This window comes from Vibrio cidicii, assembly GCF_009665415.1.
GTDB classification, from domain to species: Bacteria; Pseudomonadota; Gammaproteobacteria; order Enterobacterales; family Vibrionaceae; genus Vibrio; species Vibrio cidicii.
On the sequence record NZ_CP035921.1, the window covers coordinates 1900318 to 1957514 of the forward strand.

Genomic DNA, 57197 nt, shown 5'->3' on the forward strand with positions numbered 1-57197 from the left:
GGTCATGTCACCTTTCGCGTAGACAATCGCGTTTGACTTCACATACTTGGCGACTTTCCAGCAGAACAGTGCATCTTTCAGCTCTTCTTCTGTAGGTTGGCGTTTTGACACCACTTTAAGGTCATCAAAGCCGACCATGCCTTGGTCACGGTCTTGTACCAACAGGCCGCCGTTAACGCGTTTCACATCAAAGCCCGTGGTCTTGGTTGACCATTCGCCGCACTCAAGCAGACGAACGTTTTTCTTCGCAGCCACCACTTCGATTGCTTCAGCCGATACAGAAGGAGCAATGATCACTTCAACGAACTGGCGCTCAACGATAGCACTCGCAGTTTCTGCATCGAGCTCTTGGTTGAATGCAATGATGCCGCCAAATGCGGAGGTTGGGTCGGTTTGGTAAGCGCGGTTGTACGCTTCAAGAATGTCTTTACCGAGTGCGACGCCGCATGGGTTGGCGTGTTTAACGATGACACAAGCAGGCTCGCTAAACTCTTTCACACACTCAAGGGCCGCGTCGGTGTCGGCGATGTTGTTGTAAGACAGTGCTTTGCCCTGGATTTGGCGAGCAGTTGCCACAGACGCTTCTTCGGGGTTGGCTTCCACGTAAAACGCTGCTGCTTGGTGGCTGTTTTCGCCGTAGCGCATGTCTTGTTTCTTGATGAACTGTTGGTTGAAGGTGCGAGGGAATTTGCTCTCTTCATCGCCTTCCTTGTTTTCTCCGTAAGAAGCAACCATAGTGCCGAAGTAGTTGGCGATCATGCCATCGTAAGCCGCTGTGTGCTCAAAGGCTGCAATGGCGAGGTCGAAGCGGGTTTCGAGCGTCAGAGAGTTGTCGTTGGCGTCCATCTCGGCAATCACGCGGTCGTAATCGTGCGCGTTAACTACTATGCTCACATCTTTGTGGTTTTTCGCCGCTGAACGCACCATGGTTGGTCCGCCAATGTCGATATTCTCTACCGCGTCAGCCAGTGTACAGCCTTGTTTCGCGACCGTTTGTGCAAAGGGGTAGAGATTAACTACGACGATGTCGATTGGCTTGATGCCGTGTTTCGCCATGACGTCATCGTCTTGACCGCGGCGACCAAGTACACCACCGTGAACTTTTGGGTGAAGGGTTTTAACACGACCATCCATCATCTCTGGAAAACCGGTGTAGTCAGAGACTTCGGTGACAGCGATGCCTTTTTCTGCCAGTAAGCGAGCGGTGCCACCGGTCGAGAGAATATCAACACCACGTTGTGCCAGTGCTTGTGCAAACTCAACAATACCGGTTTTGTCTGATACGCTAATCAGAGCGCGGCGAATAGGACGAGCGTTGTTCATGCTTCCATTTCCTCAAATTCACGGAGTTAAACTAAAGATATTTGCCAAAAATGAACTTGTTCTTATCGCCAGAGCGGAAAACTCGGCTGATAAAAGATTGGCCAGTTTTGGTAAAGACCTTTGCTGCTGTTTTCATCGAGAAAACAGTCTCCCTCATTTGGTGGCGCGTATTCTAACCAATTTATTACAAAAAAGCTCGCGCAATCGTTTGGCATCTCAAAAATAATTGCAAAAAGCGCCCGCTTAGACGACAAAAGTAACGAGTGAGTTAATAAGGAGAGTTATGTTTCAAATCGGTGAATTGGCAAAACGGTGTGGTGTGAGTGCGGATACGCTGCGTTTTTATGAAAAAAACCAACTGATTTTGCCTGCTGGGCGCAGTGAGTCTGGCTATCGTCTCTATAGTGAAGAGAACCAAAAACAGGTCGGTTTTATTCTCAAAGCGAAAGCGCTGGGCTTGAGTTTGGAAGAGATCAAAGAGTTGCTGGAGATCAAGCTGGAAGCGACAGAACACAGCTGCGCTGAGGTGAAAGCGATCACTTCTGCCAAGTTAGCGCTGATCGATGAGAAAATCGCTCAGTTAAGCCAAATTCGTCAGGCGTTGAAGAAAATCAACGATGCCTGTTGTGGTCATACGGATGACGATGCCAGCCACTGTTCCATTTTGGCAGCGCTAGAGTAAGCCGCTCATCAAGGAGCGGCTTACTCTGCTATTTAGGCACGAAAAGCGGCAACACTTTGTTGCAGTCGCTGGCCACTCACCATTAACTGCTCGCTGGCAGCGGCAACTTGGTTGGCTTGTGCGGCCGCTTGGTCACTATGCTCGGCGATTTGGCTCAAACTGTCGCTGATTTGGTTGGTGGTGTGAGATTGTTCTACGCTCGATTGAGCGATGTGTTGGTTAAGCTCTAGGATGGTGGCGATCTGCTGATCAATCTCATGCAGTGCGGTTTGCGCTAGACCAGCTTGCAACTGAGTTTCTTGGGATTGGCGCTGCGTCTGCTCCATCGACTTACACACCTCACTGGCCCTTTGCTGCAAGTTGGCAATGATCTGCTGGATTTCATCCGTACTGTGGCTGGTGCGCGTAGCCAAGGTGCGCACTTCGTCGGCAACCACGGCAAAACCGCGCCCTTGTTCGCCTGCTCGCGCCGCTTCAATGGCCGCGTTGAGCGCAAGCAGATTGGTTTGCTCTGCCACGCCGCGAATCACTTCCAGTACCGCGCCAACTTTTTGCGTTTCATTGGCTAAATCTTGCACGTTTTGCTCAGTTTGCGTCACCGTTGACGATAGGGCGTTCATATAGTCAGATGCTTTGCTGATCACTTCACTGCCTTCTTTACCCTTTTGGCTGGCATTTTTCGCCGCCAGCGCCGCTTCTTGCGCTGACTCGGCAACGCCAGTGTTACTGGCCTGCAACTGCTTCATCGCATCAGCGACCGAATCGACCGAGCGTTGCTGCATAGTAGCTTTGTGCAGCGCGTGCTGCGCCACCTGAGTCAATTCGCTGGCAGAACCCGTCACATCTTGAGTCACTGGCGTAATGTTGTGTACGATTTGGCGGATCTTGCCAGTAAATTCATTGAACTCTTGGGCTATGTGCGTGAGTTCATCACGTCCTTCAACGGGTAACTGCTTGGTGAGGTCGCCGTCGCCTTTGGCTATCTCGGCCAGTGCCTCTTTGGTCGCGCGGCAAGGCGCGGTAATGCTATTGCCAATCAACGCCGAGAGTAGCAGCATCACGGCAAAGGCGATCGCCAGTTTAAACAGCGATGATTGTGCCCGCTGCCAGATGAGCGCTTGCACATCGTCAATGTATACCCCTGTGCCGATGATCCAGCCCCACGGTTTGAATTCACTCACATAAGAGAGCTTTTCCACATCCACTTCAGAGCCCGGTTTAGGCCACATGTAGTAGACAAAGCCTGCACCCGATTGTTTGACCACTGAGACCATCTCAACAAATAGCGCCTTGCCCGTTGGGTCCTTGAAGTTACTGAGATCTTGGCCATCTAATTGAGGCTTGATTGGATGCATCACCATGGCTGGTTTTTCGTCATTAATCCAAAAATAATCAGATTTCTCATAGCGCAACGCACTGATGGCTTGTTTGGCTTGGGTCTGCGCTTCGCTGCGAGAAAGGACACCTGCGCTTTCCAACTGCTGAAAATGGGCCAACACGCTGGTGGCGGATTCGACCAGATGACGGGTTTTGACCTGTTTCGCTTCGAGCAAATCGCCTTGATATTCGTAAAGCAACGATCCAAACGGGATTAAAAGTAGCGTTGAAATAACAAAAGTCAGCAAGTAAAGCCGCTGCTTGATATTTAATATACGCAAGCCGAAACTGACCATAGCGATCACTCCTTGATGGTGGATATTTTTATAATTTGATTTTTATTCACTTTAGAATGTAACAAAGTGATAACGGCTTCGTATATGCGACTAAAGGAGAGATTTGACTTAAGCGTAAAATTACTGCGCAACGGTATGAAACGTTGCAGAGAAATGTGCTTTGACACGAGGGAAAGCGAGGGAGAACTTTCACTGAATTAATAAGAGAGCTGGTTGCTCTGCCAGTGCTGATAATCCAACTCAAAGTTTGGCTCGGCATCAAGCAGCAACTGCAGCATCTCATTGCCTTCGAGAATATCGCAAGGGTCTTGCATTTCTTGCTGCATAATTGTTGAAAGTAATCGCTGTCCGCGCTCATCGCTGAAGAAAAAGTAAATCAGTAGCCAACTGCTACCGTATAAGCGTAATTTTTCCCGCTGCGCGTCGCGATACCAGTAGGACTCCTGATTGAATAGCTCAGGCAAGCCAAGCGGCGTAAAGCGCAGTCTGCTTTTACCGTCAATCCATTTTTTTGACTCGGCGTTGATTTGGCCGGATTCTGATTGCCAAAGGCCAGCGAAGAATTCCGCTAAACCTTCATCCAGCCAACCGGGTAAATAGCCCAGCAGGCCGTGATTGACCGCATGGACGATTTCGTGGATTGCGGTGTTGATGGCCTGTTGCGCATTGCGGTAATAGAGCACTATCTCACCACTACGTAAGCTATAACTGCCTGCGGCCTCATGGCTTCGATCTTGGCTTTGTGCAAACTGTTGATAGGATTGAAGGTTGCTAAATAAGTAGAGATCGACCTCAACGGCTTTTAGAGACGCTTTACCTAACAGTGATTGGTAGTAATGCTGTATTGATCTCAGGCGCGGTTTGAGCTGATTAACGAAATCCTCTGGCAACTCGTCAGCATGAAGGTTGAGATAAAACATGCCGTAATGCAGCGTTTGCTCGCTCTTTTGGAAACTTGCCTGAGTCGGCTTGGTGCAATCTATCCTGTTTTTACGACGTGGAGTGACTTTGGTCTCTACTTGAGATGCCAGCTCGGAAGATTGCCAGGAAGTGGAGACGCGCTCGGAAGACGTTGGGTTAGTCTCTTTAAGGTAAGAGTCACCATGAGTTGGGGCAAAGAAAACGTACAGTAAAATCGCGAGCACAACCGATAACATTGCATTTCTCACCCACATCTCTCGACTCCCTGCTTGATTCACTCCAGAACTTCGCTATCGAGTGATAAATTGGCTTGGCAATAAATGTACAAAGTGTTCAATCATTAAGCAATGCTTACTGCAAAGTGATACGTAGCCAGTTGGTGTTTGACTCGTGTGGAACGATTTGGCGTAGGGCTGATTACAACCAATTTTTATGAGCGCTAAATAATAAAAAAGTCGCTCTCTATAAAAGAAAAGCGACTTTAAATTCAAATGGTTAACTAATGGGTATTAGTTCATGCCGTATTTTTTCAATTTCTTGCGAAGAGTACCGCGGTTGATGCCCATCATGGTTGCTGCGCGCGTTTGGTTGCCGCGAGTGTACTGCATAATGGTATCTAGTAATGGCTGTTCAACTTCAGCGAGAACTAGTTCGTATAGTTCAGTCACTTCCTGACCGTTTAATTGAGCCAAGTAGTTTTTAAGAGACGCTTTAACAGAATCACGTAGTGGCTTTTGCGTGATTTGATCTTGTGATGTTACGGTAGTTACGGTTAAAGCTTCTGAAGTCAGATTTTGTTCGAACATATTCGGTCTAGCTCTTCTCTTAATTATGATGCAACGTCATAGCCTTCATATTTGTAGCTGCAGCGTCGTTGACGGCGCTAACTCACCCTAATCAAATAGCAGATCTATGCTCATAGGGCTGAGTTATCTTGTCGCCTAGCTGCCACTCCAACTATTTAGGCTAAATCAAAGTAACCCTCTAACGCCTCAAGCTGCAGATCGGCTGCGTCGATGGCGTTGAAGGTACGGCGAAACTCACTCGCTTGTTCATGCTCTTTTAGGTACCAGCCTACGTGCTTACGCGCGATACGCGGACCTAAATACTCGCCATAAAAATCATGCAGAGCGTTCACATGACCAAGCAGGATGCTTTTTACTTCCGCAATAGGAAGCTCGGGCATCGTGGTGCCGTTTTCCAAATAGTGTTGGATTTCCTGAAAAATCCATGGACGACCCTGGGCAGGGCGCCCGATCATGAGAGCGTCAGCGCCGGTGTACTCCAGCACATGCTTTGCCTTCTCCGGACTATCGATATCACCGTTAGCGATAACCGGAATTGAGATGGCTTGCTTGACGGCTCTAATGCTGTCGTATTCGGCCTCACCTTTGTACATACAGGCTTTGGTTCTGCCATGCAGAGCAAGTGCCTGTATGCCGCAGTCTTCGGCTAATTTAGCGATTTGAATACAGTTTTTATTTTCTGTATCCCAGCCAGTGCGGGTTTTTAAAGTGACTGGCACTTTTACTGCGTTCACCACCGTTTTCAAAATCTGTTCGATAATGTCTGGGTATTTCAGCAGGGCAGAACCCGCGAGCTTTTTATTCACTTTTTTTGCTGGGCATCCCATGTTGATGTCGATGATTTGTGCACCGTTTTCAACGCTGAATTGCGCAGCATCTGCCATGAGCTGTGGATCACTTCCAGCAATCTGTACTGAGCGAATGCCCGATTCGCCTTCATGCACCATGCGATTTTGTGATTTAGCGGTTTTCCACAAAGCGGGATTGGAGGACATCATTTCACTGACGGCCATTCCCGCTCCGTATCGCAAACACAACTCGCGAAAGGGTCTGTCGGTGACACCCGCCATGGGGGCGACGATCAGATTGTTCTTAAGTTGGTGGTTTCCGATTTTCAAAACGTCTTCACAGCTTCATACCAGCAAGGGCGCGCATTTTACGCATTTTTTTTCTGCGTGAAAAGACTAATATTTGAGCATTGAGTAATTGTTTTTGTAATTTGTATAAAATTCAAACAATTATCCCTGAAAGTCTTATCTAGCCTTGCTTGCGACCCGAGATGCGACACCATTCACTCTGCTCAATAATCGGATCAATGTGAAACGCGTCACGATAGTGATTCGCCACATCTTCCGCTTGTGTGTCTAAAACACCGGACATCGCCAACAGGCCATTTGGTTTAACTAGCCCTGTGATGATCGACGAAAGTTCACGCAGCGGTGCGGCTAAAATGTTGGCCACTACCACATCGGCCAGCAGACCTTCTGGTTGATCTTGTGGCAGGTAAACCTCAAGCTGTTCGGCCACGCCATTGCGCTGCGCGTTATCTTTTGAGGCGAGCAGCGCTTGAGGATCGATGTCGATGCCGATGACTTTCTCGGCACCGAGTTTGATCGCAGCGATCGCGAGGATACCTGAACCACAGCCAAAGTCGATTACGGTCTTGCCGCTCAGATCGAGGCTTTCTAGCCACTGCAGGCACAACGCGGTGGTTGGGTGCGTCCCCGTACCAAAGGCGAGGCCCGGATCGAGCATTACGTTGACTGCGCTTGGATCAGGAATGTCGCGCCAGCTTGGGCAGATCCACAGACGCTCACCAAACTTCATGGGGTGGAAGTTGTCCATCCACTCGCGTTCCCAATCTTTGTCTTCAAGCTGCTCTACTTTGTAGGCAAAGCCGTCGACCAGCATCTTGCTGGCTTTAATCTGCGACATGATGAGCTGAGTATCGGCTTCGGCATCGTACAGCGCTAGGACGTCTGTATCTCCCCATAGGCGAGTTTCACCGGGCAGAGGCTCGAATACCGGTGTATCGTGAGCATCCAAGAAGGTCACGGACAGCGCGCCAGTCTCTTCCATAAGCATGTCGCCGATTTGCTCAGCGTTTTCATTGGTCGCATTGAGTTTGATTTGAATCCAAGGCATGAGTGGGTACTCTCGATGTGTAAATTTGGCGCAGAGTTTAGCAGACTTTGCGATGAAACGAAAAATGCCCACCGAGGTGGGCATCATCATTCGAGTGCTGACTTAGTGTTGAAGTCCGAGCTTCTTCTCAAGGTAGTGGATGTTGGCTCCACCATGTTGGAAGTTTTCGTCGTTCATGATGCTCACTTGCAGCGGAATATTGGTTTTGATCCCTTCGATGATCATCTCACCAAGAGCATTGCGCATGCGTGCAATCGCCACATCGCGGTTCTCACCGTAAGTGATGAGTTTACCGATCATTGAGTCGTAGTGCGGTGGCACTGTGTAACCCGTGTAGATGTGCGATTCCCAACGAACGCCCATGCCGCCTGGCGAGTGGAAGCGTTCGATCTTGCCTGGTGAAGGCAGGAAGCGCTCAGGATCTTCGGCGTTGATACGACACTCAATCGCATGGCCACGGATCTTGATGTCATTTTGGGTAAACGACAGAGGCTGACCTGCGGCAACGCGTAGCTGCTCTTTGATGAGATCAACACCAGTCACCATTTCTGTCACTGGGTGTTCTACCTGAATACGGGTGTTCATTTCGATGAAGTAGAACTCGCCGTTTTCGTACAAGAACTCGAAAGTACCTGCGCCGCGATAGCCGATTTCAAGACACGCACGGGTACAACGTTCACCGATGTACTTACGCATCTCTTCTGTGATGCCCGGCGCGGGTGCTTCTTCCACCACTTTTTGGTGACGACGCTGCATAGAGCAATCACGTTCACCGAGGTGAATCGCGCCGCCTTGGCCATCGGCAATCACTTGTACTTCAACGTGACGTGGGTTTTCTAGGAATTTCTCCATGTAAACCATGTCGTTGTTGAACGCTGCTTTGGCTTCAGCACGCGTCATTGCGATCGCTTGAACCAGATCCGCTTCTTTGCGTACTACACGCATACCACGACCACCGCCGCCACCAGAGGCTTTGATGATGACTGGATAACCGATGCGTTTGGCGTGTGCTTTGTTTTTCACTTCGTCGTTGTCGAGTGGGCCATCGGAGCCCGGTACACAAGGAACGCCCGCTTTTTTCATCGCGGTGATCGCCGAGACTTTATCACCCATGATGCGGATAGTTTCCGCTTTTGGGCCCACAAAAATAAAGCCGCTGCGCTCTACTTGCTCAGCAAAATCGGCGTTTTCCGACAGGAAACCGTAACCCGGATGGATGGCAACCGCGCCAGTCACTTCCGCTGCGGAAATAATACGCGGAATGTTCAGGTAGCTGTCGATGCCTTTTGCCGGGCCGATACAGACAGTTTCGTCAGCCAGTAGCACGTGTTTGAGATCGCGATCGGCGGTTGAGTGCACGGCAACGGTTTTGATGCCGAGCTCTTTACATGCGCGAAGAATACGAAGTGCGATTTCACCTCGGTTCGCGATGACTACTTTATCTAACATAGCGAACTCCGCTTATTCGATAACAACGAGTGGCTGGTCGAATTCTACTGGCTGGCCATCTTCAACAAGGATAGCGGTAACGACACCAGATTTATCCGCTTCGATTTGGTTCATCATTTTCATCGCTTCAACGATGCATAGTGTGTCGCCCGCTTTTACGCTTTGGCCCACTTCGATGAACGCTTTAGAATCTGGACTTGGTGAACGGTAGAAGGTGCCTACCATTGGAGAAAGCACTTTGTGACCTGCGCTTACCGCTGGCGCTGCGGCGGCAGGTGCCGCTTCAGCAACTGGCGCTGCGGCTACGGGTGCAGGAGCGGCTGCTGGCGCAGCTGCATAGTGGATAGGTGCAGGCGCGGCCATCATTTGACCATGACGGCTGATGCGTACTGATTCTTCACCTTCAGAGATTTCTAGCTCAGCAATGCCAGACTCTTCAACCAGTTCGATCAGTTTTTTGATTTTACGAATATCCATCTTATCTTTCTCTTTTATCTTGTGAGTAAGACAGCCGCCAAGGGCTGCAGAGTGTTGGGGTTACTTTGCCCGCAGCTTAGCAATCGCTGCCGACAGAGCAAATTCATAACCTTGTGCGCCTAAACCGCAGATCACGCCAACCGCTTTGTCCGACAAATAGGAGTGATGACGGAAAGGTTCACGAGCATGCACGTTAGACAGGTGCACTTCAATATAAGGAATCGCGACACCGAGTAGAGCGTCTCTTAGCGCGACACTGGTATGGGTAAATGCCGCCGGATTAATGATGATGAAGTCAACCTTGCCGTGTGCGGCGTGAATGGCTTCGATCAGCTCGTACTCACGATTCGATTGCAGATGTTCAAGCTCAATATCGGCTTGTTTCGCCAATGTCATCAAGTTTTCGACGATCTGCGATAGCGTCTGCGCACCGTAGTGGGCAGGCTCGCGTAAACCAAGTAGGTTAAGATTTGGGCCGTTTAAGACCAGAACTCGTAACTTTGCTGACATGTTGGCGCTATCTTTCTTTATCGTGAGTGAAACCAGCATATTCCCAAAAACAGGAGAAATCGGCACGGTTTTTCTGTCAAATCTGTGCCAATTTTTCAAGATTGCCCAAGATTATAGCTAATTCATAGCAATTAGCAGCAAATTACTGGTCTAATCTCCCGAGTTGAACTTGGATTTCTGTAACCGGGTTAACAAAAAAGCGCCACTGAAACGCGGTATGTGCTGTGGTTCGGTGCGGTTTTTAGCCAATGTCGGTGAAGTGGCGGAAAAATAATCACTTGGCCTCAGGAGGAAACCAGCTAGATGAGCGCCGAGGGAGAAGGGCGCTCATGGATTGGCAAAACTTGGATAGGCAGACTCTTGGATTGGGAAGAGTGAAGTGTTAAGCGTGTAGCGTGCAAAGCAGTTGCTGCGCCATTTTACTTAGTAAGGTTTTTTCTGGTTTGGTGTGAGCAAAAGTGCGCAAACCATAAATGCCCATGACCAGATAGTCGGCGAGAAAATCGCAATCGGCCTCGGCGCTAATCTCGCCGTTTTGCTGCGCTTTACACAGTTGGGCGAGCAGGCCAAGTTTCCAAGCGTTGAGGGTGTCGCGAATCATTTGTTCCACTTCATCGTCTTGTTTGGACAACTCACTCAGTGCTTTTTGCAGCAGGCAATCTTTGATCTCTTCGCTGGCGCATTCTTCTACCACCATGGCAAAGTAGCTTTGCAGTCCGTCCATGACGTTGGGCTGCGCGGCGAAAATTGCGTTGAACTCCTGCGCGCGTTCTTCGGCATAGTGGGCCAAAGCCGCCAGCAGTAAGCCGCGTTTATTTTCAAACGCACAATAGATGGACCCCGGATGCAGGCCAGTGGCTTTTTTCAAATCTTGCATACTGGTCTTATTGAATCCTTTCGACATAAATTCATACATCGCGGATCGCAACACCTGTTCTCGGTCAAATTCAGCTACGCGCACACACATTCTCTCACTTGGGTTTTCGCCGCATTCTACGCGCAAAATCGCAAGGTGACAAAAATTCTTGAACGTTCGTTCAAAATATATCTTGAATGATTGTTCAAAAATGATCTAGCATAGCGAACTTCACTCGACAGTAGGATGGCCCGATGACGGATTTACTCTTCAAACCTTACGTTTTAAATGAACACCTTACCCTGAATAACCGCATTGTAATGGCGCCACTGACGCGCTGTATGGCAGGAGAGGGGCTTGTACCGACAGATGAAATGGCCGCTTACTATGCTCGCCGCGCCGAAGCGGGGTTGATTATTTCGGAAGCGACGATCATTCGCCCGGACGGTCAGGGTTACCCCAATACTCCGGGGTTGTTCAGCGACGCACAAATTGCTGGCTGGAAGAAAGTGACTGAGGCTGTGCATGCGCGTGGTGGTAAGATTTTTGCTCAGCTTTGGCATACTGGCCGCGTGGCGCACCCTGCCTTCTTTGCGGGTGAGTATGTGCTTGCACCGTCGGCGGTGGCTTACGAAGGAACGGTGCCGCGTCGTCGCGATCTGACCTACACCCTGCCTAAAGCCGCGAGTAAAGAAGAGATCGAGCAGTTGATCGAGGATTACGCCAGTGCCGCCGAAAACGCCATCGTGGCGGGTTTTGATGGGGTGGAAATCCACGGTGCGAACGGCTATCTACTCGATCAGTTCCTACACTATGACACCAACTTGCGTGATGATGAGTTTGGTCAGACGCCAGAAAATATGGCGCGTTTTCCTCTGGCGGTGATTGACGCCATTATTGAGCGCATTGGTGGGCATCGCACTGGTCTGCGTTTGTCACCGGGAGCCTACGCACACATCAAACCGGATGCGCGTGACCGAGCCGTGTTTGACTACTTGTTGGCCGAGCTGGAAACGCGTCAGTTGGCTTATCTGCATGAAGGGATGTTTGACGACAGCGTGGAGTTTGAGCACTTAGGCGGTAAAGTGTCGGAGTATATGCGCCAGCACTACTCAAAAACCTTGATGGCGGCGGGTGGTTTCAGCGCGCAGTCCGGCGCGTCAGCGATTGAGCAAGGGCTATTTGAACTGCTGGCGATTGGTCGCCCGTTCATTGCTAACCCAGATTACGTGGCAAAAGTGCGCTCCGGTGAAGCGCTAACGGCGTATGATGAAAGTATGCTGGCGGAGCTGGTCTAGCAATTCCGTGTTCCTTAGGTAATCCCGTGCACCTACAGTAATCTCGTGATCCTAAAACAGCCAAAATGCAAAGGCGTGCCTCATTGAAGCACGCCTTTGTGGTTAGCGCAGGTCTCTTATTGTGGCAGCGTATGTTCGCTGCTCAGAATTAGGCCAGTTCGGCTTTCTCGGCAATTAGCTTGTCGACCACACTTGGATCGGCCAGCGTTGAGGTATCACCCAAGTTGCTGGTGTCACCGGTGGCGATCTTACGCAGAATGCGGCGCATGATCTTGCCTGAACGCGTTTTCGGTAGCGCATCGGTCCAATGCAGCACATCTGGCGTGGCAATCGGGCCGATCTCTTTACGTACCCAATCTTTCACCTCTTTGTGCAGCTCGGCGGATGGGTATTCCCCAGCGTTGAGCGTCACGTAGGCGTAAATTGCTTGGCCTTTGATGTCGTGTGGAATGCCAACAATCGCCGCCTCGGCAATCTTCGGATGTGCCACCAGTGCCGATTCGATCTCGGCAGTCCCCATGCGGTGGCCAGAAACGTTTAATACGTCATCCACACGGCCTGTGATCCAGTAGTAGCCATCTTCGTCGCGACGCGCACCATCACCCGTAAAATACATGCCACGGAAGGTGGAGAAGTAGGTTTGTTCGAAACGCTCATGGTCACCATAAACCGTGCGCATTTGACCGGGCCAAGAGTCGAGGATGACGAGGTTACCTTCTGCGGCTTGATCTTCAATCACGTTGCCGATGTTATCCACCAGTGCAGGCTGTACGCCGAAGAATGGACGAGTCGCCGAGCCCGGTTTGAGCGCGGTTGCGCCCGGTAGTGGCGTGATCAAAATGCCACCGGTTTCGGTTTGCCACCAAGTGTCGACAATCGGCGATTTTTCATTGCCGATGGTTTTGTAGTACCACTCCCACGCTTCTGGGTTAATCGGTTCGCCCACCGAGCCCATAATGCGCAAACTACTCCGCTCGGTTCCTTCAACCGCTTCATTGCCTTTGGCCATTAGCGCGCGAATTGCCGTTGGCGCAGTATAAAGAATATTGACTTGGTGCTTGTCGACCACTTCGCTCATGCGGCTGGTTTTCGGGTAGTTTGGCACGCCTTCAAACAGAATGGTTTTTGCTCCGTTGGACAGTGGTCCGTAGACCAGATAGGTGTGTCCGGTGATCCAACCCACGTCAGCGGTACACCAGAACACCTCGCCAGGCTGATAGTCAAAGACATATTTAAACGTCATGGTTGCATACACCAAGTAGCCGCCCGTGGTATGCAGCACCCCTTTCGGTTTACCCGTTGAGCCTGAGGTGTAAAGGATAAACAGCGGATCTTCGGCTTTCATCTCTTCTGGCGGACAAACGTCCGAGACTGTTGCGGTGGCTTCGTGCCACCAAACGTCACGGTGTTCATGCCAATCGACATTGCCACCGGTGCGTTTCAACACCATCACTTTGCTGATGGTTTTCACTTCAGGGTTGGTCAGCGCTTCGTCTACGTTCTTTTTCAGCGGCACGGCGCGGCCACCACGAACGCCTTCGTCAGCGGTGATCACCACCTTGGCATCAGAGTCGATGATACGGCCCGCCAGCGCTTCAGGTGAGAAGCCGCCAAAGACGATGGTATGCACGGCACCGATACGGGTACACGCCAGCATCGCCACCGCCGCTTCAGGCACCATCGGCATGTAGAGACACACCACGTCGCCTTTGCGCACGCCCTGTTCTTTCAGTGCGTTCGAGAAACGACATACTTCTTGGTGCAGTTGTTTATAAGTCAGAGTTTTGTCTTCGGCTGGGTTGTCACCTTCCCAGATAATTGCTACTTCATCACCGCGTTCGGCCAGATGGCGGTCAATACAGTTGGCGGAAACGTTCAGTGTGCCATCTTCAAACCAGCGAATATCAACGTGGCCTGTATCAAACGAGGTCTGTTTGACCTTAGTAAAAGGCTTGATCCAATCAACGATTTTGCCGTGTTCGCTCCAGAAGCCCTCTGGATCGCTGACAGATTGTTGGTACATCGCAAGATAGGTCTCATTATCCGCGTGGGTGTGAGTTTTAATGTTCTCTTTAACCGGATAAATGTGGGCTTCACTCATTGTTTCTCTCCTTGTGCCTTCAACTTTCGTGAACAGGGCTACTTGTGATTGAGTGTGCAACTGAACGCGAACGGAAATCCGTGGTGTCTTTCGACTTGCCTATAACTGTTAATCACTGCGACGATTTCGACAATTAGACTTTAGGATAAAAGCGTATTTTGCTTATAAATGAGTAAATTAAGAATGTATGCGTTGCATCAAACTTACGGGGAGAGGTAAGAGGAAGAGAAGCTGGGCAGATCGCCATGAGTTAAACGCACAAAGATCAACGCCGCCGAAAAGGCATCTTGCAGCGCGTCATGCTTGTCTTGGAGAGGCAAGTCCAGATGCTTGCAGATGGCATCCAAACTGAGGTCAAAGTAGCCATTGGGCAGATGCTTTTCCAGTTTGTCATGGTAGATCTGGCTAACTTCAACCAACGGGTTGGGCAGCGGAAAGCCCAAGTGACGCTGGCAGGCGAGGTCTAAGATCTTCTTATCATAACGGATGTGGTAACCGACTAAAGGGCGGTTGCCGATAAAGTCGAGTAGCCGCGTGATGGCTTCGCGCTCGCCAATACCATCGACCAGATCCTGATGGCGAATTTTGTGGATTTTCACTGAACCCGAGTCGAGCGATTGCGGCGCGCGCAGCCGTACTTCAAACGGCTGACTGGTGAGAATACGGTTGTCGACAATGCGTGTCGCGGCAATGGTGACCAGCTCAGCGCGCTTCGGGTCTAAGCTGGTGGTCTCGCAATCCAGAGAGACAAACTCACGGCTATCGGGCGCGCAAAACAGCGACTGATAGGGCGAACCCGTCAGCTTGTAGTACCAGTATTTGCGTTGCAACCAATTCATGCGCGCTTCCTAAGACGTTTGGCGTAGCGCCTCACGTGGTTAATCTTTGATTTGATAGTGATAACCCAGCCACTGCTTAAACTTTTTCACCACGTGTAAACTGTGGCGCAGCAAGTCACGCTCGGTGCGATCGAGCAGTTTCAAACTGATTTTGTTGTTGCTGTGTTGCTCAGACAGCTGCTGAGCAAGGCGCAATTTAAAAAACAGCTTCAACGCTTCGCTGAGGTTATCGGCGGTAGTTTGCTCAAGCACTTTGCGTTTGACCAAAGCTTCAATGCGGTCGAAGGTGTTGTTTTCGCTTAAGGCGTATTCCAGCGTTAGAGCGCGAATGCCGTGCACAATCGGGAAAATGCCGCCTTGCTTGATGTCGAGCCCTGATTTATCGGCTTTGACATTACCAAATAACGTCAGCGGCACGGAAAAACTCAGCGCAGGGCGGGTGAATTCGGTGAGGATCAGCTCTTGATCGGCCATCAATTGACATAAGTGCGCTTTCACTGGTGCCAGTAGGCTCTTGTTGCCGGCAACAGCATGGGCATCGGCCATGATCGCGATGTCCATGACTTGTTCCGGTTTAGCGGCTTTTACCCAGTCCGCCAAGGTTTTTTTCCACTGTGTTTGGCTGCGCACCCATTTCGGATTATTGACCATGACATTGCCCGGGCAAAGTGGGTAGCCAAGCTGCTGCAAAGTATGAGTGAGCTGCTGCATCACCTCGCCGCACAACTGCCATTCCAGCCCGTCTTTGAGGATCAGTGCGTTATCTTGGTCGGTCTTGAGGATTTGCTCACCTCGACCTTCAGAGCCGAGCACGATCAGACAGCAGTGGTCGTGTAGCGCCGGAGGCACGACTAGCTCAAACGCTTTCTCGATAATCTGCTCGTTGACCGCCGAGATCAGCTCCATGATAAAGCGCGTGCGAATGCCGTTTTTCAGCAAGCTTTCGACCAATTGGCGCTGTTTGTTCGACGCCAGTGCCAACTCTTCAACGCTCGATGCACGGGCGATGCTTAAGGTCAGCACGTGAGAATGGGTGGAGAAGGCGCTGAGGATTTGCGTCATGTCGAGCATACCAACCGCTTGGTGACCGTCGCACACCATTAGCCGTTTCATGCGGTTACGCGTCATGGTGATCATGGCGTTAAACAGAAAATCGCCATTATCCACATGGCAAACCGGGAAGGTGGCAATCTCACCTACCGGAGTATCGAGCGGTTTGTCTTCCAGCATCACCGAATGGAGCATGTTGGTGCGGGTGACGATGGCATACGGATGAGCGGAAGGCTGTTGGCGACAGCGAGGATCATCGTCATGCAGTTTAACCAGCGCGGCGTCGATGCCGTTTTCCTTCAAGGTTTTGGTGACCTGATTAATAGGCATCTCGGGCGGAAGAATCATCGCCGGGTGGTAAATCGCCTTGTCGACTTTGGTGAGAATAAACTCGGCCAAGTTTTGTTGCTGCTGCGCCGCCTCTATCAACTCTTGCCGTTTGGCGAGGTTGTTGTCGAAGTAGGCCGCGAACTGGCCATTCTCATTATAAAGTTCCAGAAACAGCGCTTTGGGTAGCAGATAGGAGAGGGTATCTTCCAGCGCGACGTAATGGTGGCGTACCGTTGCTTCAAACAGAGCGCGGACGTCAAACATATCGTCGTTGGCGTAGTGAGCGAACACTTCCTGATGATCAGCGGAGCGCTCTTCAACCGCACCTTTGATGAGAATGTGCAGATAATCGCTCGGCTGCCCGGCAGGCAGAACAATGTCGCGGGTTCGATAGTAGGCGACGTCCAGTGACGAGCGCAGCAGGGTTTGCTGTCCTTCACTCAGGCGGTCAAACGGTGGAGATTGCATATTAAATTTATCAGGCATGGGGCACTCTATCGTCACGCGGCATAGAGTAAGTCTGACAAATTTACACTGACTCTCCAGACGACTTTGGTCTAATCCTTTGGTGCGATCGGGGAAACGGTGGGTTGCTGATAATTCCCTTTTTCTCTTGTGCATACCCAGTCATAATGCAGCGCACTCAGTTCTTTAACTGCTATTGTTCAGGATTATCACTATGTTTACCCCATCCCCTTATGGCTGGATTTCTCAATATTTCCTCGGCTTCTTTTTTGCTTACGGTGTTTATCTGCCATTTTGGTCGCTGTGGTTTAAAGAGCAGGGCGTCTCTTCCACCGATATCGGCTTGCTGGTGGGGATAGGTTTAGCAACGCGTTGTGTGGCGAATATGGTGATCACGCCACGCGTGCATCGCGCCGAACACATCATGCCAGCGCTACGCTGGCTCAGTTTTGCCGCGCTGATTTTTGTTGCGTTTCACTTTTTTACTGGCGGTGATTTCTGGTTGATGGCACTGGCGACCGTGTTATTCAACCTCTGTTGTGGCCCGGCGGTGCCGCTCTCTGATGCGCTCGCCAACTACTACGCCCGCTTAAAAATGCTTGATTACGGCCGCACGCGCTTGTGGGGATCCATCGCGTTTATTGCGGGCTCGACCGTGGTGGGGTATTTGATTGCGCTCTACGGCAGCGACATGATCCTTTACACCGCGTTGGCTGGGGTGTTTGTTTCGCTATTGTTCAGCTTACGCAAACCAACGCTGATGCCAGTTACACGCCAAGAGCATCACACCCAGCGGCCAAAGCTAACTGAGTTACTCACCGACAAACCCGTTGTGACCTTTTTGCTGTTGGCGGCGCTCATTCAAGGGAGCCACGCGGCTTACTACAGCTTTAGCGCCATTTACTGGAAGCAGGCGGGCCATTCCGAAGAGATCATTGGCTATCTGTGGAGCTTAGGGGTGGTGGCCGAAGTGGCGGTGTTTGCTCTGAGTAAGCGTCTGTTTGCAGGTTGGTCGCTGCGTGCGCTGTTTGTCGCCGCTTCGATTGGCGTGATGTTGCGCTGGGGGATCACCGCCTCCACCACCTTGCTGCTTGGTCTGGTTTTGGTGCAACTGCTGCACGGCGTGACGTTTGCCATGGCGCATATTGCGGCCATTCAATACATTCAACACTCACCAGAGCACAAAATGGTCGCTCTGCAAGCGCTCTACAATGCCCTGCCGTTAGGCGCTTTTATCGCAGCCATGACGGCGTTAAGTGGCTGGGGCTTTGAGCAGTGGGGCGCAAATGTGTTCTGGGTGATGGCGGCCATGGGCTTTATCGCGCTGTTTGTTAAAGTGACGCCAGTCAGCGAAGAGTCGCATGTGATTGATGTGGCGAAAGCCGAGCCGAAAGCACAGAATTAGTGTGAAGAGATTGAGTTGAGCTCTCATCCTTAGTTAAATGAAACCTCTCCCATAGCGGAGAGGTTTTTTTATCAGGAAGGATGACGCATGCAAGGATGGATTGTGATTCCCGTGTCGTTGGCATATCTGGGCATTTTGTTTTTGATTGCTTGGTATGGTGATAGGCAGAAAAAATGGCTGGCGCGTTGGCGCCCGTGGGTCTATAGCTTGTCTATTGCGGTTTATTGTACTTCGTGGACGTTTTACGGCACCGTCGGCCAAGCCAGTAGCAACCCTTGGTCGTTTTTACCCATTTATATCGCGCCGATTCTGGTCTTCACCTTGGGATGGCGCATCCTTGCTCGGCTGATCCTGATCGCCAAACGAGAGCATATTACCTCCATCGCCGACTTTATCGCTGCCCGTTATGGTAAATCGCAGGGCATTGCGGTGGTGGTCACCTTGATCGCCGTGGTCGGTATTTTGCCTTATATCGCGCTGCAGTTGCGCGGCATTACCATGGGGTTGGAGATCATCGCCCCCGATCTCTTTAGTCAGTTTGGCTACGAAGATTACAACGTCTCTTGGTTTGTGGTTGGTGCACTGGCGATTTTTACCATGCTGTTTGGCACGCGCCACATCGACAATACCGAGCACCATCGCGGCATGATGATGGCGATTGCGTTTGAGTCCATGGTCAAGTTGTTGGCTTTTTTGGTTGTCGGGGTGTTTATCGTCTGGCTGATGATGCGCCACGAAAGCTTCGATTTAACCAGCGCTATCACGAACACCTATCAAGCGCCGAATGTCGCGACGCTACTTATTCACACCGTACTGACGATGTTGGCGATCGTCTGTCTGCCGCGTCAGTTTCACACCATGGTGGTGGAAAACGAGCGCGCGCAAGATCTGCACACCGCTCGTTGGTTGTTTCCGCTCTACTTGGTTCTGATGGGGATGTTTGTTTTGCCCATCGCTTGGGCGGGGCAAAGTTTGCTGCCAGCCAGCTCGGCCGATACCTATGTGATCAGTTTGCCGATGGCGTTTGGTGCCAGCGATATTGCGCTGTTGGCCTTTCTTGGCGGAACTTCGGCGGCCAGTGGCATGGTGATCGTGTCGACCATCGCGCTGGCGATCATGGTCTCTAATGATTTAGTCATGCCACTGCTGCTCAGACGCATGCGCTTGTCCAATCGCAATCATCATCACTTTTCCGGCTTGCTGCTGCGCATTCGTCGCGCGCTGATTTTTCTGCTGTTGATTGGTGCTTGGGGTTTTTATCAAGCGCTGGATGCGATTCATTCGTTGTCGGCCATCGGCTTTCTCTCGTTTGCTGCGATCACCCAGTTTGCCCCTGCGCTGCTTGGCGGAATGTACTGGCGGCAAGGCAACCGCAAAGGGGTGTATGTCGGGCTGGCGGTCGGCTTCACTTTGTGGCTGATCACCCTGATGACTCAGACCGATATGCTGGCTGGCGATGCGCAAAGCAACTTGTTGATCTGGATAATTACCCCTCCTGAACTGCTGAGCGGGCTGGACGTTAAAGCATCGGATTGGGGGATGATCCTCAGCGTCAGTGCCAATGCTTTCTGCTATCTGCTGGTTTCGATGCTGACACGGCCAAGCCTGAGTGAACGCTTACAATCGGCATCTTTTATCGGTATCCCGCTACCGGAAAATGAGAACATCAGCTTGTACCAAAGCCGTGTCACGGTCGCTGAACTGGAGATGCTGGCGTCGCGTTTTGTTGGTCGCACTCGGGTTAAGAATGCCTTTGCTTACTATTGGTCGCAGCAGCGAGAAGTGTTGCTGCCCAATCAACAAGCGCCATCGACCTTAATTCGCCACACCGAACGGGTTTTGGCCGGGGTTTTTGGTGCGTCATCGGCGAAGTTGGTCCTCACTTCGGCGCTGCAAGGGCGAAACATGCAGTTGGAAGAGGTCGCCACCATCGTGGATGAAGCCTCAGAGCTCTACGACTTCAGCCGCGGGCTGCTGCAAGGGGCAATCGAGCACATTGGGCAAGGGATCGCGGTTGTGGATAAACAGTTGCGGCTGGTGGCGTGGAACCAACGTTATTTAGAGCTGTTTGAGTTTCCGCCGGGGCTGATCCAAGTCGGGCGGCCGATTGCCGATGTTATTCGTCACAATGCGCAGCAAGGGCTGTGCGGTCCGGGTGACCCGGAAGATCACGTGCGCCGTCGGGTCTACCATCTTGAGCAAGGCACACGGCATACCTCATCGCGAATTCGCCCCGATGGACGGGTGATCGAAGTGCAGGGCAACCCGATGCCCGGCGGAGGGTTTGTGATGAGCTTTACCGATATCACCGTCTTTCGCCATGCCGAACAGGCGCTCAAAGAGGCCAATGAAACGCTGGAAGAGCGAGTTCATCTGCGCACACGCGAGTTAGAGAGATTGAATCAGCAGCTGGTAACCGCAACGCAACGCTCGGAGCGCGAGTCGCAGTCTAAGTCGCGTTTTTTGGCCGCGGTAAGCCATGATTTAATGCAGCCACTCAACGCCGCACGTCTGTTTGCCTCATCGCTCTCTGAAGTGGCGAAAGAAGATGAAACGCGCAAGCTGGCCTCGCACATCGAAAGTGCGCTGGGGGCGGCGGAAGATCTCATCGGTGATTTGCTCGATATCTCGCGGCTAGAGTCCGGCAAACTGGATATCCACATACACGGTTTCGCCATCAACGATGTGTTGTCTAACCTCAATGCGGAATTCAGTGCCTTAGCCAAGCAGCAAGGCATTGAGTTTTGCATGGTTCCCTCTTCATTGACCGTCAACTCCGACCCCAAACTGCTGCGCCGTGTGGTGCAAAACTTTTTGACCAATGCCTTTCGCTACAGCCCCAACGGCAAAGTGTTGCTCGGTGTGCGCCGCGTCGCGGGGCGTGTGCGGATCGACGTTTGGGACAACGGCATGGGCATTGAAGAAGATAAACAGCAGGAGATCTTTGAAGAGTTCAATCGCGGTAGTCAGGTGCGTTCAGATCAAGGGCTCGGTTTAGGGTTGGCGATTTCTAAAGGGATTGCCCAAGTGCTTGGGCATGAAATCTCGATGCGTTCTTGGCACGGCAAAGGCAGCGTCTTTTCCATTACGCTCGATAAAGCCAGCGAGGTGCAAAAGCCTGCGGTGAATGAGCCCAGCCCAGCGGTGGCGGATCTCAGCCATCTACGCATTCTGTGTGTCGACAATGAAGAAGAGATTTTGGTCGGTATGGAAAACTTGCTGGCACGTTGGGGCTGTGAAGTGAAAACCGCAACCGACCTGATTGGTAGCCTGAAAACACTGGAAAATGGCTGGGTCCCGCAGGTGATCTTCTCCGATTATCGTTTAGACGATGGGCGAACCGGTCTCGAAGTGTTGCAGCAGTGCAAACTGCGTTTAGGCAACCGATTTGAAGGCGTTATTATCAGTGCTGATCGCACCGAAGAGATGATGCAAGCGATAAAAGCCAACGGGTTTGGCTTTATCGCCAAACCCGTTAAACCGCTGAAGTTAAGGGCGGTATTGAATCGGGTTAGTTGATTGAACTGGTCAGCGGTTAGAACAATTTAAAACAAAAAGCCGATGCAGTTGCATCGGCTTTGTTTTTCCACGGAGCTTAATCCCTACAATAAATCTCGTGAGTCTTATTAGTGGTCGTGCGCAGCACCAGCTCCTTTTGGATAACGGATAGACTCGACCATATCTTGTACCTCTTTGGGTACTTCGGCGGTGAACTTGTTCACTACGATAGAAACCACAAAGTTCAAGCACATACCTAGCGTACCAATCCCTTCTGGGCTGATACCAAACCACCAGTTGTCTGGAGTGCTGGCTGCTGGATTGATGAACTTAAAGTAGATGATGTAAGCCGCGGTAAACGCAATACCTGACAACATACCGGCAATCGCGCCTTCTTTGTTCATCTTCTTATAGAAGATACCAAGAATGATGGCCGGGAAGAACGAGGAGGCTGCCAAGCCGAAGGCGAATGCCACCACTTGCGCTACAAAGCCGGGAGGGTTGATACCCAGATAACCCGCGCCGATAATCGCCAGTGCTGCGCCTATCCGTGCGGCTCGCAGTTCCTGCTTGTCGGTCATATCCGGCTTAAAGCCTTTCTTCAGTAAGTCGTGTGAGATCGAGGTTGAGATAACCAATAGTAGACCCGCTGCTGTAGAAAGTGCTGCTGCCAAGCCACCTGCGGCCAACAGAGCGACCACCCAGTTTGGCAGTTTCGCTAACTCAGGCGAAGCCAGTACGATGATGTCACGGTTGATGGTCATTTCGTTACGCGCATCACCCGCATAGAACATCTTGCCGTCGCCGTTCTTATCTTCCCATTTGACTAGGCCAGTGCTTTCCCAGTTTTTAAACCAGCTTGGTGCATCGGCTGCTGCCACGCCTTGCATGTCTGGACCGTTGATGGTGTCAATCATGTTCACGCGAGCAAACGCAGCTACCGCAGGTGCTGTGGTGTACAAGAACGCGATGAATACCAGAGCCCAACCGGCAGAGATACGTGCATCAGATACTTTCGGAACCGTAAAGAAGCGAATAATAACGTGTGGAAGTCCCGCCGTACCGACCATAAGCGCCGCACAGATGAAGAAGACGTCAACCATACTCTTCGAGCCGTCAGTATAGGCGGTAAAGCCCAGTTCCTGAGTCAAGCCGTCCAGTTTGGTGAGTAGATATTCATCGCTGCCCGCCATGGTAGAACCAAAGCCAAGCTGAGGGACAGGGTTACCTGTCATCATAAGCGAGGTGAAAATCGCAGGGACCATAAAGGCGAAGATCAGTACGCAGTATTGGGCTACCTGAGTATAAGTAATGCCTTTCATCCCGCCCATTACCGCGTAGAAGAAGACGATGCCCATACCGATGATGATACCCATATTGATATCAACTTCGAGGAAGCGCGCAAAGACCACGCCCACGCCACGCATTTGGCCTGCGACGTAAGTAAAGGAGACGAAGATGGCACAAAATACCGCCACCATACGCGCTGTTCTTGAGTAGTAACGGTCACCGATAAAATCTGGCACAGTAAACTTACCAAACTTACGCAAGTACGGAGCAAGACACAGTGCGAGTAGCACATAGCCACCTGTCCAACCCATCAGGTAAACGGTGCCATCGTAGCCGATGAAGGAGATGATCCCTGCCATTGAGATAAACGATGCGGCAGACATCCAGTCCGCGGCGGTTGCCATGCCGTTGGCAACAGGGTGAACACCCCCGCCCGCAACATAGAATTCACTGGTCGATCCCGCACGTGCCCAGATAGCGATACCGATATACAGGGCGAAAGTAAGACCAACCAGAATAAACGTCCAAGTTTGAATATCCATTTTCTAAACCTCTTAGTCTTCCTGTACGTTGTACTTTTTGTCTAGGGCGTTCATCCGTGCCACATAAACAAAGATCAGGGCCACAAAGGTGTAGATCGACCCTTGCTGCGCGAACCAAAATCCTAATTTGAAACCACCAAATTGAATCGCATTTAGCGGCTCGACAAATAAAATCCCAGCGCCGTAAGACACCAAAAACCACACTGCTAGCAGTGATCCCATGATTCCCAAGTTTTCCTTCCAGTAGGCTTGAGCATGTTCTGTTGATTCGAACGCCATGGCCTTCTCCTTGTGTTTCTCGTCTGAATAGATGTGTTAACGTAATGTTACGTTTTCTAAGATAGCAGCGAAAAATCAACAGATCTGTGCAACTTTAGTCGGGTCAAATGGCGGGATAAATCAGCTCAAAAGGTCAATTGGCGTAGGATACAGCAAGAAAGTGTGATGTTAACATGATGTTAATTTAGCCAAAGGTCTAAGAAATCGACCTAGATTAGTTTTGCCTCGCAGGTTTTGCTGGCGCATTTTCATGTCGTATACGCACAGCGGCAACATAGTGACGCTAAATTAGACAGAAAAAACTCAATTGTTTACATAAACTTTTCGATAAAGAGTCACGTTTTCGTGCAAAATAGTTAGGCTAAACACGGTGGCTTTCGCTGCAAATAACAACAATTTAACTAAAGGGAGGGAGAAAGTGGACGCAAACACAATCAACGGCTTTTTTCTGATTGGTGCACTGCTTATTGCGCTCAGTGTGCTCCTAAGCCCGGTGTCCTCAAAATTGGGGATTCCAATTCTGCTCGTTTTTCTCGCTGTCGGTATGCTGGCTGGGGAAGACGGCGTTGGTGGCATTTTATTTGATAACTACCCGATCGCCTATCTGGTGAGTAACTTAGCGCTGGCCATCATCTTGCTCGACGGGGGAATGCGTACTCGTGTGGCCAGTTTTCGGGTCGCCTTTTGGCCTTCGGTTTCGCTCGCCACGGTTGGGGTTGCCATCACGACATTATTGACCGGATTGATGGCAACGTGGCTGTTTGACCTCGATTTACTGCAAGGTATTTTGGTTGGTGCGATCGTCGGTTCGACCGATGCCGCAGCGGTGTTTTCCCTATTGAAAGGGCGCAGCTTGAACGAGCGGGTTGGCTCAACCTTGGAGATTGAATCCGGTACTAACGACCCAATGGCGGTGTTTCTCACCGTGACCATGATTGCGGTGCTCGGCAGTAGCGAGAGCGGCCTCAGCGCTGGCTTTTTAGCACTCAGTTTTGTTAAGCAGTTTGGTATTGGTGCTCTGCTCGGGCTTTCTGGCGGCTGGCTTTTGTGGAAAATAATCAATCGCAGTCAGCTACCGGAAGGGCTTTATTCAATTCTGACCGTTAGTGGTGGTTTGATTATTTTTGCCCTGTCGAATGCTCTCGGCGGCAGTGGTATTTTGTCGATTTATTTAGTGGGATTACTGATTGGTAACCGCCCAACGCGCAGCCGCCACTCGATTCTCAACGTGTTGGATGGCATGACTTGGTTGGCGCAAATCGGCATGTTCTTAGTGTTGGGGCTGTTAGTGACGCCTTCCAACTTGTTGGACATCGCGGTGCCCGGCTTGGCACTGGCGTTTGGTATGATTATTTTCGCGCGGCCAATCTCGGTGTGGATTGGGCTGTTGCCGTTTAAGAGCTTTACCGCGCGCGAGAAATGGTTCATCTCTTGGGTCGGGTTGCGAGGCGCGGTGCCGATCATCTTGGCGGTTTTCCCGATGATGGCGGGTCTGCCGGACGCGCAGCTCTATTTCAATCTGGCGTTTTTCGTCGTTATGGTGTCGCTGATTGTGCAGGGCGGTACGTTAACCAAAAGCATGGCATTGGCCAAAGTGGAACTGCCATCCAAGCCCGAACCGATTTCCCGCACTGGCGTCGAAATTTTTCCTACCAGCGAGTGGGAGCTGTTTATCTATAAACTGAAACAAGACAAATGGTGCATCGGCGAGCCACTGCGTAATTTGTTTTTACCTGAAGGGACACGTATTGCGGCGGTATTTCGCCAGCAGCAGTTACTGCACCCATCGGGCAGCACCAAACTCGAAGAGGGCGATACCTTGTGTGTGCTTGGGCAAGAAAAAGATCTTGAAGCGCTCAGCCAACTGTTTAGTGAAGCGCCAGAGAAAGCCTCGTTTGCTCGCTTCTTCGGCGATTTTTTCTTGGATGTCGAAGCGAAACTGTCTGACATGGCGATGGCCTATGGCTTGGATCTCGGTGATGTCAGTGGTGATACGACTCTTAAGGAGCTAGTGACGGAACACTTGGGCGCAACCCCAGTATTGGGTGACCATTTTGAATGGCAAGGATTGCGCTGGGTGGTCGCGGATGTAGTGGATTGGCAGGTGACGAAAGTCGGTTTGTGTCTACCTACCGACGATAGTCAAGCGTCAACGAGCGAGTAGATTACTCGCTCATCTCTTTAAGCAGAATGACCGCTTGAGTGCGGTTTTTCACGTCTAGTTTACGGAAAATTGCCGTCATGTGCGCTTTGATGGTCGCTTCAGATACGTTGAGCTCGTAAGCGATCTGTTTGTTGAGCAAGCCATCAGAGAGCATGCCCAGTACTTTATATTGCTGAGGCGTCAACGCGGCGATTTTCTCCGCCAAATCATTACACGCGGCGTTATTGATGATCAAACCTTCCGGGAAGTAGGGGTCGCCATTGAGCACTTGGTTGAGTGCGGCGATCAGGGTTCGCATATCGCTCGATTTGGGAATAAAACCGAAAGCGCCGTGGCTTTTCACTTGGGTTACTACGGACGGTTCTTCGCTAGCAGAGACCACTACAATCGGTAAATCCGGGTATTCTGCACGCAGTTGGATCAACCCCGACATGCCATTGGCCCCCGGCATTTTGAGATCCAGCAGCAACAGATCCGGCTCTTCTTCACGTGCCAGTAGATTGAGCAGTGCTTCTAGAGAATCGGCTTCAAGTAAATTTGCGCCGCTGACCGCCATGTGCACCGACTGAAACAGGGCGTTGCGAAAAAGAGGGTGATCGTCGGCAATGATAATGGTGTAGGTCGAGTCCATGACGTTAAGCGCTTTTTACTAATTCGTTAATAGAATTATTGTCAGCTTTGCCTTGCTGGACAATATTTATCCGCTAAAAGTCTGATGTAAATCGACTTTTATTAGATTTCTTGCATATACACGAGAGAGGAAATGAGAAATCGGCAAAGGAAAACGCCAGAGAGGTATCTCGCTGGCGTTTGAAAGTGTTATGGGGTAAGTGCGTCCAGATGCACTAAGAAGGGTTCGGCTGGCATAAAGCCAGTTAGCCGCGCGTTTGAAACGGGGTTTCCTTGTGCATCCCAGAACTCGATAGTTGGCAAACCGAGCACTTGCAGATGTTGCAGCAGCTCAATGTCTTGCGCTTGATTGCGTGTCACATCGGCTTGTAGCAAGACAAATTGCTGTAACTTCGCCGCGACCTGAGGATCGTGAAAAGTGTATTTCTCAAACTCTTTACACGCCACACACCAGTCGGCATAAAAATCGAGCATCACAGGTTTATCGGCTTGTTTGGCCAATTGCAGTTGCTGCTGTAAGTCGGCCACGGAGCTGATGCGCGTGAAGCGCACCTCGTTTACGGACGTCGATGCGCTTTGCGGCGCATACCAATAGTGCAACGCAGGTTGCGCCGAGGCGAGGAGACCGAGTACGGCGATGATGCCCAGCGCACTTTGCTTCCAGCCACCAAACTCTAAGCTATTTTTGGCATGGTAAAGCCAGCCAAACGCGGCGATACCTAACGCTGACCACAAGGCGGTCGACCAGAGTTCGGGAAGAATGCGTTCCAGCAGGAAAATAGGCGCGGCGAGCAGCACAAAGCCAAACAGGGTTTTAACGCGCTCCATCCAGCTGCCGGCTTTCGGCAAGAGTTTGTTGCCAAATACCGCCACTAGGACCAGCGGAATGCCCATCCCCATGGCGAGTGCGTACAACGCTACCCCGCCCGTGAGCAAGTCGCCGCTTTGTGCCACGTAGAGCAGCGCACCGGAGAGCGGCGCAGTGGTGCAAGGAGAGCACACCAAGCCAGAAATCGCCCCCATCGCAAACACGCCCAAGCTGCTACCACCTTGCTGCTGATTGCTAAGATTATTCAGCCAAGTTTGCGCGCGACTTGGCAGTTGCAAGGTGTAGAGGCCAAACATCGACAGAGCGAGGGCAACAAAGAGTGCGCTCAAGCCAATTAGCACGTATGGGTGTTGCATTGCCGCCTGAAATTGCAGGCCAGCGGAAGCGACCACCAAACCAAGCAGCGTGTATGTCAGCGCCATCCCTTGCACATAGATCAGTGCTAAGCCGAATGCGCGACGCTGGCTGAGTTGACCGCCGCCGAGCACGATGCTGGTGAGGATCGGATACATCGGTAGCACGCAAGGAGTAAAGGCCAAACCGACGCCCAGCGCCAAAAACAGCAGCGGCGTCCACCAGTTATCAGCTAAGCCAGAAGCCAATTTATCTTGCTGGGTTAAAGGCGCAGCGGTCGAAAGCGTTGATGTGTCTGTCTTGCCGCTGGCCGCAGGTTGGGCAGACGATTTCACCGCTGGCGCTGGATTAGTAAACGACTCAATCTCAATCACCCGCGTTTCCGGTGGGTAGCAAAAGCCCGCTTTGGCGCAGCCTTGATACTGCACAATCAGTTTTGCTCCACTTTGCCAGTCTTGCAGGGGAATTCCAACGAATAGCGGCGTGGTGTAGATGTTGACGTCGCCAAAAAATTCATCGCGATATGGCTGGCCGTTTTCCATCTCAATCTCGCCGAGAGTGACATTTTCGGCGCTAAAAGAGAGGCGCTGCTGGTAGAGGTAGTAGCCCTCTTTCACTTGCCAGTCTAGGGTGATGCGATTGCCTTGCTGGAACGAGTTAAATGGAAACGCTTGATCGACAGTAACAAATTCACTGCTTCCCGAGGAAAAGCCCGAATTCTGGCTATTACCAAACAGAGCAAGCGAGGGTGCAGAAAACGTCACGGCACCCAGCAATAAGAGAGTAAACAATGCGCGCATAATAATTGGGATCGAAACTTAAGTTGTGGCTAGTGTAACTCACTCAGACCCTGAAACCGCGCAGAAAGTTTCACGTGCATTGGCTTTGTGATGTCGGGCGAAGAAAAAGGGGAACCGAGGTTCCCCTAAATGCTGTAGCTAGCAAATTACATCAAGATGTTGGTCAGGAGCAGACCAAAGCCAATGCTGAATACCATGCTAAGTAAGCCTGGGATCATAAAGCTATGGTTGAAAATGTACTTGCCGATGCGCGTTGTGCCTGTGCGGTCAAAGTCGATTGAAGCAATGATTGGGCCGTAGTTAGGAATAAAGAAGTAACCGTTTACAGCAACGAACACTGCAATGATCACCGCTGGTGGCAAACCGAGTGTGATCGCGACAGGAACTAACACAGCGGTGGTAGCGCCTTGGCTGTTCACCATGACCGACAGAGCAAACAGGGCGAAAGCAAACGTCCAAGGCGCGACTTCAACCAGCCCTGACACCGCCTCTTTAACCATAGCGCCGTGACCGCCAATGAAGGTGTCACCCAGCCAAGCGATACCAAAAATGGCGACGATGGCACGCATACCTGCATGGAATACGGAGCCTTGGCTGATGGCATTGCCATTGGGTTTACACAGCAAAATGATCAGAGCGGCAATAGAGAGCATGACGATTTCAATCGTATGCGCCATGCCCATTGGTGAGCCGTTAAATTGCGGACGCAAGCTTGGCAGAGCACCCATCACCACCACAATGATGGCGCCAAATAAGAATAGCGCGACCGATTTTTTCGCTTGCGGCGTGATTTCAATGTCCGCCACCGACACTTCTTGTTCCATTTCAGCACGAAACTCTGGGTCTTGCAGACGGCGCTGATATTCAGGATCGTCTTTAAGCTCTACGCCAATCTTATTAACGAACAGGCAAGCGCACGCCAAACCGAGAATGGTACTTGGAATGGTGATCATCAGTACGTCGGTGAGAGTGATCCCTTGTGGTTCTAAGAAGGCAACCAAGGCGACCACAGCGGCCGCAATCGGGCTGGCGACAATGGCAAACTGGGAGGCAATCACCGCCATGCTCAGTGGGCGCTCTGGGCGGATGCCGCTACGACGGCTCACTTCAGCAATCACAGGCAGTACAGAATAGGCTACGTGACCGGTACCCGCCATCATAGTGAAAAAGTACGTCACCACAGGTGCGATAAAGGTAATGTGACGAGGGTTGCGGTGCAAAATGTGGGTAGCGATTTTAATCAGGTAATCCAAACCACCTGCGGCTTGCATTGAAGCAGCTGCTGCCACAACCGCCATGATCATCAGCATGACATCAATAGGTGGGCTGGTTGGCTGCATACCAAAACCAAAGCTGAGAATGGCAAGACCAATACCGCCCATTACACCTAAGCCGATACCGCCAATCCTTGCACCAATTAGGATACATCCTAATACGATAAGGAACTCAATTAAGAACATTTTAGACTCCTAGAAATGAATAGAAAATAAACTGGCTCTATCCGGCGGTATGTTGTTTTTTTCTTGCCATGACCCAGCGCAAGCTTTCTCTTTTTTACTGCCGGTAGAAAGTAAAAAGGCTCTGAATCAGAGCCTTTTTTTACTTATTCGTAGCGTTTCGCTTTATAGGTTGGGTGCATAAAGTTTTGCACCGATAAAATGTCATCCAACTCTTCTGAGGTGAGCAAACCGCGTTCAAGGACCACCTCACGCACGCTCTTACCCGTTTCCGCACAAATCTTACCCACGATGTCACCTTCATGGTGGCCGATGTATGGGTTGAGGTAAGTGACGATACCGATAGAGTTGTATACGTAGCTCTCACAGATCTCTTTGTTGACGGTAATGCCATCGATACACTTGTCGCGCAGGTTGACACAGGCATTTTGCAGCAGTGAAATCGATTCGAACATCGCCTGACCAATCACAGGCTCCATGACGTTGAGCTGTAGCTGGCCGCCTTCGGCTGCGAAAGAGATCGTGTTGTCGTTGCCCAGCACTTTGAAGCAAACTTGGTTGACCACTTCAGGAATCACTGGGTTTACTTTGGCTGGCATGATGGAAGAGCCGGCTTGCATTTCTGGCAAGTTAAGTTCGTTCAAACCCGCGCGAGGGCCAGAAGAGAGCAGACGTAGGTCGTTACACACTTTAGACAGTTTCACCGCTAGGCGTTTTAGTGCGCCGTGCGCCATCACGTAAGCACCACAGTCTGAGGTTGCTTCAATCAGATCTTCGGCTGGTACCACGTCTAGGCCAGTTACCGCTGCAAGGTGTTTTACCGCAAGCGCTTGGTAGCCCGGAGGGGTGTTTAGGCCAGTACCGATGGCAGTTGCACCTAGGTTCACTTCCAGTAGCAGTTTCGAGGTGTATTCCAGCGCGCGGATCTCTTCGTTCAGCGTCACCGCCCAAGCGTGAAACTCTTGACCAACAGTCATTGGCACCGCATCTTGCAACTGAGTGCGGCCCATTTTCAAAATGCCACTGAACTCTTGTGATTTCAGTTCGAACGCGCCTTTGAGGTATTCAATCGCTTCCATCAATTTATGGATGCTGTTGTAAACCGCAATACGGAAACCAGTTGGGTAGGCACAGTTGGTGGATTGGCTCTTGTTGACGTGATCGTTCGGGTTGACCACGTCGTAGCTGCCCTTCTCTTTACCCATCAACTCAAGCGCAATGTTGGCGATCACTTCGTTGGTGTTCATGTTCACCGATGTGCCAGCGCCGCCTTGGAAGACGTCTGACGGGAATTGATCCATGCATTTGCCGGTTTCCAGCATCAGGTCACAGGCTTGGATAATGTAATCTGCCACATTCTTTGGAATCGCACCTAATTCACGGTTAGCCAGTGCTGCGGCTTTTTTGGTCATCACCATGCCGCGCACAAACTCAGGTACGTCCGAAATCGTGACATTGGAGATGTTGAAGTTTTCGATAGCGCGTAAAGTATGGATGCCATAGTATGCATCCGCTGGAACATGACGTTGACCTAATAGATCTTCTTCAATGCGAGTGGCTTGGGTAGACGCTGGATGCGCTTCAGTTAGGGTAGCCATAACAGGATCCTTAGATGATAATTCTGATAATTTAAAATATTAGTTAGCCATATCTGCAATCAGAATCCATTCATCAGAATTTTTGGCTGTAAAATCCGTCCTGACTTATGTAGCACATGATACTGTTCCCTGCGCATAAAAATAGTAAGTGGATCACTCTTTTTGCTTTTATTCGCGGAATATTTTGCAAAATATAAATGGGTTATGAACAGCGAGTGGGCTTGGTCAATCACGCTTTTTTACAGCTTCAATTTGAGTTGTCAGCGGCTTTGCCATTACACTGGAGCGAACTGAGGAGGTCCTGTGTTTCCTGTACTTTTATTGCTGTTTATCTGTGTGCCAATTATCGAAATAGGCCTGTTTATTCAGGTCGGTGGCTTTTTAGGGCTCTGGCCGACGATTGGTTTGGTGTTATTGACCGCGTTTGTCGGCGCGTCTTTGGTGCGCAGCCAAGGGCTACAAACATTGCTTTCAGTACAGCAGCGTTTGCAGCAAGGCGAGTTGCCCGCGCAGCAGATTGTTGAAGGGGTGATGTTAGCGGTGGCAGGCGTCTTGTTGTTGACACCGGGGTTTATGACCGATGCGATGGGAATGCTGGTGTTATTGCCTGCGCCCCGAGCGGCGCTAGCGCGTGTGTTGATGAGTAAAGTGGTGGTCAAAAGCAGCGCGGCAGGTTTTACGTCGCACTCTTTTGAGCAAGAGACATTTTCTCACCGCCATCATGATGCAGAGCGAGGCGGACAAACGTTCGAAGGCGAGTTTGAGCGCAAAGACGATGACGAGCACAAACCAAAACTGAAGTAAACCGAAGTGTAAAGAAATCGAGCCAGATAGAGAGAAAGCCGAGCATGCCCGGCTTTTTTATCGCCTGGTCGTCGGCGTATTAAATCGCCCCTTCAAAGCCAAGTTGTCGCCACGCCTCGAAGGCAATAATCGCCACCGCGTTCGACAGGTTCAAGCTTCGCGCCTCGGGCATCATCGGAATACGAATGCGCTGGCTGGTCGGCAAACTTTCTATCACTTCTTGCGGCAAACCGCGTGTTTCTGGGCCAAACAGCAGGACATCGCCACGTTGATAGCGGGCGTTAATGTGATGGTCACTGCCTTTGGTGGTGCAGGCGAAGAGACGATATTCACCGCGCGCCTGAAGAAAATCGAGAAAGGCTTGGTAGTTTTTATGGCGTGTCACGCGGGCGAGATCGTGATAATCCAAGCCAGCGCGACGCACTTTCTTCTCTTCCAGATCAAAACCTAACGGTTCAATCAGATGCAAATGTGCGCCACAGTTGGCGCACAGGCGAATAATGTTGCCGGTGTTTGGGGCAATTTCCGGTTCGTAGAGCGCAATATCAAACATGCCATCGAGTTCGTTTAGTCAAGGTGGAGCCAAGTATAAGGCGCTCGCCAGAACGAGTCCAACAGCGGCTCAGCCGATTTTATTGAGCGGGAGAGTGACGCTGACGCGCAACCCTCCGAGTGGGCTGCGGCTGGCTTTGATCGTACCACTATGCTGGCGGATGGCGCTTTCGGTAATCGTCAGCCCGAGCCCTGTTCCACCGGAGTGGCGATCGCGAGCGGTGGAAACGCGATAAAAGGGACGAAAAATCGCCTCGAGTTCGGTTTCTGGTACGCCATCGCCATTGTCATCCACCGTGATGTGCAGTTGATCGCCGTGGTCGCGTACCTCAACTTGAACCCAATCCTTCCCGTAGTAAATCGCATTGCGAATTAGGTTTTCCACTGCGCTCATTAAGAGTTTGGGGTTGCCCGAAATGGTGCGCGATGGCAGCGCTGAGTAGTTGAGCGTTTTGCCCATCTGCTCCGCTTCAAATTGCGCATCTTGAATGATCTCTTCCCATAGGCTGCTGATGGGTTGATCTTCACGGTCGAGATGGCTGTTCATCTGCATGCGTGACAGCGCCAGCAGTTCGGCAATCATCTGTTCTAATCGCTGCGCCTCGGTATCAATGCGTTGCAACTCGGCGCTTTCCCCCTGCTTGCGGGTCGCCAATGCGTTGGCCATGCGCAGGCGAGTCAGCGGGGAGCGCAGCTCGTGAGAGATATCCGAAAGCAAACGCTGCTGCCCTGAAATCATCTGATTGACCGCTTCCACCATCTGATTAAAACTCGCGCCCGCTTGGCGAAACTCAGACGTGCCTTTCTCTAGCGTTGGATCGGTAACAAATTCCCCTTTTGCTACTCGCTGGGCGGCTTTTTCTAATCGCCGTGCAGGTTGGCTCAGCGCCCACGCCAGCCAAAGTAGCAGCGGGGTACTGACCAGCATGACCGCTAAGAGCAGTTGCAAAGGTTGGTCAAACATGCGCAGCAAAAATGGTGGTGGCTGGTTCCACTTGAGACCGACATATAAAAAGTACTCTTTGCCTGCCAAGGTAATCGGGAGCGGGCCTGAAAGCATAAAGCGGCCATAGAGTTTTTGTTGTGGTTTGTCTGGATGCTCCATGCTGGTGACAAAATTTTTCAACGCTTTGATCTGAAAGTCGCTGTGTTTGAGTGTGGTGAGAATGTTGGCGTCGGTGTCGCTGAGGAAAAAACGTGGCCGGTTGTCGCGTCCGTGGCGCTCGCCCGGACGTTCGAGACGAAAGAGAATTTTGCCCAGATCGCGTTCATCGGCAAATTCACGTTCGATCTCTTGCTTCGCTTCCAACAGGCGATCGTAATGATCGGGCGGGATTGCATGGGCTTTACGCGGATCAAGGTGTGGCAGCGCCAGCACCGCCATCAACACCAAAAACATGGTGAACCAGAAAATGGCAAAAATGCGCCCATACAGGCTGGTGATCTTGGGCAAACGCATGCTTTATTCCTCAACCATCAAATAGCCACGGCCACGTAAGGTTTTGATGCGTGACTTGCCATCGGCTCGCTCGGGAAGCTTTTTGCGTAAATTGGACACGTGCATATCAATGGCGCGATCAAACGCGGCGAGGCGTTTGCCAAGCACATCCAAACTGAGCGTCTCTTTGGTCAGCGTTTCCCCCGGGTTCTGCACAAAATGGCTCAGGAGGGCAAATTCTGTTGAGGTGAGATCAAGTAGGCTCTCTTGGCAATAGGCTTCTTGTCTGCCCGGGTAGAGTTTGAGGTCTTGATACTCAATGCAGTCGCCACCGTTTTTCGTGCTTTTTGGGTTGCTGGTGCGGCGTAAAATGGCTTTGATGCGTGCCAGTAGTTCCCGGTCACTGAACGGTTTAGGCAAATAATCGTCGGCACCCAGCTCAAGGCCGAGCACTCGGTCAATCTCTTCCCCTTTAGCGGTCAGCATCAAGACCGGAGTTTCCCAGTGTGCACGCAGGCGTTTTAAGGTGTCGATACCGTTGAGCTTGGGCATCATTACATCCAACAGAATCAGATCGATCTCTGCCGTCAGTGCCGCAAGGCCACTTTCACCATCATTCGCTTCGGTGATATTAAACCCTTCGTACGAAAGCACTTCGGTCAGTAAACCAGTTAGCTCGGTGTCGTCGTCGATCAGCAGAATATTGGCCATAGAATTACCTTTAAATATCGTCGTTCTGTCTTAATAGTACTGTGAAATGGCTGTCAGGTATGAGGAGCAATGTCGCTCTTTACGATACTTTACGCTCTCTATACGCCACTTTACTCAGGGTTTTGTATTCTAAACTCAAGCGCTGTGAGAGCAGCTCAGAAACAACTGAATGAGTAAGGAATAGATTATGAAAACGGTAAAAAAACTGGTACTGGCTGCGGCGATTCTTCCTTTAACTTTGGCAACCGCGAGTGCGTTTGCTTTCGGTGGTGGTAAAGGTCATCACAAAGGCGGTCCTGACGGCGAGTGTGGCATGGGTATGGATCGCGGTATCTTCCGTGAGTTGAATCTGACCGATGCTCAAAAAGAGCAATTAGACTCGATGCGTCAAGCGGGTCGTAAAGAGATGAAAGCGCAGTTTAAAGGCAAATTCGCTGATAATCAGGCGGAGCGCCAAGCGCAGCATGCTAAAGTGCAAGCGTTAGTGTTAGCCGACACATTTGATGTCAATGCGGCCGACGAGCTGGCAAAAGAGATGGCGGCGAAACAGGCAGATCGCCGGGTGCAAATGTTAGAGAAGCAGCACCAGATGCTGAGCGTTCTGACTCCAGAGCAGAAAGCGAAATTTGTGGAGTTACAAAATGAGCGTATGCAGGCGTGCGGTGCGAAAATGCACAAACGCTTTGCCGATAAAGCAGACGATTAATCTGTTAGGGCGACAGCAATGTCGCCCTAATTGTTTCATATTCATTCAATGATGAGCGAGTTATACTGGCTGTCTGTTGGTTGAGTTTTACATGATTATGAAACAGCAATATGCACGATTAGTGACTATGGCCGCTTGGACGGCAACAGCGGTCGCAACTCTTCTTCTTTTGGTGAAAATCGCCGCTTGGTGGGTGACGGGATCGGTTAGTTTACTTGCTTCACTGATTGACTCGATGTTGGATATCGCCGCTTCTGTGGTGAATTTGGTGGTGGTGCGCTACGCGTTGCAACCCGCCGACGAAGAGCACACCTTCGGCCATGGCAAAGCGGAATCTTTGGCCGCTTTGGCGCAGGCGATGTTTATTTCCGGTTCGGCGGTTTTCCTCATCTTAAATGGCGTTGATCGCTTTTTCCGCCCTCACTTGTTGAACTCCCCCGAATACGGCGTTTATGTCAGCTTATTTGCCATGGTGGTCACGCTGGGCTTAGTGACCTTCCAAAAATACGTGGTGAAAGCAACGGGCAGCCAAGCGATTGCCGCCGATTCCCTCCATTATCAAAGCGATTTGTTTATGAATGCCGCAATCATGTTGGCACTTGGATTAAGTTACTTTGGCGTTGGTCAAGCGGATGCGGTGTTTGCGGTTGGCATTGGGCTATTTATCCTCTATAGCGCGTTCAAAATGGTCAGTGAGGCGGTGCAAACGCTGCTCGATCGTAAATTGCCTGACGAAGAACTTGAACAGATACATTGCGCGTGCCTAACGGTCGAGCATGTCCTCGGGGTGCATCAGTTGCGCACGCGCATGTCGGGCCCAACGCGTTTTATCCAGTTGCATCTTGAGCTAGACGATCATTTACCGCTGATCAAAGCGCACCAAATTGCCGACGAAGTGGAAGCGAAACTGTTGGAACTGTTTCCCGCCTCGGATGTGTTGATCCATCAAGATCCTTACTCTGTGGTGGTCAGCAGCGAGAAAGAGCACATTGAACAGCAGTGGTCGTAAGTGAAAATTCGTTTTGTTTTGAAGACAAAAAAGGTGTTGTTGACTATCTTTCCATCTACATCTATTAAGATTCCTGATCCTGATATGAATCAACAAAGTTTTACTGCAAAACTGTAATACTCTTACATAAGTAGAAAAGTTACATAAATTTGTGTGTTTTCGTTGGTATTCCTGTAGAGGAAATGTAACATTGCAGACAGATTTTCCCATTATTTAGGTAGCTGATTACCAGCTACGATTAAGAAAAATTAAATATTGATTGCCAAAGATCGAGGGTGAGCATGATTAAAAAGATCGGTGTTTTGACAAGTGGTGGCGATGCCCCAGGTATGAACGCGGCAATCCGCGGCGTGGTTCGTACAGCATTGGGTGCAGGCCTTGAAGTGTTTGGTATCTATGACGGTTACCTTGGTCTCTATGAAGGCCGCATTAAGCCTCTTGATCGTTCAAGCGTTTCTGATGTGATCAACCGTGGTGGTACTTTCCTCGGTTCGGCGCGTTTCCCTGAATTTAGAGAAGTGGCAGTTCGTGAAAAAGCGATCGAAAACCTAAAAGCTCACGGCATTGATGCGCTGGTGGTGATCGGCGGCGACGGTTCGTACATGGGCGCGAAGAAACTGACGGAAATGGGTTACCCATGTATCGGTCTGCCAGGCACAATCGACAACGATATCGCGGGCACGGATTACACCATCGGTTACCTAACGGCGCTGAATACGGTGATCGAATCGATTGACCGTCTGCGTGATACGTCATCTTCTCACCAGCGTATTTCGATTGTTGAAATCATGGGTCGCCATTGTGGTGATTTGACGCTGATGTCAGCCATTGCTGGTGGTTGTGAGTACATCATCACGCCAGAAACGGGCTTAGATAAAGAGAAGCTGATCAACAACATTAAAGATGGCATCTCGAAAGGTAAGAAACACGCGATCATTGCGCTGACCGAGCTGATGATGGATGCCAACCAACTGGCGAAAGAGATCGAAGCGGGTACAGGACGTGAAACACGCGCGACCGTTTTGGGTCATATTCAGCGTGGTGGTAAACCAACAGCGTTTGACCGCGTTCTTGCTTCTCGTATGGGTAACTACGCTGTACATCTGCTGATGGAAGGTCACGGTGGCCGCTGTGTCGGTATCGTTAAAGAGCAGCTCGTACATCACGATATCATCGATGCAATTGAGAACATGAAGCGCCCAGTGCGCAATGATTTGTTCAAGGTTGCCGAAGAGCTGTTCTAAGAATGGTTTGAAACCATATATAACAAGGCCGCGTTACCACGCGGCCTTTTTCATTGGCTGTTTTCACTGAGTGGTAAATGTGTTTTGCGTTTATTCAACGCATACAGATAACCGCAAATTCCGCCAGCTAAGTTACCCAGCGCAATCCCAACGAACAGCCCTTCAATGGAGTAGAGTTGGCTGCCAAGCCAAGCGGCGGGCAGTGTAAAGAGAAACAGACGCATAAAGCTCCAGCGAAACGCGTTCAGTGGTTCATGCATGGCGTTCAAGCCGCTGACCAACATCATAATAATGCCGAGAAAGCCGTAACTGGCTGGCACCACCAACAAGTAATGCCACAGGAGATCGCGCACACTCTGTTCCTGCGAAAAGAGGCTGGCCAGAGGAATGCTCAGTGGCACCATCATTAAAAATACCAGCCCTTGAAAGAGCACTGAAAAACGCATACTGACAAACAGTCCTTGAAAGGCGCGTTGCGGGTTTTTCGCCCCAAGGTTTTGCGCCATAAACGGTGTCAGGGACGACGTCAGTGCCATCAACACCAGAATCAGTATCGACTCAATGCGCTGCGCTGCGCCGTAAGCAGCGACGGCAGCGGTGCCGTGGCTGGAGAGCATCATCATTAATAGCGCACCCGACAGCGGGTTCATCGCATTGGATAAGGCTGCGGGGGTGCCCACTCTGAGAATCTGCTGCCAATCTTCGCCAATGCGCTGCCATTTTGGCGCCGCGAGCAACTTTTCTCGTTTAATCAATACATAGAATGAGCCGCACAAGGCGCCGAACCAGCTAAACGCACTGGCAATGGCCGCGCCTTGAATGCCGAGTTCTGGAAATGGACCGATGCCAAAGATCAGCAGCGGATCGAGAACGCCATTGATAAGTCCGGCTAGCATCATAATCTTGGCGGGCGTTTTGGTATCCCCCGTAGCGCGAATCGCGCTGTTGCCAGCCATCGGGATGACCAACAGTGGAATGGTGAGATACCAGACATGCATGTACTGAGCGATCAACGGGATGAGTTCTTCTTGCGCGCCAAGTAACGTAAATAGGGGCTCCACCGTGAAAAAGCCAAGCGTAGAGGCAAGAGCAACCAGCGCAACGGCCAACAGCAAGCCGTGGCTGGTGAAGCGCGCGGCTTGGTTGGCATCGCCCTGACCAAGCAATCGGCCAATGCTGGTGGAAAGACCGATGCCGATGCCCATGGTGATGCAGTTCACCGCAAACGTCACTGGGAAGGTGTAGCTGATCGCCGCGAGTGCTTGGGTGCCGAGTAAGGAAACAAAGAAGGTGTCCACCAAGTTAAACATCTGGATCGCCACCATACCGAAGATCATCGGAATGGTCATTTTGCGTAGTGTGAGTGCGATAGGGGCGGTGAGTAACCCGTGTTTATCGAGCATATGAGCGACCACTGAGTGGAAAATGGCAAGGATACAAGAAATCCTTGCCAGCAGCGAGTGAGGGATTTCGACGCAATCCTTTGCTGGACTGTGTGAACTTTTAACTCAATCACAAAAATTTCACCCGCGCCCCTTGGGATCGTCACGATCGCCCCCTATATAGATACCACTAGGCCTAGAGCCCTGCTTTAGGGCAATTATCAAATCACACATGGAATTTTTCAGGAGAGACGACCGATGAATATTCGTCCGTTACATGATCGAGTTATCGTAGAACGCCAACAAGTTGAATCTAAGTCAGCTGGTGGCATCGTTTTAACTGGTTCTGCTGCAGAGAAGTCAACTCGCGGCGTCGTTCTGGCTGTTGGCAAAGGCCGCATCCTTGAAAACGGCTCTGTGCAGCCGCTGGACGTAAAAGTTGGTGACACCGTGATTTTCGCCGAAAGCTATGGCACCAAAACGGAAAAGATCGACGGTAAAGAAGTTCTGATCATGTCTGAGAACGACATCATGGCAATCGTTGAGTAATTCATTCTGAATCACAACGAACTAAAAAACAGAATTTAGAAGGAAAATAAAGATGGCTGCTAAAGACGTTAAATTTGGTAATGACGCACGTGTAAAAATGCTGGAAGGTGTCAACATTCTGGCCGATGCGGTAAAAGTGACCTTAGGTCCTAAAGGCCGTAACGTCGTACTGGACAAATCGTTCGGTGCCCCAACCATCACCAAAGACGGTGTATCTGTAGCGCGTGAAATCGAGCTGGAAGACAAGTTCCAGAACATGGGCGCACAAATGGTGAAGCAAGTGGCTTCACAAGCGAACGATGTGGCGGGTGACGGTACAACAACAGCGACCGTGTTGGCACAGTCGATCGTCAACGAAGGCTTAAAAGCCGTTGCCGCGGGCATGAACCCGATGGATCTAAAGCGCGGTATCGACAAAGCGGTAGCAGCGGCGGTTATCGAGCTGAAAGCTCTTTCTAAAGATTGCTCTACCAGCACTGAAATCGAGCAAGTGGGCACTATCTCTGCCAACTCAGACTCAAGTGTGGGTAAAATCATCGCCGAAGCGATGGAAAAAGTGGGGCGCGATGGCGTGATCACGGTTGAAGAAGGTCAAGCGCTGCAAGATGAACTGGACGTGGTTGAAGGCATGCAGTTTGACCGTGGTTACCTATCTCCTTACTTCATCAACAACCAAGAAGCGGGCAGCGTAGAGCTGGAAAGCCCATTCATCCTATTGGTTGATAAAAAGATTTCTAACATCCGTGAATTGCTACCTGCTCTAGAAGCCGTAGCCAAAGCATCACGTCCTCTGCTGATCATCGCTGAAGATGTGGAAGGCGAAGCGCTAGCAACACTGGTTGTCAACAACATGCGTGGCATCGTGAAAGTCGCTGCGGTTAAAGCGCCTGGCTTCGGCGACCGTCGTAAAGCGATGCTACAAGACATCGCGATCCTAACTGGCGGTACGGTGATTTCTGAAGAAGTTGGCCTTGAGCTGGAAAAAGCGACGCTGGAAGATTTGGGTCAAGCGAAACGCGTGTCTATCACCAAAGAAAACACCACCATCATCGATGGTATGGGTGAGGAAGCGATGATCCAAGGTCGCGTGGTACAGATTCGTCAGCAAATCGAAGAAGCGACTTCAGACTACGACAAAGAGAAACTGCAAGAGCGCGTTGCTAAGCTAGCGGGCGGTGTTGCGGTTATCAAAGTAGGCGCAGCCACTGAAGTGGAAATGAAAGAGAAAAAAGACCGCGTAGAAGACGCACTGCACGCGACTCGCGCTGCGGTTGAAGAAGGCGTGGTTGCTGGCGGTGGTGTTGCACTGATTCGTGTGGCCTCTAAACTGGTTGATCTTAAAGGTGACAACGAAGAGCAAAACGTGGGTATCCGCGTAGCACTACGTGCGATGGAAGCGCCAATTCGCCAAATCACCAAAAACGCGGGTGATGAAGAATCGGTTGTGGCAAATAACGTGAAAGCGGGTGAAGGTTCTTACGGCTACAACGCGGCAACGGGTGAATACGGCGACATGCTGGAAATGGGTATCCTAGATCCAACTAAAGTCACTCGTTCTGCGCTGCAGTTCGCCGCTTCAGTTGCTGGTCTAATGATCACCACGGAAGCGATGGTGACAGATCTACCACAAAAAGATGCAGGCATGCCAGATATGGGTGGCATGGGCGGTATGGGTGGCATGGGCATGATGTAATCATCCCACGGCACTACGCCTAAATGAGAAAAGCTGAGGAGCAATCCTCAGCTTTTTTATTGCCTGAAATCTATCCAAAGTCGGCGCAAAGCGCAGAATATTTTACGTTTTATTGACGATGCAAAAGAACGCTAGAGTGCCGATCTGTGTATAACCAAATGATTTTTATGGTTTTGTTTTTTTATCCTACCTATTTTCTAGCTATATCATTTTTTACAATACAATGACCTGTCTTTATTGAACGTCGTTCATAATCATCGCCTTCTGGGTATAAAAAACGACCCTTTAGTAAATCAGTCGTGATCAGTGGAGACGAAAAATGAAAAAGAGTGTAATTGCAATGGCGGTGGTAGCGCTGAGCTCAACAACGGCGATGGCGGCAACTCCGGTCATGTTTTCTTCGCTTAATAACTTCAATGCGCCAGATGAAAATGCCGTATCCGGTGTTCGTTTGGCGGCGCTCTACGGTAAGGTTGAAGAGTTGAAAGGGGTTGATGTCGCGGTGGTTGGTCTTTCAGAAACCGATCGTACCACAGGGGTAAACTTGGGTTTCTTTGGCGCATCAAAAGTGAATCAAGAGATGACAGGCGCATCGCTTGGTTTCTTTAACTGGAATACCGGAAAAACCACGGGTGCCAACGTTGGCGCGGTGAACCTCACCCACGATGTGAAAGGGGCCAACGTGAGTTTTGTTAACTACTCCGAAGGCAATACCATGGTGGATGTGGGCGCGGCGAACTTCTCTGACACCTCAACCGTTCAAGTTGGTGTGTTCAACAAAACGGCGAAGATTGAAGGCGTGCAGATCGGCTTGATTAACTGTGCTGATAACGGTTTCTTCCCGTGCTTCCCGCTGATCAACTTCGCGAAGTAACTACTTCGTTAAATAAGTATTTCGTTAAATAAGTACTTCGTTAAATAAGCACTTCGCTCCCGTCGAGCAGTGGCCACGTTGACAACTAGCCTAAAAAACAACCCCGGAGATGATCCGGGGTTTCTTATGACGTGCAGCGCGCAAATTATTTAATCAGACGGGAAGAGCTTCTTCGCTGTTGAATTTTTTGATGTACTCCGCGACGCAGTGCTTGAATGCGGTTTTCGGCTTTATCGACACCGAGCAGTATTGCCAAGGCGAGTAACGTGATCAGCACTGACTGGTGCATCAAGCCTAGCCCGATCATCATCCCCATAGAAGCCAGCACCCAAATCACGGCGGCGGATGTGACGCCGTGGATCTTGCCATCTTGCGTCATCATCACCCCAGCGCCAAGAAAGCCAACGCCAGTAATGATCTGCCCAAGCACGCGCGCTTGATCTAAGGTGTTGGGCGAGAGATACACCGCCATCGACATAAAGAAGTAGGTACCGGAAATGATCAGAATCGACGTACGGATACCGACGGGCTTACCGCGTGTCTGACGCTCCGCGCCAATAAGAACGCCATTGAGCGCGCAGCACAGTAAGGCCGGCCAGCTAAATGGTTCTATATTCAGAAAAGTGTCTAAAGTCTCTTGCATGCTACCCCCGCAATTTTCGCGGAGTATGCGTATTGGGGGCGATGAGATCGAACAAAATTTTTTGCTGGTAACGACAATTACTCTAAATGCAAATCGAGCGGTGTTTTACTTGGTCGGCCGCCAATTTCACGTGTCAATTTCGGCACTAAGTAACCGGAAACACGCGTAATGACTCCGTGCATAATGCGCTTCGCTTGTTGGTCGTCAACAAAGAAATGAGCCGCTCCTTGCACCTTGTCCAAAACATGCAAGTAGTAGGGCAAAATACCAGCATCAAACAGTGATTCGCTCAACGCGACTTGCGCATCCACCGTATCGTTGACCCCTTTAAGCAGCACACTTTGGTTAAGTAGTGTCACGCCAACCTGTTTGAGCTTGGCAAGTTGTGTGGTGAGTTCATGATTGATTTCGTTGGCGTGATTAATGTGAGTCACCAAAATCACTTGCAGGCGTGTGCGGGCCAGTGTTTGGCACAGTTCCTCTGTTACTCGCGCTGGAATGACGACGGGCAAGCGGCTATGAATTCTCAGCCGTTTAATGTGAGGAATCGCGGCAATATGTTCAACCAGCCATTGGATCTCATCGTCTTTCGCCATCAGTGGATCGCCACCGGAGAGAATGACTTCATTGAGCTCTTGGTGCTCGGCGATGTACTGCAAACTGCGCTGCCAAGCGAATTTGTTGCCCTTGTTTTCCTGGTATGGAAAGTGACGACGAAAACAGTATCGGCAGTTGATCGCACAGCCACCTTTAACAATCATCAGCGCGCGATTGCGGTATTTGTGCAGCAGGCCGGGGATCTCGTTGTCTTGCTCCTCAAGCGGATCATGAGAAAAGCCTTCGTGAACCTCAAACTCGTCACTGAGTGGTAAAACTTGTCTAAGCAAAGGGTCGTGCGGGTTGCCTTTTTCCATTCTGGCGACAAAGCTGCGGGGAACGCGCTGTGCAAACAGCTTGCGCGCCGCAAACCCTGCTTGCCACGGCGCGGGATCGATCTCTAACATCTGCAACAAGCTTGTCGGATCTGAGATCCCATTCGCTAGCTGTTTGAGCCAGTTTTGCTCAACAGTTTCGACTTTTCGGGTTATTATATGCGGCATTGAATTTAGCTCTAAGAACGTAAGAGGAAAAAATGGCTACAGTTAGCACCAATGAATTTAAAGGCGGTCTGAAACTTATGATTGACAGCGAGCCTTGCGTAATTCTAGAGAACGAATACGTGAAGCCGGGTAAAGGTCAGGCATTCAACCGTGTTAAAATTCGTAAACTTCTTTCTGGTAAAGTGCTAGAAAAAACATTTAAGTCTGGCGACACCTGTGAAGTCGCAGACGTTATGGATATCGACCTAGATTATCTCTATTCAGACGGCGAATTCTACCACTTTATGAACAATCAAACCTTCGAACAGATTGCTGCTGATGCGAAAGCGGTTGGTGAGAGCGTGAAGTGGTTGGTGGAAAACAACAGCTGTATGCTGACTCTGTGGAATGGTAACCCAATCGCGGTGACTCCACCAAACTTCGTTGAATTAGAAGTGACTGAAACCGATCCTGGCCTGAAAGGCGATACTCAAGGCACAGGCGGTAAGCCAGCAACGCTATCAACCGGTGCGGTTGTTCGCGTTCCACTTTTCATCCAAATCGGCGAAGTGATCAAAGTGGACACTCGCAGCGGTGAATACGTTGGTCGTGTAAAATAATTGTTCACATTAGATCAAGGTCGCTTCGGCGGCCTTTTTTAATCTCTGTCGAAAATAATAACCTCGTACAATATTCGGAAAAAGTTAATTATTTTTATGAATCTTTCGACTATTTCTACGTGTAAATAATTGTTACATTTGTCCTCGTTGTTGAGTGAGTAAGATAACACTTTGGTTTATTTAGTTTTATCTCATTAAACAACCACAACAGGAGAATTATAATGAACAATCCAAGCATAGGATCCAGTTTGAAAGTAGAAGAGCGCCGCCAGTTGCTGCGTCGTGGCATGAAAGCGGCGGTGTTCGGTCTGCCTCTGTTGGCCGTCGCTCTGACTATCAACAGCTCGGTATTGATGACCGATGCCGGATACAGCTACGTTCATCAAAACAACATTACTGGTGAGCTGGATGTATTCACGGAACCAGGCATTCACTTTCGCATGCCTTTTTTGTCGAAAATCACCCAGTATGACCAAGTGATTACGGTGTCATTTGGCAACAACACTGGTGAAGATTTTTACCAGCGGCTCGACCCGGTGCAAGTGCGTTTTGCTGATACCTATATCGGCCAGATCCCGGTGACGTTTCGCTTTAAATTAAGCACCGATCCTGAAGCTTTGATCAAGATGCACCGCGAGTTTCGCAACAACAGTAATTTGATCGATGCGCTGTTGGTCAAAAACGCGCGCAACGTCACGGTGATCACTGCAACCCAGTACACGGGCGAAGAGTTCTTTCAAGGTGGGCTGAACCAGTTCAAGTCAAAATTGGGCGATCAACTGCGTGAAGGGATCTATTTGACTGAGCGTCGTCAGGTGGAAGTGGAGGAGTTGGATCTGGCGCCTGTGGGTGTGGATCAATCCAACGCGAACCAGCTGCAACGCACCAACCAATTGGTGTGGAAAACCGTGCCGGTGTTAGACAAGACTGGCCAGCCAATTCGTCAGGATAACCCACTGCAGCAGTATGGCATTCAAGTGACTCAGGTGACGATTGGTGATCCGCAGCCAGAAAAACAGCTTGATCAGCTATTAGCCGATAAAAAGCGCTTAGTGGCAGATCGCATTCGGGCGATTCAGGAACAAGAAACCTCCAAAGCACAAGCCGAAACGGAGCAGTTACGCAAAGAGATCCAACGTACTCGCGAAGTGCAAGATGCACAGCGTCAAAAAGAGTTGGCGATTATCTCTCAGCAAAAAGATGTCGAAGTGGCACGTCAAATTGCCGAACGAGAAATTGTTGAGGTAGAAAAGACCAAGCGTTTGGCCGAAGTTGAAAAAGAGAAAGAGCTGGCAATAGCGGAAGCGAACCTCGCTATTCAAAAGGCCAATGCCTTGTCGGCGGAGTTTGAAGCCAAAGCGATATTAGAAAAAGGGCGTGCAGAAGCGGAAGTGCTAAAAGCCAAATATGCGGCACTGGGAGCCAACCGCGAAGTCTACTTGGCCGAGCTCAATCGCGATGTTGCGAACTCGCTCTACAACAACTTGCAAAACTTCCAAGTGCAGATGCCACAGAACTATATTGGTGGCAGCGATGAAAGTGGTCTGAAAACCAACCTAGATGTCATCACTGGATTTGGGGCGCTCGGCTTGATGGAGCAAACCAAGCAGGTGGTGAAGCAATAAGATCATTGGTGGTTAAAAGCTCGTAAAGGGCGCAGATAGAAAAAAAGCTGGCGCGAAATCGCCAGCTTTTTGTTTGATTAGATTTGTTTGCTTAGATTGGTGTGCTTGGAAAAGCCTTACAGCATGAAAATAAACACCACAGCAAGGGCTGAAATGAGGCCTGCAAAGGCGTAGCAGCCAATTTTGCCCACCACACCAGCGTGGATTTTCAAGTCATGCATGCCGTGATGAACACGGTGCATCGCATGCCACATCGGCAGTGCTAAGGTGCCGATGATAAACAGGGCTCCGATAATGCTGGTGGCGAAGCTGACCACGCGTTCGTAACTTAACGCTTCAGCATCAATAATGCCAAGCGGGGCAAGAATACCCAGCACGAGCACTGTTACAGGGGTGATCATGGCAAACCAAGTACCGCCAGCACCAAACAGGCTCCACCAAATTGGTTCGTCAGAACGTTTCGGTGCGGTATTTACGGAATAATTGGGTTTCATAGTCAAAGCTCCTTACACCACAACAAGAACGATCAGCGAAATCAAGGCCACGGCGGCCCATTGCGCCAAAACGATGATTTTCTTATCCACTAGTTTGCCACCGAGACGGATCGGCATCACCTGCGGCATCATGCTAAAGAAGGTTTGCGCGTGCAGCAAACTGCCCGCCAAAGCCACGATGTTAATGGCGACTACCAGCGGATTGGCCATAAACGCCAGCCAAGTTTGCCATGCTTCTGGACCCTTCACTAAAGCACCCAAACCAAAAGTAAGGAAGAGAGTGAAAAGGATCAGCGGAAGCACAGTTGCTTCACGCAGCATGTAAAAGCGGTAGAAAGGATGGCTCTTCCACCAAGTGCGTTTGATTTCGCGAACATAAGGTTTACGGTTACTCATCCTAAGCCTCCACTTTCTTTGGTGTGCCGTCAGGTTTTAGCATGGCGATAACAAAGTCCATCGACGACTCGACTTTGCCTTGGTTAACCGCCGCCGCTGGGTCAACGTGTTTTGGACACACTTCTGAGCAGTAGCCGACAAACGTACAACCCCATGCGCCGTTTTCACCGTTGATCAGCTTCATGCGTTCAGCTTTACCGTTGTCACGGCTGTCCAAGTTGTAGCGGTGCGCCAGCGTCAAGGCCGCAGGGCCGATAAACTCTGGATTGAGGCCGAACTGCGGGCATGCTGCGTAGCACAAACCACAGTTGATGCAGCCAGCGAACTGCTTGTATCTCGCCATTTGTTCTGGAGTTTGTAAGTTGGTGCCATCTTCAGGTTTACGATCATTACCGATGATGTAAGGTTTGATTGCTTCAAGACGTTCAATAAACGGCGTCATATCGACGATCAAATCTTTCTCGATAGGGAAGTTGGCGAGTGGCTCGATCTTCACCCCATCAGGGTAGTCACGCAAAAAGCTCTTACACGCCAGCTTTGGCACGCCGTTGACCATGATGCCGCATGAGCCACAAATTGCCATTCGGCATGACCAACGGTAGGAAAGGTGTTTATCCAAGTGATCTTTAACATAACCGAGTGCATCAAGCACCGACATGGTGTCATCAAATGGCACTTCAAAGGCTTGAAAGTGCGGTTCTGCGTCGGTTGCTGGGTCGTAACGCAGAATGTCTACTTTTTGAATGCGATTGGCTGACATTATGCTTGCTCCTCTGCATTTTTTTCGGCGGCTTTGGCGGCTTCTTCAGCGGCGGCTTTCTCTGCCGCTTCACCATACAGACGCGCTTTCGGCTGAGATTTAGTGATCTTCACATCGCTGTAGCTGATGCTTGGCGCATTATCAGCTTGGTAGAAGGCCAGTGAATGTTTCAGGAAGTTCACGTCATCACGCTCAGTACAACCATCGTCGAGGCGTTGGTGAGCTCCGCGCGATTCTTTACGTAAAATCGCAGAGTGAACCATGGCTTCGGCGACTTCAAGGCCGTAGCCGACTTCGATGGCGTAGAGAAGATCGGTGTTGAACACCTTGCCTTTGTCTTTGATGCTGATGCGTTTGTAGCGTGCTTTCAGCTCAGTGATTTTGTCGATGGTGGCTTGCATCAAATCTTCTTGACGGTAGATACCACAGCCCGCTTCCATGGTGTGACCCATTTCCGTGCGGATGTCTGCCCAGTTTTCATCGCCTTCTTGGTTCATCAGTGCCGCAATGCGTGCTTCAACCGCTTTGACTTGCTCGGCAATCGACGCTTCGTTCCAGCCTTTGAATTCTGCTGCACGTTTCACTGCGTTTTCCCCGGCGACGCGGCCGAATACCACGAACTCGGCCAGAGAGTTAGAGCCTAAACGGTTGGCACCGTGTAGACCAACAGAGGCACATTCACCGACGGCGAACAGACCTTTGATGCGGGTCTCACACTCTTTATCGGTCTCGATACCGCCCATGGTGTAGTGTACGGTTGGGCGAATGGGGATCGGCTCTTTGGCGGGGTCGACGTTGACGTACGCTTTGGCGAGTTCACAAATAAACGGTAGACGCTCTTGCAGGTACTCTTCACCTAAGTGGCGCAGGTCAAGGTGTACCACATCACCAAGAGGGTGTTTGATGGTGTTGCCTTTTTGCTGCTCGTGCCAGAACGCTTGTGACACTTTATCGCGTGGGCCAAGCTCCATGTATTTGTTCTTCGGCTGGCCAACCGGTGTTTCTGGGCCCATGCCGTAGTCTTGCAGGTAACGATAGCCATTCTTATTGACGATAATACCGCCTTCACCTCGGCAGCCTTCGGTCATTAGAATGCCCGTACCAGGTAGGCCAGTTGGGTGGTATTGCACAAATTCCATGTCACGCAGCGGCACACCGTGGCGATAAGCCATTGCCATGCCGTCACCGGTTACGATACCGCCGTTGGTGTTACAGTGGTAAACGCGACCCGCACCACCCGTCGCCAGTACGACGGATTTGGCTTTGATGGTGACCAGTTCGCCTTCCGACATATGGATAGCAATCAGCCCTTGCACTTCACCTTCATCAACCAGTAGATCGACCACAAAATATTCGTCAAAGCGCTTGATGTTGGAGTACTTCATGGAAGTTTGGAAGAGGGTGTGCAGCATGTGGAAACCCGTTTTATCAGCCGCAAACCAAGTCCGCTCAACCTTCATGCCGCCGAAGCGACGCACGTTGACTTCCCCGTTTTCTTTTCGGCTCCAAGGACAACCCCATTGCTCCATCTGGATCATTTCTCGGGTTGCATTGGCAACAAAGTATTCAACAACATCCTGTTCACAAAGCCAGTCACCACCGCCAACGGTATCGTTGAAGTGGTTGTCCAGACTATCCTCATCCTTGATAACTGCTGCTGAGCCACCTTCTGCGGCGACCGTATGGGAGCGCATTGGGTAGACCTTAGAAATCAGTGCGACTTCCAGATCTGGGTTTGCTTCAGCCGCTGCAATAGCAGTACGAAGACCAGCGCCGCCAGCGCCGATGACCGCGATATCTGTGATAATGGTTTGCACAGTTATCCTCCAGTGTGTGAGTGCGGGGTAATCCGCTTGTTATTGTGAGCTTGAGAAACAGGGCGAGCCATATTCCCCAAAAGTAGTACGGTTAGTGTAGAAGAGCCGCGCAGGAGAAAAATTGATGTATTTAGGTTTTTGCAGCGGAAATGCAAATATGAGCATAGAAATTACACGTTATGTGATACTTATCACGGCCAAGAAGTTTGGCTTCTCAAGCCTTTGCGGAACAAGGTGTTAACCGAATGTTGCCGACAATTTCCCTGCTCAATACAGGGGGAAGAACTAGCACGATTTATGTGTTGTACGACGTAAATTTCGCGCTTGTTACCTTGCTCGCCAGCGCTTGCAAAGGGGCAAAAAGCTGGTAACTTCCATGCCTTAGCTATCCATATGAGTAACCCAAGATGTCGACTGATTGGCAACCTACTGCTTCTATCCCGCAATTGCGCCAGCGCGCCGCGCTTATCGCGCGCATTCGTCAATTTTTTGCCCAGCGTAATGTGCTGGAAGTGGATACACCCGCCATGAGTCATGCGACCGTCACGGATGTGCATTTGCACACCTTTCAAACCCAGTTTGTCGGGCCCGGCTATGCACAAGGCAGTCAACTGTTTCTCATGACGAGCCCCGAATTTCATATGAAACGCCTGCTGGCGGCGGGCAGTGGCTGCATTTATCAACTCGGCAAAGCGTTTCGCAATGAAGAGAATGGTCGTTATCACAATCCAGAATTCACCATGCTCGAATGGTATCGTGTCGGCTTTGACCACCATCAGTTGATGGATGAAATGGACGATTTGCTGCAACTGGTACTGCAATGTGGTGCTGCCGAGCGCATGACGTATCAGCAAGCGTTTTTAACCGTGCTAGGCGTTTGCCCACTGGAAGGAACCATGGCCGAGCTGAAAAGCGTCGCAGCAAGGTTAGGTTTGAGTGATATCGCCGAGGCAGAAGAAGATCGCGATACTTTGCTACAGTTGCTGTTTAGCATCGGGGTCGAAGCAAAGATTGGCCAGCAGGTGCCTGCATTTGTCTACGATTTTCCCGCTTCACAAGCGGCGCTGGCTAAGATCAACCTAAACGATCCGCGTGTGGCGGATCGTTTTGAGGTCTATTTCAAAGGGATCGAGCTGGCGAACGGTTTCCATGAGCTCGACAATGCGCAAGAGCAACTGCGCCGATTTGAGCAAGATAACCACAAACGTGTTGAGATGGGCTTGGCGGAACAGCCGATTGATTACCATTTGATCGCGGCGTTGCAATCTGGCCTGCCAGAGTGTGCCGGCGTGGCGCTCGGGGTTGATCGTTTGATCATGCTGGCGCTGGGGTGCGATCACATCGATCAAGTGACCGCTTTTCCTTTTCCGATTGCTTGAGCGTGCCAGATGCTAAAAAAATGCGCGTTACTTTTGCTGTATGCTGCGATGATCGCCGTATTGTCATTGCGTCCATCCAGTAGCTGGCAACAATGGGGTAGCTTGGCTCATCTCGATAAATTGCAGCATATGGTGGCGTATTGCTGCTTCTCGCTTTTGGCCGCTTATCTGATTCGCTCTTGGCGACGCCGCTGCCTCGCGGCGGCAGGCATTCTGCTCTTCAGTGCTGGGATAGAGGTGGTTCAAGGTTTGGTTGGTCGTGAGTCTTCCTGGTTGGATCTGTTGGCCAATCTGTGCGGAATTATACTAGGCTTACTAACGTATAAGCTCTACCTCGTTTGTCGATATCGTACGGTGAAATCGATATACTCAAGCGGCTAGGACGTTGATCTCTTTCCGCACCGAACGTGTCAGTTCGGTATGAAAGGTGGATGCGCCAACGCTGACTTATCTTTCTAGGAAAGGGATTACAACATAATAATGAAAACACGTGAGAAGATCGTTTACGGAGCCTTGGAACTCTTTAACCGCCATGGGGAAAGGAGTATCACCACCAATCACATTGCTGAGCATGTTGAAATCAGCCCAGGCAACCTTTATTACCACTTTCGCAATAAACAAGAAATTGTGCGCGAGATTTTCACCCTCTACGCGCAGGAGCTACTTGAGCGATTCGCGCCAGTGCAAGGGCAGCAAGAGAGCCTGACCCTGTTGAAGCACTACCTGGACTCCATTTTCACCTTGATGTGGAAATACCGTTTCTTTTACGCCAATTTGCCAGAAATTCTCTCCCGCGATGAACAATTGCACGAGCAGTACATTCAAGTTCAAGAGAAGCTCCAAGCTAACTTGGTGGCCATCATGCAAGAGTTTGTTGAACTTGAGCTACTCAGTTTAGAGAAAACGGAGTTGACCTCATTGGTGAGAACGCTGCACCTGATTGCCAGCAGTTGGCTGGCGTACCAGTCCGCGATGTCGCTGAAAGTGGCGATCACAGAACAAGTTGTCCGCCAAGGGATGTTGCAGATGTTGGCCGTGGTCAAACCCGTGGCCACCGAACAAGGCATGGAACAGTTGCTGCTGCTTGAAGATGGGATTCGCGCTCTACACGTTTAGTTTTCATAAGTTTTGTACAAGACGTAGTGCTGATATGACCATAGGCTATGACTCATGGCTTTATGGTCTTTGACTTTTATATTGCCGAAGTAACAATACGCCAGAGAATCAATTGGATAGGGATGTTATTGACGGATGAACTACGACATTTTTAACGGCGATGCCGATGGCATTATTGCTCTGCTGCAATGGCGCTTCGCCCATCCCACAGCGTCGACGCTGATTACCGGGGTTAAACGTGATATCCAGTTGCTCGAACAAGTGGCGGCGAAAGCGGGCGACACGCTGACGGTGCTCGATATCTCGATGGAGAAAAATCGTCTTGGTCTCGAACGTGCTCTGGCCAATGGCGCTGAGGTTTTTTACGCCGATCATCATCAGTCTGGCCAAATTCCTCAGCACGCTTCGTTACACGCGCACATCGATCTTGATGCGGATACTTGTACCGCGCTGATTATTGACCGTCTGCTTGCTGGGCGCTTTCATCATTGGGCCATCACTGCCGCTTATGGCGACAATTTGATTGCCAAAGCCAATGCCTTGGCAGAACAAGCTGGGCTTAGCCCGACCCAACAAGCGCAGCTGCGAGAACTCGGCACCTTAATCAACTACAACGGTTACGGTGAGCAGATTGACGACTTGCATTTTCATCCCGCCCACCTTTACCAACATCTCAGCCGTTACGCTTCACCGTTTGATGTGCTGGCGGATATGAACTCCGCCTTTTATCAGTTGCAAAGCGCGTATCAGCAAGACATGGCTGCGGCACAAGCGATCGAGCCGCTCTATTGTTGCGATCGAGTGTCGGTGACCTTATTGCCAGACTGTGCTTGGTCGCGTCGCATCAGCGGTGTGTATGGCAACTGGCTCGCCAATCAAGAGCCTAGCCGCGCGCATGCTGTGCTCACGCACAATCAGGGTGACTCGTACACCGTATCGCTGCGTGCACCACTCAACAATAAACAAGGGGCGGGGGAGATTTGTGCTCAGTTCGCCACCGGCGGAGGGCGAGCGGCGGCGGCAGGGATTAATGCCTTGGATAAAAATCAGGTTGAGCGCTTAATCGAACTGCTGCAAGCGTATTACGACCAATAAACGGATAGGCGGCTAAGGTGTGACAGTGATTAGCGCACCATCCAATGCCTTGGGTTTTGTGCCTCACTGTTGCGGCGGATCTCGAAATAGAGCGAAGGACGATTTTGCCCGCCCGTGTCTCCGGCCAATGCGATCACTTCGCCAGCGGTCACCTTGTCCCCCTCTTTTTTCAACAGGGCTTGGTTGTAGCCGTACAGCGTCATGTCACCTTTGCCGTGATCAAGCAGCACCACCAAACCGTAGCCGCGCAAGTACTCTGCAAATACCACGGTTCCCGGGTAAACGGCTTTGACTTGCTGCCCATAAGTGGCCGAAAGTACCACACCTTTCCAGTTGATCTGCCCGGTTTGGCGGGTGCCGAAACTATGTAGCACGCTCCCTTTGAGCGGCCAAGGCAGCTTGCCTTTTTGCCGCTCAAGTCCATCCATCGGGATGGCGTTGCGTTTGGCCGCTTTGGCAATTTCCGCTTTCAGGCGTGTTTCGTTTCTTTGGAGTTCGGAGAGATAACTCTTGTCATCAGAGATGCTTTGCTTGATGTTACCCAGCGTTTTCTTGCGCTGTGACTGGGTTTTCGCCAGTTGATCGTGTTTTGTCGATTGCTGTTTAAGTAGTGCTTCAATCTGCCCTTGTTCCAGCAATTTTTGCTGCTTACTGTGCTCTAACTCAGCGCTGGTGGTTTCCAACTGCGAGATAGTTTCACTACGCGCTTTGGCAAGGTATTGAAAATATTGGCTGATTCGATCTTCCTCCACTCCTTGATTGAGGAGTGAAACGGACGATTTGGCGCGTTGCGTCACGTAGTAGGTTTGCAGCAATTCCGCTAAACGCTCGGTTTGGCGCTTTTTTTGCGTTTCCAGCTCATAGATACGCCCTTCTAGTTTCCCAATATTGGCGCGCAAAGTAGCCAGAGCCTGACGCGACTGGGCGATCTCTTTCTCCAGTTGGTTAATACCCAGCTCTTGCTCTTTCAGGGATTTTTGTAAATCGTCCAACCGTTTTTCTTGTGTTGAAAGCGATTTCTGCTGGCGTGAGATCTCGCTTTTGACTCCTTGCAATTCGGAATCGGAGGCCGCCAGAGAAGCTGTACCGGAACAAAGTAAAAGAACGCCGAGGGAAATCAGCAAGGAGCTTGAGAGAGTTGATTTCTGTTTTACCACGTACGTTCTTTCCTGAGTTGGAAGGGGTTACAAAGCTGCGCCAATCGCCATATTGGCGTGCATCATATGCCGTCACCATCGATGAAGTTTTGCGTTTTGCCGTTAAAAGCTTGGTCCATATCGAATGACGGTTTGTCGGTTCTGGGGCGTCCTACGATACGTGCTGGCACGCCGGCCACAGTAGTGTGCGGCGGAACGGGTTGCAGCACCACGGAACAAGATCCGATTTTCGCCCCTTCGCCGACTTCGATATTGCCAAGGATTTTTGCCCCAGCGCCAATCATTACACCTTCGCGAATTTTCGGATGACGATCACCGCACTCTTTGCCTGTACCGCCAAGTGTTACGTCTTGCAGGATGGAAACGTCGTTTTCGACCACCGCCGTTTCACCAATGACGATTCCCGTTGCGTGGTCAAGCATGATGCCTTTGCCTATGCGAGCCGCAGGATGGATGTCGACCTGGCAGGCGACTGAAATTTGGTTTTGCAAGTAAGTAGCAAGGGCGAAGCGGCCCTGTTTCCAAAGCCAGTTGGCCACGCGGTAGCCTTGCAGCGCGTGATATCCTTTGAGATATAGCAGCGGAATGGAATACATCGAGACGGCAGGGTCACGGTTGACCGTTGCGCAAATGTCACATGCCGCCGAATCAGTAATGTTGGGATCGGCGGCAAAAGCCTCTTCGACTACTTCACGTACGGCCATCGCTGGCATGGATGCGGTGTTGAGTTTGTTGGCCAGAATATAACTCAGGGCTGCACCGAGACTGTCGTGTTTAATGATGGTCGCGTGGTAAAAGCTGGCCAGCATTGGCTCTTGCTCGGACAGCTGACGTGCTTCTCTGACAATCCCCTGCCAGACGTTTTTTTTCTCACAGTGTTTCATTGGGCCTTCTTTGCACAAACCACTTGCGCTTTTCCTGATTATTTTCCTTCGGATTTCTTGTCGCGCGCCAATAAGTCTTGAGCGGCCAGACGCGCATCCTTTCCTTGATACAATACTTGATAGATCTGGTCAACAATCGGCATCTCGACGCCCATGCGTTGTGCCAGCATCCACACTTCCTTGGTGTTGCGATAGCCTTCGACCACTTGGCCGATCTCTTGTTGTGCGCTATCGACATCTTTACCTTGGCCCAAGGCCAAACCAAAGCGACGGTTACGCGATTGGTTGTCGGTACAGGTCAAGACCAGATCGCCTAATCCGGCCATACCCATAAAGGTTTCCGGTTGGGCGCCAAGCGCGGCGCCGAGGCGACACATTTCCGCCAAGCCACGGGTAATCAAAGCCGTACGTGCATTGGCACCAAAGCCAATGCCATCGGACATACCTGCGCCGATCGCAATGACATTTTTGACAGCGCCGCCAAGTTGCATACCGGTGAAATCACTGTTGGCGTAAACGCGGAAGGTTTTGCTGCAATGGATTTTTTCCTGTAGATCGGCAACAAATTGTGCGTCAGGCGAGGCCACGGAAATGGCGGTCGGCATGCCAGCGGCAAGCTCTTTAGCAAAGGTTGGCCCTGATAGTACCGCCAAAGAGTAGTTCTCTCCCAGCGCATCAAATGCCACATCTTTCAGCAGTCGACCTGATTCCGGCTCCAATCCTTTGGTCGCCCAGCAGATGCGTGAGTCGGCACGTAGATAAGGCTGGAGACTGTTGAGTACTTGACCAAACACATGACTTGGTACCACGACCAATAGATCGCGGCTCGCTTGTACCGCTTTTTGCAGATCTGATTCTACGATCAGACTTGGTGGAAACTCGATACCGGGAAGAAAAGCGCGGTTTTCGCGATCGGCTTCCAGAGTCGCCATGTGCTCAGGATCGTGTCCCCAAAGGATCACATTTGCTCCGTTACGGGAAAGTGAGATCGCCAAAGAGGTTCCGTAGGAGCCAGCGCCAATCACCGTCATGGAAATTGCTTTGTTGTACGCGTTAGTCACCTGAGATTGTGTCATGCTGTAGCCTGATGGTTGGAGAAAGATGGAGCGAGTATAACGTGAAACGGTACTGCTCTGGACAAATTACTTCACCCTCAAAGAGCGTCATCACGCCTTTGTTTGTGGTATTGCCACATACCATTGCGGGTGAAACAAAAAATGCACATAACATCGGTGTGAGATGCGCTGTGCATTTTAGTCAATCTGATCGGGAAAAGTCACAAAACGACGGACTTATTCCTCAGTGGCACCTTGTTGGGCCGCTTGCTGTTGCAGGTAGTTCATAAACAGAGCATCGAAGTTAACGGGTGCTAGGTTTAGTTGTGGGAACGTCCCTTTAA

General features: G+C 50.7%; 52 protein-coding genes (2 of these 52 only partly in view). 19 read left to right on the forward strand and 33 right to left on the reverse strand.

All coding sequences use genetic code 11. The features are described from left to right. On the reverse strand, positions 1-1323 hold the 5' portion of the coding sequence (purH, locus tag EWA64_RS09685; RefSeq protein WP_061893611.1) for a bifunctional phosphoribosylaminoimidazolecarboxamide formyltransferase/IMP cyclohydrolase. It extends 270 nt beyond the left edge of the window; the window shows 1323 of its 1593 coding nt (coding positions 1-1323); the start codon lies at positions 1321-1323; its stop codon lies beyond the left edge, outside the window. On the opposite strand from purH, the gene EWA64_RS09690 reads away from it, so the two are divergent. Together EWA64_RS09690 and zntR are read left to right on the forward strand one after the other, a co-directional pair. Then, entirely contained in the window at positions 1322-1549 is a 228-nt protein-coding gene (locus EWA64_RS09690) for a hypothetical protein (RefSeq protein WP_156478451.1), read from the forward strand. The two genes, purH and EWA64_RS09690, sit on opposite strands and share 2 nt — an antisense overlap. A gap of 57 nt (positions 1550-1606) precedes the next feature. Then, on the forward strand, positions 1607-2005 hold the full coding sequence (zntR, locus tag EWA64_RS09695; RefSeq protein ID WP_039431488.1) for a Zn(2+)-responsive transcriptional regulator: 399 nt from the start codon (positions 1607-1609) through the stop codon (positions 2003-2005). Between the two features lie 32 nt (positions 2006-2037). On the opposite strand, the gene EWA64_RS09700 is transcribed toward zntR, so the two are convergent. From EWA64_RS09700 to EWA64_RS09740, 9 genes are all read right to left on the reverse strand, one after another. After that, entirely contained in the window at positions 2038-3678 is a 1641-nt protein-coding gene (locus tag EWA64_RS09700; RefSeq protein ID WP_061893612.1) for a methyl-accepting chemotaxis protein, read from the reverse strand. A gap of 197 nt (positions 3679-3875) precedes the next feature. Beyond that, positions 3876-4853 (reverse strand): hypothetical protein, encoded by a 978-nt coding sequence (locus EWA64_RS09705; RefSeq protein ID WP_061893613.1) that lies wholly within the window; start codon positions 4851-4853, stop codon positions 3876-3878. Positions 4854-5108: 255 nt separating this feature from the next. Further along, complete coding sequence (gene fis / locus EWA64_RS09710; protein WP_000462885.1) at positions 5109-5405, reverse strand: DNA-binding transcriptional regulator Fis; 297 nt, start codon at positions 5403-5405, stop codon at positions 5109-5111. Between the two features lie 155 nt (positions 5406-5560). After that, positions 5561-6523, reverse strand: coding sequence for a tRNA dihydrouridine synthase DusB (gene dusB, locus EWA64_RS09715; RefSeq protein WP_039440933.1), 963 nt, complete (start codon positions 6521-6523; stop codon positions 5561-5563). A 139-nt stretch (positions 6524-6662) separates the two neighbouring features. Next, positions 6663-7550: a 50S ribosomal protein L11 methyltransferase gene (gene prmA / locus EWA64_RS09720; protein ID WP_061893647.1), complete on the reverse strand. Its 888-nt coding sequence runs from the start codon at positions 7548-7550 to the stop codon at positions 6663-6665. A 102-nt stretch (positions 7551-7652) separates the two neighbouring features. After that, positions 7653-8999, reverse strand: a complete 1347-nt coding sequence (accC, locus tag EWA64_RS09725) for an acetyl-CoA carboxylase biotin carboxylase subunit (protein WP_061893614.1) — start codon at positions 8997-8999, stop codon at positions 7653-7655. Between the two features lie 12 nt (positions 9000-9011). After that, the gene (gene accB / locus EWA64_RS09730) at positions 9012-9476 is read right to left on the reverse strand and encodes an acetyl-CoA carboxylase biotin carboxyl carrier protein (RefSeq protein WP_039435657.1); all 465 of its coding nucleotides are present in this window, start codon (positions 9474-9476) and stop codon (positions 9012-9014) included. A 60-nt stretch (positions 9477-9536) separates the two neighbouring features. Continuing rightward, a complete protein-coding gene (aroQ, locus tag EWA64_RS09735) occupies positions 9537-9986 on the reverse strand; it encodes a type II 3-dehydroquinate dehydratase (protein ID WP_039431726.1) in 450 nt (149 codons plus the stop codon). 382 nt (positions 9987-10368) lie between these two features. Beyond that, on the reverse strand, positions 10369-10947 hold the full coding sequence (locus EWA64_RS09740) for a TetR/AcrR family transcriptional regulator (protein ID WP_170320324.1): 579 nt from the start codon (positions 10945-10947) through the stop codon (positions 10369-10371). Between the two features lie 149 nt (positions 10948-11096). Here EWA64_RS09740 and EWA64_RS09745 point away from each other — a divergent pair, with 149 nt between their 5' ends. Further along, complete coding sequence (locus EWA64_RS09745; protein WP_061893615.1) at positions 11097-12140, forward strand: alkene reductase; 1044 nt, start codon at positions 11097-11099, stop codon at positions 12138-12140. A 148-nt stretch (positions 12141-12288) separates the two neighbouring features. Here EWA64_RS09745 and acs read toward each other — a convergent pair whose 3' ends face one another. From acs to EWA64_RS09760, 3 genes are all read right to left on the reverse strand, one after another. Then, complete coding sequence (acs, locus tag EWA64_RS09750) at positions 12289-14241, reverse strand: acetate--CoA ligase (RefSeq protein WP_061893616.1); 1953 nt, start codon at positions 14239-14241, stop codon at positions 12289-12291. Between the two features lie 203 nt (positions 14242-14444). Continuing rightward, positions 14445-15080: a 3'-5' exonuclease gene (locus EWA64_RS09755; protein WP_061893617.1), complete on the reverse strand. Its 636-nt coding sequence runs from the start codon at positions 15078-15080 to the stop codon at positions 14445-14447. Positions 15081-15119: 39 nt separating this feature from the next. Continuing rightward, the gene (locus EWA64_RS09760; protein WP_061893618.1) at positions 15120-16946 is read right to left on the reverse strand and encodes a DUF294 nucleotidyltransferase-like domain-containing protein; all 1827 of its coding nucleotides are present in this window, start codon (positions 16944-16946) and stop codon (positions 15120-15122) included. A 193-nt stretch (positions 16947-17139) separates the two neighbouring features. On the opposite strand from EWA64_RS09760, the gene EWA64_RS09765 reads away from it, so the two are divergent. Both EWA64_RS09765 and EWA64_RS09770 read left to right on the forward strand, forming a co-directional pair. Then, entirely contained in the window at positions 17140-18330 is a 1191-nt protein-coding gene (locus tag EWA64_RS09765; RefSeq protein ID WP_061893619.1) for a 3-phenylpropionate MFS transporter, read from the forward strand. A gap of 87 nt (positions 18331-18417) precedes the next feature. Further along, positions 18418-21849, forward strand: coding sequence for a hybrid sensor histidine kinase/response regulator (locus tag EWA64_RS09770; protein WP_061893620.1), 3432 nt, complete (start codon positions 18418-18420; stop codon positions 21847-21849). A gap of 107 nt (positions 21850-21956) precedes the next feature. On the opposite strand, the gene EWA64_RS09775 is transcribed toward EWA64_RS09770, so the two are convergent. Further along, the gene (locus EWA64_RS09775) at positions 21957-23660 is read right to left on the reverse strand and encodes a sodium:solute symporter family protein (protein WP_369435792.1); all 1704 of its coding nucleotides are present in this window, start codon (positions 23658-23660) and stop codon (positions 21957-21959) included. A gap of 12 nt (positions 23661-23672) precedes the next feature. Next, positions 23673-23939, reverse strand: a complete 267-nt coding sequence (locus EWA64_RS09780) for a DUF4212 domain-containing protein (RefSeq protein ID WP_039431317.1) — start codon at positions 23937-23939, stop codon at positions 23673-23675. Positions 23940-24357: 418 nt separating this feature from the next. On the opposite strand from EWA64_RS09780, the gene EWA64_RS09785 reads away from it, so the two are divergent. Further along, on the forward strand, positions 24358-26103 hold the full coding sequence (locus EWA64_RS09785) for a potassium/proton antiporter (RefSeq protein ID WP_061893622.1): 1746 nt from the start codon (positions 24358-24360) through the stop codon (positions 26101-26103). A gap of 1 nt (position 26104) precedes the next feature. Here the strand turns inward: EWA64_RS09785 and EWA64_RS09790 are convergent, their stop codons facing one another. The 4 genes from EWA64_RS09790 to aspA all read right to left on the reverse strand — a co-directional run bounded on the left by EWA64_RS09790 (position 26105) and on the right by aspA (position 31771). After that, the gene (locus EWA64_RS09790) at positions 26105-26734 is read right to left on the reverse strand and encodes a response regulator transcription factor (protein WP_039431314.1); all 630 of its coding nucleotides are present in this window, start codon (positions 26732-26734) and stop codon (positions 26105-26107) included. Between the two features lie 188 nt (positions 26735-26922). Further along, a complete protein-coding gene (locus EWA64_RS09795) occupies positions 26923-28716 on the reverse strand; it encodes a protein-disulfide reductase DsbD (protein ID WP_061893623.1) in 1794 nt (597 codons plus the stop codon). Between the two features lie 146 nt (positions 28717-28862). After that, positions 28863-30176 carry an anaerobic C4-dicarboxylate transporter family protein gene (locus EWA64_RS09800; protein WP_039439383.1) on the reverse strand — a complete coding sequence of 438 codons (1314 nt, stop codon included), beginning with the start codon at positions 30174-30176 and terminating at the stop codon, positions 28863-28865. Between the two features lie 143 nt (positions 30177-30319). Then, positions 30320-31771: an aspartate ammonia-lyase gene (aspA, locus tag EWA64_RS09805; protein WP_061893625.1), complete on the reverse strand. Its 1452-nt coding sequence runs from the start codon at positions 31769-31771 to the stop codon at positions 30320-30322. Positions 31772-32074: 303 nt separating this feature from the next. Between aspA and EWA64_RS09810 the strand changes: the two genes are divergently transcribed. After that, complete coding sequence (locus tag EWA64_RS09810; RefSeq protein WP_061893626.1) at positions 32075-32575, forward strand: FxsA family protein; 501 nt, start codon at positions 32075-32077, stop codon at positions 32573-32575. A gap of 79 nt (positions 32576-32654) precedes the next feature. Here EWA64_RS09810 and trmL read toward each other — a convergent pair whose 3' ends face one another. The 3 genes from trmL to EWA64_RS09825 form a co-directional block, all read right to left on the reverse strand. After that, positions 32655-33128: a tRNA (uridine(34)/cytosine(34)/5-carboxymethylaminomethyluridine(34)-2'-O)-methyltransferase TrmL gene (trmL, locus tag EWA64_RS09815; RefSeq protein WP_061893627.1), complete on the reverse strand. Its 474-nt coding sequence runs from the start codon at positions 33126-33128 to the stop codon at positions 32655-32657. Between the two features lie 69 nt (positions 33129-33197). After that, entirely contained in the window at positions 33198-34586 is a 1389-nt protein-coding gene (cpxA, locus tag EWA64_RS09820; RefSeq protein WP_061893628.1) for an envelope stress sensor histidine kinase CpxA, read from the reverse strand. A gap of 3 nt (positions 34587-34589) precedes the next feature. Then, on the reverse strand, positions 34590-35276 hold the full coding sequence (locus EWA64_RS09825) for a response regulator (RefSeq protein ID WP_061893629.1): 687 nt from the start codon (positions 35274-35276) through the stop codon (positions 34590-34592). 187 nt (positions 35277-35463) lie between these two features. Between EWA64_RS09825 and EWA64_RS09830 the strand changes: the two genes are divergently transcribed. The 3 genes from EWA64_RS09830 to pfkA all read left to right on the forward strand — a co-directional run bounded on the left by EWA64_RS09830 (position 35464) and on the right by pfkA (position 38235). After that, positions 35464-35982 carry a CpxP family protein gene (locus tag EWA64_RS09830; protein ID WP_061893630.1) on the forward strand — a complete coding sequence of 173 codons (519 nt, stop codon included), beginning with the start codon at positions 35464-35466 and terminating at the stop codon, positions 35980-35982. Positions 35983-36079: 97 nt separating this feature from the next. Then, positions 36080-36991, forward strand: a complete 912-nt coding sequence (gene fieF / locus EWA64_RS09835; RefSeq protein ID WP_061893649.1) for a CDF family cation-efflux transporter FieF — start codon at positions 36080-36082, stop codon at positions 36989-36991. Positions 36992-37272: 281 nt separating this feature from the next. Beyond that, a complete protein-coding gene (pfkA, locus tag EWA64_RS09840; protein WP_039439388.1) occupies positions 37273-38235 on the forward strand; it encodes a 6-phosphofructokinase in 963 nt (320 codons plus the stop codon). A gap of 50 nt (positions 38236-38285) precedes the next feature. On the opposite strand, the gene EWA64_RS09845 is transcribed toward pfkA, so the two are convergent. After that, positions 38286-39638 (reverse strand): MATE family efflux transporter, encoded by a 1353-nt coding sequence (locus EWA64_RS09845; protein WP_061893650.1) that lies wholly within the window; start codon positions 39636-39638, stop codon positions 38286-38288. 237 nt (positions 39639-39875) lie between these two features. Here EWA64_RS09845 and EWA64_RS09850 point away from each other — a divergent pair, with 237 nt between their 5' ends. The 3 genes from EWA64_RS09850 (at position 39876) to EWA64_RS09860 (ending at position 42733) form a co-directional block, all read left to right on the forward strand. Then, complete coding sequence (locus tag EWA64_RS09850) at positions 39876-40166, forward strand: co-chaperone GroES (protein WP_039431291.1); 291 nt, start codon at positions 39876-39878, stop codon at positions 40164-40166. Between the two features lie 52 nt (positions 40167-40218). Continuing rightward, positions 40219-41859: a chaperonin GroEL gene (gene groL, locus EWA64_RS09855; protein ID WP_039431288.1), complete on the forward strand. Its 1641-nt coding sequence runs from the start codon at positions 40219-40221 to the stop codon at positions 41857-41859. Between the two features lie 319 nt (positions 41860-42178). Next, complete coding sequence (locus tag EWA64_RS09860) at positions 42179-42733, forward strand: VC2662 family protein (protein WP_061893631.1); 555 nt, start codon at positions 42179-42181, stop codon at positions 42731-42733. Between the two features lie 145 nt (positions 42734-42878). Here EWA64_RS09860 and EWA64_RS09865 read toward each other — a convergent pair whose 3' ends face one another. Both EWA64_RS09865 and epmB read right to left on the reverse strand, forming a co-directional pair. Beyond that, complete coding sequence (locus tag EWA64_RS09865) at positions 42879-43376, reverse strand: MgtC/SapB family protein (protein WP_061893632.1); 498 nt, start codon at positions 43374-43376, stop codon at positions 42879-42881. Between the two features lie 77 nt (positions 43377-43453). Then, complete coding sequence (gene epmB / locus EWA64_RS09870; RefSeq protein ID WP_061893633.1) at positions 43454-44476, reverse strand: EF-P beta-lysylation protein EpmB; 1023 nt, start codon at positions 44474-44476, stop codon at positions 43454-43456. A 32-nt stretch (positions 44477-44508) separates the two neighbouring features. Between epmB and efp the strand changes: the two genes are divergently transcribed. Together efp and EWA64_RS09880 are read left to right on the forward strand one after the other, a co-directional pair. Continuing rightward, positions 44509-45075, forward strand: a complete 567-nt coding sequence (efp, locus tag EWA64_RS09875; RefSeq protein ID WP_039431277.1) for an elongation factor P — start codon at positions 44509-44511, stop codon at positions 45073-45075. A gap of 221 nt (positions 45076-45296) precedes the next feature. Further along, on the forward strand, positions 45297-46700 hold the full coding sequence (locus EWA64_RS09880; protein WP_061893634.1) for an SPFH domain-containing protein: 1404 nt from the start codon (positions 45297-45299) through the stop codon (positions 46698-46700). Between the two features lie 116 nt (positions 46701-46816). On the opposite strand, the gene frdD is transcribed toward EWA64_RS09880, so the two are convergent. From frdD to frdA, 4 genes are read right to left on the reverse strand one after another with little or no spacing between them, the layout of a single operon-like run. After that, a complete protein-coding gene (frdD, locus tag EWA64_RS09885) occupies positions 46817-47194 on the reverse strand; it encodes a fumarate reductase subunit FrdD (RefSeq protein WP_061893635.1) in 378 nt (125 codons plus the stop codon). A 12-nt stretch (positions 47195-47206) separates the two neighbouring features. Continuing rightward, entirely contained in the window at positions 47207-47590 is a 384-nt protein-coding gene (gene frdC / locus EWA64_RS09890) for a fumarate reductase subunit FrdC (protein ID WP_039431270.1), read from the reverse strand. Position 47591: 1 nt separating this feature from the next. Continuing rightward, a complete protein-coding gene (locus tag EWA64_RS09895; RefSeq protein WP_039431267.1) occupies positions 47592-48350 on the reverse strand; it encodes a succinate dehydrogenase/fumarate reductase iron-sulfur subunit in 759 nt (252 codons plus the stop codon). After that, a complete protein-coding gene (gene frdA / locus EWA64_RS09900; RefSeq protein ID WP_039431265.1) occupies positions 48350-50167 on the reverse strand; it encodes a fumarate reductase (quinol) flavoprotein subunit in 1818 nt (605 codons plus the stop codon). The genes EWA64_RS09895 and frdA overlap by 1 nt, the downstream gene beginning before the upstream one ends. Positions 50168-50574: 407 nt before the next feature. On the opposite strand from frdA, the gene epmA reads away from it, so the two are divergent. The 4 genes from epmA (at position 50575) to EWA64_RS09920 (ending at position 53757) form a co-directional block, all read left to right on the forward strand. Further along, positions 50575-51546 carry an elongation factor P--(R)-beta-lysine ligase gene (epmA, locus tag EWA64_RS09905; protein WP_061893636.1) on the forward strand — a complete coding sequence of 324 codons (972 nt, stop codon included), beginning with the start codon at positions 50575-50577 and terminating at the stop codon, positions 51544-51546. 9 nt (positions 51547-51555) lie between these two features. After that, positions 51556-51927: a VanZ family protein gene (locus EWA64_RS09910; protein WP_061893637.1), complete on the forward strand. Its 372-nt coding sequence runs from the start codon at positions 51556-51558 to the stop codon at positions 51925-51927. 99 nt (positions 51928-52026) lie between these two features. Next, positions 52027-52662, forward strand: a complete 636-nt coding sequence (locus tag EWA64_RS09915) for a TetR/AcrR family transcriptional regulator (protein ID WP_039431258.1) — start codon at positions 52027-52029, stop codon at positions 52660-52662. 135 nt (positions 52663-52797) lie between these two features. Then, positions 52798-53757, forward strand: a complete 960-nt coding sequence (locus EWA64_RS09920) for a DHHA1 domain-containing protein (RefSeq protein ID WP_061893638.1) — start codon at positions 52798-52800, stop codon at positions 53755-53757. Between the two features lie 29 nt (positions 53758-53786). Here the strand turns inward: EWA64_RS09920 and EWA64_RS09925 are convergent, their stop codons facing one another. The 4 genes from EWA64_RS09925 to secB all read right to left on the reverse strand — a co-directional run. Next, the gene (locus tag EWA64_RS09925) at positions 53787-54914 is read right to left on the reverse strand and encodes a murein hydrolase activator EnvC family protein (RefSeq protein WP_061893639.1); all 1128 of its coding nucleotides are present in this window, start codon (positions 54912-54914) and stop codon (positions 53787-53789) included. A gap of 62 nt (positions 54915-54976) precedes the next feature. After that, a complete protein-coding gene (gene cysE, locus EWA64_RS09930; protein WP_061893640.1) occupies positions 54977-55798 on the reverse strand; it encodes a serine O-acetyltransferase in 822 nt (273 codons plus the stop codon). Between the two features lie 38 nt (positions 55799-55836). Then, positions 55837-56874, reverse strand: a complete 1038-nt coding sequence (gene gpsA / locus EWA64_RS09935; RefSeq protein ID WP_061893641.1) for an NAD(P)H-dependent glycerol-3-phosphate dehydrogenase — start codon at positions 56872-56874, stop codon at positions 55837-55839. 216 nt (positions 56875-57090) lie between these two features. Further along, positions 57091-57197 carry the 3' portion of a protein-export chaperone SecB gene (gene secB, locus EWA64_RS09940; RefSeq protein WP_039431246.1) on the reverse strand. It continues 361 nt past the right edge of the window, so only the last 107 of its 468 coding nucleotides appear in the window; its start codon lies off the right edge, out of view; its stop codon occupies positions 57091-57093.

What these genes read in the sequence shown, in the direction of transcription:
- EWA64_RS09690 (WP_156478451.1), top strand. Translation starts at nt 1,322, where the DNA reads ATGCTTCCATTTCCTCAAATTCACGGAGTTAAACTAAAGATATTTGCC.
- zntR (WP_039431488.1), top strand. Translation starts at nt 1,607, where the DNA reads ATGTTTCAAATCGGTGAATTGGCAAAACGGTGTGGTGTGAGTGCGGAT.
- EWA64_RS09700 (WP_061893612.1), bottom strand. Translation starts at nt 3,678, where the DNA reads ATGGTCAGTTTCGGCTTGCGTATATTAAATATCAAGCAGCGGCTTTAC.
- EWA64_RS09705 (WP_061893613.1), bottom strand. Translation starts at nt 4,853, where the DNA reads ATGTGGGTGAGAAATGCAATGTTATCGGTTGTGCTCGCGATTTTACTG.
- fis (WP_000462885.1), bottom strand. Translation starts at nt 5,405, where the DNA reads ATGTTCGAACAAAATCTGACTTCAGAAGCTTTAACCGTAACTACCGTA.
- prmA (WP_061893647.1), bottom strand. Translation starts at nt 7,550, where the DNA reads ATGCCTTGGATTCAAATCAAACTCAATGCGACCAATGAAAACGCTGAG.
- accC (WP_061893614.1), bottom strand. Translation starts at nt 8,999, where the DNA reads ATGTTAGATAAAGTAGTCATCGCGAACCGAGGTGAAATCGCACTTCGT.
- accB (WP_039435657.1), bottom strand. Translation starts at nt 9,476, where the DNA reads ATGGATATTCGTAAAATCAAAAAACTGATCGAACTGGTTGAAGAGTCT.
- aroQ (WP_039431726.1), bottom strand. Translation starts at nt 9,986, where the DNA reads ATGTCAGCAAAGTTACGAGTTCTGGTCTTAAACGGCCCAAATCTTAAC.
- EWA64_RS09745 (WP_061893615.1), top strand. Translation starts at nt 11,097, where the DNA reads ATGACGGATTTACTCTTCAAACCTTACGTTTTAAATGAACACCTTACC.
- acs (WP_061893616.1), bottom strand. Translation starts at nt 14,241, where the DNA reads ATGAGTGAAGCCCACATTTATCCGGTTAAAGAGAACATTAAAACTCAC.
- EWA64_RS09755 (WP_061893617.1), bottom strand. Translation starts at nt 15,080, where the DNA reads ATGAATTGGTTGCAACGCAAATACTGGTACTACAAGCTGACGGGTTCG.
- EWA64_RS09760 (WP_061893618.1), bottom strand. Translation starts at nt 16,946, where the DNA reads ATGCCTGATAAATTTAATATGCAATCTCCACCGTTTGACCGCCTGAGT.
- EWA64_RS09765 (WP_061893619.1), top strand. Translation starts at nt 17,140, where the DNA reads ATGTTTACCCCATCCCCTTATGGCTGGATTTCTCAATATTTCCTCGGC.
- EWA64_RS09770 (WP_061893620.1), top strand. Translation starts at nt 18,418, where the DNA reads ATGCAAGGATGGATTGTGATTCCCGTGTCGTTGGCATATCTGGGCATT.
- EWA64_RS09775 (WP_369435792.1), bottom strand. Translation starts at nt 23,660, where the DNA reads ATGGATATTCAAACTTGGACGTTTATTCTGGTTGGTCTTACTTTCGCC.
- EWA64_RS09780 (WP_039431317.1), bottom strand. Translation starts at nt 23,939, where the DNA reads ATGGCGTTCGAATCAACAGAACATGCTCAAGCCTACTGGAAGGAAAAC.
- EWA64_RS09790 (WP_039431314.1), bottom strand. Translation starts at nt 26,734, where the DNA reads ATGGACTCGACCTACACCATTATCATTGCCGACGATCACCCTCTTTTT.
- EWA64_RS09795 (WP_061893623.1), bottom strand. Translation starts at nt 28,716, where the DNA reads ATGCGCGCATTGTTTACTCTCTTATTGCTGGGTGCCGTGACGTTTTCT.
- EWA64_RS09800 (WP_039439383.1), bottom strand. Translation starts at nt 30,176, where the DNA reads ATGTTCTTAATTGAGTTCCTTATCGTATTAGGATGTATCCTAATTGGT.
- aspA (WP_061893625.1), bottom strand. Translation starts at nt 31,771, where the DNA reads ATGGCTACCCTAACTGAAGCGCATCCAGCGTCTACCCAAGCCACTCGC.
- trmL (WP_061893627.1), bottom strand. Translation starts at nt 33,128, where the DNA reads ATGTTTGATATTGCGCTCTACGAACCGGAAATTGCCCCAAACACCGGC.
- cpxA (WP_061893628.1), bottom strand. Translation starts at nt 34,586, where the DNA reads ATGCGTTTGCCCAAGATCACCAGCCTGTATGGGCGCATTTTTGCCATT.
- EWA64_RS09825 (WP_061893629.1), bottom strand. Translation starts at nt 35,276, where the DNA reads ATGGCCAATATTCTGCTGATCGACGACGACACCGAGCTAACTGGTTTA.
- EWA64_RS09830 (WP_061893630.1), top strand. Translation starts at nt 35,464, where the DNA reads ATGAAAACGGTAAAAAAACTGGTACTGGCTGCGGCGATTCTTCCTTTA.
- fieF (WP_061893649.1), top strand. Translation starts at nt 36,080, where the DNA reads ATGAAACAGCAATATGCACGATTAGTGACTATGGCCGCTTGGACGGCA.
- pfkA (WP_039439388.1), top strand. Translation starts at nt 37,273, where the DNA reads ATGATTAAAAAGATCGGTGTTTTGACAAGTGGTGGCGATGCCCCAGGT.
- EWA64_RS09845 (WP_061893650.1), bottom strand. Translation starts at nt 39,638, where the DNA reads ATGCTCGATAAACACGGGTTACTCACCGCCCCTATCGCACTCACACTA.
- EWA64_RS09850 (WP_039431291.1), top strand. Translation starts at nt 39,876, where the DNA reads ATGAATATTCGTCCGTTACATGATCGAGTTATCGTAGAACGCCAACAA.
- groL (WP_039431288.1), top strand. Translation starts at nt 40,219, where the DNA reads ATGGCTGCTAAAGACGTTAAATTTGGTAATGACGCACGTGTAAAAATG.
- EWA64_RS09860 (WP_061893631.1), top strand. Translation starts at nt 42,179, where the DNA reads ATGAAAAAGAGTGTAATTGCAATGGCGGTGGTAGCGCTGAGCTCAACA.
- EWA64_RS09865 (WP_061893632.1), bottom strand. Translation starts at nt 43,376, where the DNA reads ATGCAAGAGACTTTAGACACTTTTCTGAATATAGAACCATTTAGCTGG.
- epmB (WP_061893633.1), bottom strand. Translation starts at nt 44,476, where the DNA reads ATGCCGCATATAATAACCCGAAAAGTCGAAACTGTTGAGCAAAACTGG.
- efp (WP_039431277.1), top strand. Translation starts at nt 44,509, where the DNA reads ATGGCTACAGTTAGCACCAATGAATTTAAAGGCGGTCTGAAACTTATG.
- EWA64_RS09880 (WP_061893634.1), top strand. Translation starts at nt 45,297, where the DNA reads ATGAACAATCCAAGCATAGGATCCAGTTTGAAAGTAGAAGAGCGCCGC.
- frdD (WP_061893635.1), bottom strand. Translation starts at nt 47,194, where the DNA reads ATGAAACCCAATTATTCCGTAAATACCGCACCGAAACGTTCTGACGAA.
- frdC (WP_039431270.1), bottom strand. Translation starts at nt 47,590, where the DNA reads ATGAGTAACCGTAAACCTTATGTTCGCGAAATCAAACGCACTTGGTGG.
- EWA64_RS09895 (WP_039431267.1), bottom strand. Translation starts at nt 48,350, where the DNA reads ATGTCAGCCAATCGCATTCAAAAAGTAGACATTCTGCGTTACGACCCA.
- epmA (WP_061893636.1), top strand. Translation starts at nt 50,575, where the DNA reads ATGTCGACTGATTGGCAACCTACTGCTTCTATCCCGCAATTGCGCCAG.
- EWA64_RS09910 (WP_061893637.1), top strand. Translation starts at nt 51,556, where the DNA reads ATGCTAAAAAAATGCGCGTTACTTTTGCTGTATGCTGCGATGATCGCC.
- EWA64_RS09915 (WP_039431258.1), top strand. Translation starts at nt 52,027, where the DNA reads ATGAAAACACGTGAGAAGATCGTTTACGGAGCCTTGGAACTCTTTAAC.
- EWA64_RS09920 (WP_061893638.1), top strand. Translation starts at nt 52,798, where the DNA reads ATGAACTACGACATTTTTAACGGCGATGCCGATGGCATTATTGCTCTG.
- cysE (WP_061893640.1), bottom strand. Translation starts at nt 55,798, where the DNA reads ATGAAACACTGTGAGAAAAAAAACGTCTGGCAGGGGATTGTCAGAGAA.
- gpsA (WP_061893641.1), bottom strand. Translation starts at nt 56,874, where the DNA reads ATGACACAATCTCAGGTGACTAACGCGTACAACAAAGCAATTTCCATG.